We start from the raw sequence: 40464 nt of genomic DNA, 5'->3' as shown, positions 1-40464 counted from the left end.
GCCACTTTGGCTTTGAAGTTCCCTGTGTGGTTCCGTCTCGTTCTCTTGGTCATGCCCTTGCTCCAGTAATCGACCTTCCGGTCGAGATTGTGAAGCAAAGCCACCACTTAACCAACTGTCCGAATTTCCTGAGCCACTTCTTTGTTTCGCTGGGTCTCGATCTGCTACAGTACTTTGCGAAGGCTGTTGTATGGGGTTGGGTGCAACGCTATATCGAAAAAAAATTTAGCACGGACACCAGCAAAAGTTACACGGTCGCTCCCTGGTTAAATTGGCCCGCATTAGGTCTATTCTGGGCAAAGCTCAGTGTTATGCTGGTCGCGTATGTTCTACTTTTTCTGTTTGTGCTAACGCGTATTGATTTTGGTGAGGGTAATCCAGAATACGAGACCTTGTACCACAATAGCGTAATTGACCACAAAGCTCGCATCCACGTTTCTACTTTTGATTCTAATAATGGTGCAGTGACCAACAAGGAAAATTGCGCCAATGCCGAAGATTTGCTTCAGATGCAACAAGGAACGAAAATTCGGTTCTGGTGCGAAGCTGGACGATACAAAAAATAGTTGTGCAGCTGGTCTGCAGAGAGCAGGGACATATCAGGTCCAAATTTGCGAAAAATTGATCAGTTCCGATATATTATTTTTTCGATTGATTCGCCGGGCGGGGACGTTTTCCCATTCGTGAGCGATTAGCCTTCGGTGGGATGGCTTTTCTTAAGAAATTACTTGCGCCGGAAAAAACAGTCCGGTATATTCCAGTTCCATATACACGTCATCGGTGCGACTAACCGAATTGATGGCGGATATTTGAGTAGATTCTTTCGTGGCGCGGTCACTTTGCAGATAGCACTGGAACGCGCGAATCTCCTCAAGTATCGGAAGTTCGAAAAGCTCGCTTCGGCGGGCTTTTTTGTTTATGATTCATTTGTCCTTAGCTGATTAGGGAGCATAGTTTCGATAGTCAGCGAGGAGATAAGCCCGCACGTTCTTCGTAAAAGCGACTGCTCCTCGCCGCTGGCACCAATTTCCAAAGCCTCGCACCTTCACCGGTTCGAGGCTTTTCTATTTGAGCATATGCGGAGCTGATTTGGCGTATGCTGAACTTTAAGCGAGTAAGGGAGTTTGATGTAATAATGCAATTGTTTTTTGTTTGAATTATTGCAATAATGTGTCATAGTTTCCTCTTGGATAAAATTTCCTTGGGGGAAGCATGGTAGATCGAGTTACCGTTTCAAGCGAGCAGGATGCGTTCGATTTATTAAAGAGAGCGATCAATGACGAGCTTAGCGATCAACTGGTACTAAAGTTTGATAACTGGCCCAAACTTACGGTCACCCTAAAAGGTTCTGGTTACGACAGCACAATAACGCCGAGCTTGATGCAGGCGATGATTGATCTCCAGCATGGGATTAATAGGACATATTCCAAGCTAATTTATGATCATCCAGACTCTAGGCATTTAAAAGATGCGGAACGCCAGCAGCTCGAATTCAAGGCAAAGGTGGAACAAGGCAGCTCAGTTGTTGAAATCAACTTAGCTGATTTTGCACAAAAATTAGCTAGCGAACTAGTCGGGAAAATGGAACCTTCACAGATCGTTATTCTGGGAGTAGTAGGGGCTTCGTTATGGGCCGCAACCTCCATGTTTAAACATTACGTCAGCACGCAAGCAAAGCATAAAGAAGCGGAGATCGATGCTGACAAGCTAATAAAGCTGTCAACGCTAGAAACAGAGCGGCTGAGCATCGTTACTCAAGCGCTTCAAATGCAACCGCGTCTAGTGTCCGTAGAAAAGGACGCGCAGCTTACCAGCATGTCTTTTCTAAAGGGTATTTCGGATGCTGACTCAATTGATGTGAATGGCATCAAATTGACAAATGACGAGGTAAGAAAAGTTATTTCTACCAGTAGGTCGGAGTCTAGCGAGATTCAACTGAATGGTAATTATCGAATTTTGTCAGTTGATACGAGTAAAGAAGACGAGATCAAAATCAAAATTCGTCACCTTGAAAAAGCTAGGGATTTCTGGGCAAAATTTAAAGACAACAGCTTGGACAAGGAACATGTGCGAGCACTTCAAGACGCGGAATGGTCTAAAACCCCAGTTTATTTAAGCGTAAATGCTACTGAGTTGAGGGGCGAAGTAACAACAGCAGTAATTATATCTGCGAAGCCCCAGCCGACTTAGTAGCTTCCTTGTTAAATGGGATTGGAGGTTTTCGAGTGTTCCGTCACATTGAAAATAATAGGGTGTTTTCTCGCCAATTCGCGCTTCATTTTTGCTGATGTAAATAGCTGTTGCTTGAGTAAATATCTGTAACTAGGCATGGAGAGTTGATTTAGTTGGAGTACATTGAATTCGTCTCCTCCAATTCTCCCTAAGTTTTGGATTCAGCCCGCCACCGTAAGGTTCGCGGGCTTTTTTTCGCCCAAAAGAACAGGCATGTATGTTGGCAACCACAGACCCATTCAATGCTTTATCGTTGGTAGAAAAACTGAACATGGATGGGGTTTGCAAAATGCATTTGACAGTACAGCTCGATGAGCGATTGGCAGAACGATTCGCTGCGTTAGTAGGCATCTCCTATCTCGTAGCAGCCATTGGCGTTGCTTGTGCTGGAGCTGCTGCGCTCATTTTGGCTATTCGTTGGTGGTGACGTTATATGCCGCGCCGGCCGCGTAAGCCATGTGCTGCGCCTGGCTGTGGTGTGCTGGTCGATGGCGCTGAGCGTTGCTGTCCGAAGCACCAGAAGTTGCGTCAGCAGCAGGACTGCGAGCGGCGGGGCACGGCACACCAGCGCGGATACACCAGCGCCTGGACGCGAGCACGCTCGCATTACCTGCGAGCGCATCCGCTCTGCGCGCATTGCACCCACGATGGGGTCGTGACTGCCGCAACAGTCGTCGATCACATCACGCCGCCGCGGCTTCGAGAGGCGCTGGATAGTGGTGACGCTGGGTTTATCGCCAGAGCGAAGGCGTTGTTCTGGGACAGCTTGTGCAACTGGCAGTCCTTATGCAAGCGGCATCACGACATCAAGACCGCGACCGAAGACGGCGGGTTTGGACGGAAAGCAAGGCACTAATATATGGAAGCATGGAAACGGAAACGTTGGTCGCGCAATGTTGGCGCGCTTGACGTCATCGGACGCGGTCGCCTATGTGCGATCTGCCACGGCGGCGATCATCATGAAGACCACTGCGACGATGCGCCTGACCCATCGGCTGAGCGAGTGACTCAGATGGACCAGAGCGACGTCGCTGACGCTGCCACGGACCCGTCGCAGGGGTAGGGGGAGTCAAAAGTCTACAGACTCTCGTCGCCCAGACCGTCAGCTTAGTAATTTTTTTATTTCCACAAAATGAAATTTCAAAAGGGTTGACTTATGGCAAGGCCTAGGACCCCATCGAACGTACTGCAAATGCGTGGCGCGTTCGACAAGAACCCCAAGCGCGGCCGTGAGCGGGAAGGCGAGCCCGAGCCCAATGGCGAGATCGGCGATCCGCCAGCGAGTCTCAGCGAGGATGCGAAAAAATGTTGGTTCGAAATTGTAGGTTTGCTGGCGCCGGGCGTCCTTTGCCGCTCTGATCGCCTCGCTCTTGAAATGGCGGCATCGCTGCTTGCCCAAATGCGAGGGACGCAATGGTTGGTGCCGGCGGCGGTGCTTACGCGCTACGAAACTCTGATCGGAAAGTTCGGTATGACGCCGTCCGATCGGTCTAAAGTCTCGGTGCCGAAGACAGCCGCGGCCAATCCGTTCGCCAAGCTCATCAAGAAAGGAAAGTAAGCGTGTTCAATGGCCAATCCACATGTAACAGCGGCAAATCGCTACGCGCGCGAAGTCGTGGCGGGAAAGATTGTCGCGTGCAAGTGGGTCAAATTGGCCTGCAAACGCCATCTCGATGACCTGGAATCGGCGAAAAAGAAGACGTCCAAATATTTTTTCGACGCCGACGCCGCGGACGATGTCTGTGCGTTTATCGAGTTGCTGCCCCATACCAAGGGCAAATGGGCCAAGACTAAAGAGCTGATTGTGCTGCAGCCGTGGCAGAAATTCATTTTCTGCGTTCTTTTCGGTTGGAAGATTCGCAAGAATGAACGGCGGCGCTTTCGTAAAGCCTATATCGCGGTTCCCCGTAAAAACGGCAAATCCATCCTTGCTGCCGGCATCGCGCTGTATATGTTCGCCGCCGATGGCGAGTTTGGTGCCGAGGTCTACTCCGGCGCGACCACAGAGAAGCAAGCCTGGGAGGTTTTCCGGCCCGCCAAGCAAATGATTGAGCGCACGCCGGAACTGGCGGACGCCATCGGTGCCGAGGTATGGGCCAAGATGTTGCTGACGCCGGCCGACGGCTCCAAATTCGAGCCCGTGATTGGCAAGCCAGGCGATGGCTCATCGCCGTCCTGCGCAATCGTCGACGAGTACCACGAGCATGATACGTCCGAGCTGGTCGATACGATGGAAACCGGCATGGGTGCACGCGATCAGCCGTTGCTGGTCGAAATCACCACGGCCGGTTACAACATCGCCGGACCGTGCTATGACCAGGAACTAGACGCGAAGAAGGTGCTGGAAGGCGCGCTGGAGCAGGATGAACTGTTCGCCATTATCTACACGGTGGATGAAGAGGATGCCTGGGACGATCCCAAGGCACTGCGCAAGGCCAATCCGAACATGGGAATCTCGGTCGATCAGGATTTCCTGCTCAGCCAGCAGCGCCAGGCAGTACAAAGTGCCGCCAAACAGACCCGATTCAAGACCAAGCACCTGAATATCTGGTGTTCGGCGAAGACGGCCTGGATGAACATGATCGAATGGGCCAAATGCGCGGATCCGACGCTACGCCGTGAACAGTTCATAGGTGACAAAAACTGGAAAGCGCTCGATCTGGCCTCCCGCTCCGATATTTGTGCCGACGTCGATTGCTTCATACGAGAAATCGAGGGCAAGACCCACTATTACCTGTTCGGTAAATATGCGTTGCCGGAAACGGCCATCGAATCCGCGACTAAGTTCAAGAATTCCTATACCAAGTGGGTGATCGAGGGTTTTCTTGATCAGCATGAGGGTGCCGAGATCGATTTTTCCATCGTGCGCGATCTGGTGCTGGCAGACATGGACGTGTTTGCGCCGCAGGAGGTCGTATTCGATCCCTGGCGCGCCGCGCAGCTGGCGCAGGAGCTCATGAAAGAAGGCGCGGTTGCCGTCGAGTTTCGCCAAACGGTGCAGAACATGTCGCTGCCGATGAAGGAACTGGAGAGTGCGGTCAAGGCCGGACGGCTGCACCACGACGGCAATCCGGTGCTGACCTGGATGATGTCGAACGTGGTGGCGAAACTGGACGCCAAGGACAACATCTATCCCCGCAAGGAAAAGCAGGAAAACAAGATCGACGGCGTTGTCGCCGCGATTATGGCAGTCGGCCGCGCCATGCTGGCCGAACCCGATCAAAGCGACGACTGGATCAGCGACATCCTCATCGCCTAATAGGAAATCAATGAGTCAAACTAAAACGAAGCCAGCAGGGCGCATCAAAGGGAGCGTCCTGAAATGGCTCGGCGTGCCGATAGCGCTGACGGATACGGACTTCTGGTCTGCCTATCTGGGTGGCGGCTCTTTTACTGGTCGCCGGGTAACGGTCGATGCTGCCTTGCAGCTGGCCACCGTATGGGCGTGCGTGCGCCTGCTGTCCGAGACGATCGCCACCTTGCCGCTGGGGTTTTACGAAAAACTCGCCGATGGCTCCCGCGAACCGGCGACGGCTCACCCGCTCTACGATCTATTGCACAACCAGCCCAACGCAGACATGACCGCGGTTCAGTTCTGGGAAGCGATCATCGCCAGCATGCTTTTGTGGGGTAATGCCTATATAGAAAAGGCCAAGATCGGCAAACGCATTGTTGCCCTGAATTTTCTGCATCCTGGCCGGATGCAGAAGCGGCGGCTGCTCTCCGGCGCGATGGAATATAACTACCGCGACCTGGACGGTTCGCAGCGGACTATTGCGGAAGGCGACCTGGTCAACATTCCGGCTTTCAGCCTCGACGGCGTCAATGGGCTGACGCCCATGTCCTACGGCGCTAATGTGTTCGGCGCCGCTATGGCGACGGATGAGGCTAGCAGTAAAGTGTTTTCGAGCGGCATGCGGGCCGCCGGCTTTGTCAAAGTAACCGGCACGCTCAAGAAGGACCAGCGCGAGGATCTGCGCGCCAGCATTAAACAATTTGCCGCTGGCGGTCCAGAAGCCGGCAACGTCATGGTGTTGGAGAACGACTCCACTTACCAGCAGTTGACCATGAACCCTGGCGACTCGCAGATGCTGGAATCGCGCTCCTTCAATGTCGAGGAAATGTGCCGCTGGTTTCGCGTTCCTCCCTTCATGGTGGGGCATTCAGCCAATTCGACCAACTGGGGCACTGGCATCGAGCAGCAGATGATTGGTTTCTTGACATTCTCCCTGCGGCCATGGCTGACCAGGGTCGAGCAGGCCATCCGCAAATCCCTGTTGTCGCCAGGTGAGCGCAGCAAATTCTTTGCAGAATTTGCCATTGAAGGCCTGCTGCGCGCCGACAGCGCCGCGCGCGCCGAGTATCTGGCAAAAATGACACAAAACGGGCTGATGACGCGCAACGAGGGGCGCGCCTACGATAATCGCGCGCCGCTCGCCGGCGGCGACGAGCTGACCGTGCAGAGCAATCTGGTGCCGCTCACCATGCTTGGCAAGATCACATCCACCGCCGGCGCGGCCAAGAACGCACTGCGGCAATGGCTAGGAATCAAAAACGATGAGGACAACGATGAAACGTAAAAGCGGAACGATGCAAATCCGATCATTCGACTATCAAGTGAAGGCCGTCCAAGAGGACGGCCTTTTTTCTGGGTACGGCTCGGTGTTCGGTACCGTGGACAGTTACAACGAGGTGGTGGCGCCAGGCGCTTTCCTGGACAGCATTGCGGAAACCAAGGCCAAGGGCCGCACGTTCCCGGTGCTGTGGCAGCACCGCTCCGGCGAGCCGATCGGCGACTGGGACATCAATTCGCTGAAGGAAGACGACCACGGACTGTTCGGCACCGGCCAGCTGTGGTTGACTGACGCCGCCTACGCCAAGATCGCCTACCGCGGCATGCAGTCGCGCTCGATCACCGGTCTGTCGATTGGCTATTACGTTCGGGATTCCAGTTACGACGAAAAAACCGGCATCTTGACTCTCAAAAAACTGGATCTGGTCGAAATTTCCATTGTCACCACACCGGCGAACGACGACGCCCGCATTGACGCTATCAAGGCTCGGATTGCCCACGGCAACCTGCCGAATCTCCCTGATTTTGAAAAGCTCCTGCGCGAGGCAGGCTTTTCGAAGACTCAAGCCACGGTGATCGCAAGTCGTGGCTTGAAGCACCTGCTCCGGAGCGAGTCCGAGGGCGACAGCGAACAAAAGGCAGCTCTTTCTGAAATGAGCCAACGCCTTGCCAGCTTTTCTCTCCCTCAACTTTAAGGAATCAATATGAAATTGAAACATGTATTTTTGCTCGCCGTCTTGGCGACGGTCGCCGCCGCCGGCTTCGCCGCTGAGATTGGGCCGGCCGTTCACGCGTCTCTGCATTCGGCGCTTTTCCCGAGCTTTGGTGACGGTGGCTGGATGTCGCTTCTGCCGTTTGCCGGTGCCGGCATGCTGCGTAAGAGCGGTGGCGAAGGTGGCGACGACATCGGTGCTGTGAGCAAGCGGCTCGGCGAAGTGATGGACCAGGTCAAGAACTTCGGCGAGGACATCGCCAAGAAGATGGCCAGCGGTACTGCCGTTACGCAAGAGCTGAAAGACGCGACCGACAAGACGTTGACCGAAATGAACGATTTGAAGTCGCGCATGGCTGAACTGGAGCAGAAGAGCGTCCGCCGCCCCGGCAATGACGAGCAGCAAGAATTCAAGACGGTCGGCCAGCGTGTCGTCGAAAGCGACGCCTTCAAGGGCATGAACAGCTCGGAACGTAAGAGCCTGCGTGTCAGCATGGAACGTAAGGATCTGATGAACGTGCCCGGCACAGTTGGCGCCGGCGTCAGCTCCAGCAACTCTTTGGTGATGGCTGATCGCCAGCTGGGCATTGTGGCGCCGATCAATCGTACTTTGACCATTCGCGACTTGCTGCTGCCAGGTCAGACCGGTTCCAATTCGATCGAGTACGTCCGCGAAACCGGCTATACCAATAACGCCGCCCCTGTCGCCGAAGGCGCGTTGAAGCCAAAGTCGGACATCCAATTCGATCTGAAAAGCGCTCCGGTACGCACCATCGCCCACCATTTCAAAGGTTCGCGCCAACTGCTGGACGATGCTAAAGGACTGGCCAGCTACATCGATGGCCGTGCGCAGTACGGTCTGCGCTTCAAGGAAGAGCTGCAGCTCCTGAGTGGTGACGGAACCGGCGCCAATATTCTGGGGTTGTTGCCGCAAGCGATTGCCTTCAAGCCGGCGCTGGTGCTGGCGGATGCGACGCCCATCGATCGCCTGCGTCTGGCCATTCTGCAGGCCGTCCTGGCCGAGTACCCGGCGTCGGCCTTCGTGCTGAATCCGATCGACTGGACCGGCATCGAGTTGACTAAGGACAAGGAAGGCCGCTACATCATCGCCCAGCCGGTCAACGGGTCCGGCGCACGCTTGTGGGGCTTGCCAGTCGCTGAAACGCAAGCCATCGCGCAAGACACGTTCCTGACAGGGGCATTCAACCTGGGCGCGCAGATCTTCGATCGCATGGAGGTCGAAGTGCTGTTGTCGACGGAGAACGAAGACGATTTCGTCAAGAACATGGTCACGATCCGGGCGGAAGAGCGCCTGGCGCTGGCGGTGTATCGGCCGGAAGCCTTCGTGACAGGTTCGGTGTCGGGTCAAAAGCCTTAAACCTACCTGGCGAAACAGTAAATCTACCGAAAGGGCAGCGCATAGCGTTGCCCTTTCTCATTTGGAGAGATGCATGAGTACAGAAGACAACGAATTTCTGGTGCAACCCGTAAAAACGTTTCACGGCGAGGAGGGTTTCAAGACACCCGACAGCGAGCCGTTTGCGGTTTCTCGCCAGCGCATGGCCGATCTGAAGGCCAATGAGCTGGTGGTCGAAGTTGAGACCGACGGGAAAGTCGCGCCGGCAGCCAACAACAAATCGGCACCAGCACCGCGTACCAAGGGCAAGAATGGCGACGCCGCTGACTGATAGTTTCGGTCTGACTCAGGCCCGGGCACACTTGCGCCTGGATCCAGACGACGATGATCCGATGATCGCTTTGTACATGGAAGCGGCCGTGGATCGTGTCGAGCAGCACATTCAGGCGCCGTTGAGTCGCAACGTTGCCGACGTCGGTGCGCAGGAAGACATCGGCATACCGCCCAGCCTGAAGGCTGCCGTCCTGCTGTTTTTGGGCGATTTCTGGGAGAATCGCGAAGCATCGTTTGATCACAAGATGATCGAGAATCGCGCAGCTGAGGCATTGATGGCGCCTTACAGAACTAATTTGGGGGTGTGATGCAGGCCGGCCAGTTACGACATAAAACGGTCATCCAGTCGCCCCCATCCGGACAGGATGATGACGGCAATCCACGTACGGAATGGCTGTTGGTGAGTAAGCCCTATGCCAAGAAGGAAGATCTGAGCGGGCGCGAGCTGTTTGCGGCGCAGGCGGCACAAAGCGAGGTGACTACTCGCTTCCGCATCCGTTACAGAACGGGTGTCACGGCAAAAATGCGGCTGCTGTGCGATGGCGTGATTTACAACATTGAAGCAGTGCTGGACCGCGATGGTCGTAAACGTGAGCTGCAGCTGATGTGCTCGTCAGGATTGAATAATGGCTAACATCCAATGGAGCGGCCTGGACCAGATCCAGCAGAATCTACTGCGGCTTCCGGCCATGTTCGCAGATTCGCTGCGGTCCGCGGCCAATACTGGCGCCACGGTCATCAAGAACGAGGTGATGGCGCGTGCACCGGAAGACAAGGGCATTCTCAAATCCGCCATCTATCAGAAACATATTGAAGAGCTGTCCGGAGCCGACAGGCAGGTCTATTACGTGTCTTGGCGCAAAGGCAAATCGTCCGAGCTGGACGCCTTCTATGGTAAATGGGTGGAATACGGTCACTGGTATGTCCCGAAGAAGCCCAAGGGCGTACGCGCCAAGGACCATCGGGCAGCCAACCGCAATGTGTTTGTGCCAGCGCACCCATTCCTGCGGCCGGCATTCGATACACAGAAGGAGGCCGCACTGTCGGCCATGCGCAGCAAGCTGGCGGAGAACGTGCGGAAGGCGATTGCGGAGATCAACCGATGATTGAAAAACAGATATGGGCGGCGACTAAGGCCTTGTTTGCCGGCGGCGTGCATTACGACGTGGCACCGGACAGCAGCACGCTGCCCTATGCAACGCTGCAGCAGGTCGGTGGCGCCAGTGTCAACGATCTCGACGGTCCGGATACCTTGGGGAATCCCCGCATCCAGATAGACGTATTCGCAAGAAGCCGCACGGAAGCAAACGAACTGTTGGCGGCAGCTGCGGCCGTGGTGTGCGTCGCGCCACTTCGGGGTGTTCCCCTTGGCGCGCCCATCAGCACCTATAACTCGGACATCAAGGTATTTCGGCGCAGTCAGGATTTCAGTTTCTGGGTTTGACCCGTGTTACATCATTTTCATTTTTTATTTTTCATTTCGCCACCTACGGGTGGCTTTTTCTTTTGGAGAACAGTATGACTTCGGTTGCTTTATCCGCACAAGGTAGTAAGCTGGAAATCGGCGCCGCCGGCGCCGATCCCATCTTCACGCAAATCAAGGGCTTCAAGTCCTATACGGGCTTTGACGGCTCCGCGTCTGAGATCGACACCACCGACCTGAACAGCACGTCGAAGGAATTCCTGCTGGGCCTGGCGGACAGCGGTAACTTCAACTTCGAACTGCACATCAATCATGCAGATCCCGGTCAGCTGGCGCTCACCGCCGCCAAGAAAACTGGCGCGCTGACGCCGTTCAAGCTGACGCTGCCGGATGGCTCGATCGCCACCTGGAAGGGACTTGTTAAATCCGTGCCGCTGCAGGGCGCCGTCGACGGCGTGCAAACCGGCAGTGTGACCACCCGCATCAGCGGCGACGTGGATTGGAAATGAAGACTATGACAATCCTCAATCGCGATGCCATCCTGGGCGCCCAGGACATTAAGACCGAAGATATTCCGGTACCGGAATGGGGTGGTTCTGTACGAATCGGCCTGATGTCAGGTGCCGGGCGCGACCAGTTCCTGTCCGGACGCGAAAAAAACATCTCCCTAAGCTGCTTTCAGGCCTCCATTCTGGCCGCCACGATCATCGACCCTGATGGCAAACGCCTCTTTACTGAAGCTGACATCGAGGCGCTGCAGCAGAAAAACGGTCAGGTGCTGGGCCGCCTGGCCGATGCTGCTTTTCGTATCAACGCCATCGGGCCGGCTGCAGATGAAGCCGCCACAAAAAACTCCAAGACCGACCAGAGCGACGCGTCTGGCTCCGGCTCGCCAGAGACCTCGGTAAAAGCGTCCGACAAGTCCAGCAAGAAGTAGATTCGGCCGAATTCTCGGAATGGAAGGCGTATTACGCGATGACGCCGGACCGAGAACGCGACGACGACTGGCGCCACGCGGAGATGATGAGCCTCATGGCCAATATCAACCGCAACACCAAGGCGCGACCGGAGCCATTTACCACGACTGAGTTTCTGTCGTGGTGGCATGCGTCGCCGGCTGGCGCTGCATCGAATGAGCCGGTTGACCTGGGAGACGCGAAGGCCCAGTCCGACCTCATTAAAGCAATGATGTTCGGTAAGACGAAAGGAAATAGTGCATGAGCGACGACGTACTCGGTAAAGCCACCATCATGATGGTGGCTGACCAGAGCGGCTTTAATGCCGATATGGTCAAATCCGCCCAGACGGTCGCTAAATTTGCCGATACCGCGGTCGATGCGGCGAGTAAGTCGTCTGCGGCGCTGACTTCGATCGGCGACGCCTCCAGTCAGGCTGCCGGCACGTTGACCGCAACGCAGCAGCGCTATATACAGTCGTTGCAACGTCAAGTGGCAGCCATGGAGGGCGGGAAGCTGGCAGCACTGTCGCTGAAAGCTGAGCAGATGGGGCTGGCCGGCGCCGCCGCGCCGCTGATTGATCGAATGCGGCAGGTTGAGGCGACGCAGCGCGCCGCGTCCGCGGCAAACGATGCTGTATCAGGCAGCTTTACAGGGGCATCGGCTGCCGCGACCGCGTTCGCCGAATCGGAAGATCAGGCAGCCGCACGAATCCGCGCCATGGTCGCCGCCTCCGTGGCGCAGGCCGAGGCGCTGAACAAGCAAACCGTCGCTGCCAGGGAGGCGGCCACGGCTGCCAGAGAGATGGGTTTGACCAGCGGTGCCGGATCCAATACAGGAGCGAAGGTCGATTATTCGACGCAGCAGCGCGGCATGCAGGCCACCGCCGACCAGATTGCTGAGGTCAACCGCGCCCTGGCATCGATTGGCCGCGGAGCCAGTTCGATGAAAGAAGTGCAGGCGCAAACCGATAAGCTGCTCGGTTTGTGGCAGAGCGGCCGGATTTCGGCAGAGCAGTACGACCTGGCTGTCAAGCGTCTGGACGCCTCGGAGGCAGGACTTGCCAAGTCGACCGCCGACGCGGCCGCCAAGGCGGATGCCTTTGTTGCCAAACTGAAGGACCAGGCAGCCACGGCGGGTATGACGACCAAGCAGCTGATGGAGTATCGCGCTGCCCAGCTGGGTGTGACTGCACAAGCAGCACCGTTCATAGAAAAGATCGGCGCCGGCGAGAAGGCACTGCACAGTTTCAGTATGGAGAGCGGCAGCGCCCGCCGAGAGCTGGGCGTGGTGGCGCGCGAGCTGGCGCGCGGCGATTTCGGTGCCGCCGCCCGATCCATGTCGATCTTGTCGGAACGCACGGGGCTGACCGCCATGATGATGTCGCCTCTGGGATTGGCGGTCGGTGCCGTGGCTGGCGCGTTTGCCGTGTTGGGCTACGAAGCGTATGCCAGTCATCAGCGCCTGGAGGAAGTGAACAAGTCGATTGCTTCGTCCGGCAGCTTTTCCGGGCTCACCGCCGACCAGATCTCCGGCATGGCTACTCAGCTTGCCGGTAGCTCGCGATTCATCGGCGAGGCCAATGAAGCCTTGGTCGGCCTGGTCAATACGGGACGTATCGGGGGCGACCAGCTGGGCAGCTTTGGCCAGGTGGCGCTGGAGATGGCGAAGGACACTGGCAGGAGCATTGCCGACGTTACTGCCGATCTTGGCGCTTTGGCGGACGACGCCGTCGCCTGGGCTGAAAAGTATCAGAAGCAGCACCATTTCATGAGTGCAGCCCAATATCAGCTGGCCGTCCAGTACGCGGAAACTGGGGACAAGGCGGGCGCCGCCAAAGTCGTGATCGATGCCTTGCACGACTCGCATCAGCGCATGACGACGGACGCCGGCAAGGATATTGGCCTTGTCATGACGATCTGGCAAGGTTGGAAAAGCCTGATTATCGAGGTCGATCAGTTGCTTGGGCGCGCCATTGGCCCGAGCACTTACGCCAGCCAGATGGAGGTGGCGCAAAAACGATACCTGGGCAGCACGGCACGCCTGGAAAATCTCAAGGCCGCCAAGGATGGCGGCAATAAGCAGCTCATCGAGCAGGTGCAAGCGGCCGTCGACGCCGATCAAAAGGAACTCAGCCGCATCAACGACCTGATTCTCAAAGAACACGCTAAGACGAAGGAGAGTCAGGCGCTGGGTAAGAGCGGTGACCAGGCGATGGCCCTGCGCAGCTACTTGAACGATACGAAATATGCGGATAAGGACAGCCGTAAGCGGATCGACAAGGACAAGGAAAAGAAAGATTTTGCCGACGCTACTGCCGGTCTGATCGAGGGCTCGAAAGAGTACGAGACCGCTTACGCGCGCCATCAGGCCAACCTGAAGAAAATTGATGAGCAGTATCAGGACAAGAAAGCTGCCAAGCCGAAGGCTTACCACGATGACGCCGGCACCAAACTGTTGCAATCCTTACGCGAGCAGGAGGCAACGCTGCAGGCGCAGCTGGGTGGTGAAAATAAGCTAACCGAGGCGCAGCGTGAGCGCATCAAGTTTGAGCAGCAGATCGCTGATCTCAAAGAAAAGAAAGTTCTGACTGCAGATCAGAAAAGCTTGTTGAATGACGAAGCGGCGATCCGCGCGCAACTGGACAAAAACGTTGCTGTCGCCGAGGAAGTGCGCCTCAAGCAGGAAAAGCAGAAGCTCAGCGAGCGATCGGCGCAAATTGGTGAATCGATTAACTCGCAACGTGGTGGCCAGCAGGAACAATACGGTCGCACACTTGGTGCCTTCGGCATGGGCCGCGCCGAGCAGGAGCGGGTCGCCGCCTACAACCAGATCCAGAAGGAATACCAGCGCTATCAGGAGCAACTGACCAAGGCCACACCGAAGGACCTGCTCGGATCGCAGCAATTCCTTGATGCTCAGGCGAACATCCAGGCCGGCCTGGATGGTTCCCTGAAGGACTACGAGGCTTATTACGATCAGTTAAAGGATAAGCAGGGGGATTGGCGCAACGGCGCCATGCAGTCCTTCTACGACTATCAGGATGCGGCGAGGAACGTCGCTGCGCAGGCTGGCTCGGCATTTACCAATGCCGCCAAGGGGATGGAAGATGCGCTTGTGAAGTTTGCGACGACCGGAAAGCTGTCGTTTTCTGATCTGGCCAAGTCCGTGATCGCCGATATTGCCAGGATGCAGGCCAAGGCCGCGATCTCAGGCTTGTTTAATTTTGCGATGAACGCTATCGGTGCGTACGTCGGGAGCACTGGTGCGGTCAATGCGGGTATGAGCATACCGTCCAGCGGTGGTGCCGGCGCCGGTTTCATTGACGCGGCCGCCGGTGGTTCCTTTGCGACGGGCGGCTTTGTCTCCGGCGAGGGGACCGGGACGTCCGACAGCATTGCGGCGTGGCTGTCGAATGGCGAATTCGTCAATAACGCCGCATCGACCAAGAGAAATCGCGGCCTGCTGGAATGGCTCAACAATGGCGGCGACGCATCCAAGCTGGGCCGCTTCGCCACCGGCGGGGTGGTCGGTTCCAGTCCAGCAGGCGTGGGCATGCCAAGTCCTGCTGCTGGTGGCGGTATGAACATCGTTACCCACGTGACCGTCAGCGATGCCGGCACCAAGGCGGTGACGACCGGTGATAACAACGGTGTCGGAAAGCAGCTCGGCGCCATGATTACGCAGGTGGTCAAGGAGGTGATTGTCAAGGAGTCGCGCGACGGCGGCTTGCTGTCAAAGCAACGGATGGGATATGCCTGATGGCCATTGAAACATTTAGCTGGGTGCCGAAGATCGAATCGACCGGTGCAGTGAAATTTCGGGTCCTGAAGGCGCAGTTTGGCGACGGCTATGCGCAGACTGCGCCAGACGGTATCAATAATCGATCCACGTCCTGGCCGCTCAGTTTTACCGGTACGGCCGCCAAGGTCGGCGCAATTGCAGCATTTCTGGATCGGCACGCGGGCAGCCGCTCGTTCTACTGGACGCCACCACTTGGCGGCCAGGCGAGGTTTAAGGCTGGCGAATACCAGCCGACGGAGCACGGCGGCGGAATTTTTACGATTGCAGTGACTTTTGAGGAATCTTTTAGCCCATGATTACGGCCGACATCCAATCCCTTGAACCTGGCGCCCGGGTGGAGCTATTCGAGCTCGACGCCACGGAAATTGGCGGTGACGTGCTGCGGTTTCACGGTTATCAGCAGGCCGGCCCCATCTGGTGGCAGGGAAATGAATACACGCCTTGGGCGATTCAGGCAACCGAGTTTGAGGTTACCAGCGATGGCCAGCAGCCGTCGCCAACGCTGGCCGTCGGAAATATTGGTCTCGACGCCAACGGCGAGCCGGTCGCCGGTGTGATTTCCTCGATGTGCATCTATCTTGCCGACCTGGCCGGCGCAAAGGTGACCAGGCGCACAACCCTGGGTCAATACCTCGATGCCCGCAATTTCGAGGGCGGTAATCCTAGTGCGGATCCCGGGGAGGAATTCCCGTCCGACCTGTATTACATCGAGCAAAAGAAGAGCGAAACCAGCGAAACGGTCACGTTCTCCTTGCGCAACGCGCTCGATCTGAACGGCGAGATGCTACCCGGCAAGCAGATTATCGCCGGCCTGTGCTGGTGGGTACGCAACAATGGTTATCGCGGCGCGTATTGCAACTATACCGGCGCGGCGATGTTTGACAAGGATGGCAACCCGACCGATGACCCCGCGAGAGATGATTGCGGCGGCTTGACCTCTGACTGCAAGAAGCGGTTTGGCGAATTCGAGGTTATCAACTGGGGCTCCTATGCAGCAGCCGGGCTGGTGCGATCATGAACAGGGGTACTGAACGCGCTATTCGAGCGCACGCTGTCCGGGAATATCCACGCGAGTGTTGCGGCCTGATCCTCAAAGCAGGACGGATGACCAGGTATGTTCCCTGCGCCAATATTGCCAGGAACGATGAGGATTTCAGGCTGGCGAAGGAGGATTACGTTGCGGCCGCGGATATGGGCGAGATCTTGGCGGTGGTGCATAGCCATCCGGACCGTCCGCCGCTGCCGTCGCCGGCCGATCTGGATGCCTGTGAAGAAGGGGGCATACCGTGGCACATCGTCCATGTCGGCAAGGACGATGCCGGCGCCGTGGTCGCCAGCGAGATCCACACCTTCGCACCGTCCGGCTACGAGGCACCCTTGCTGGGTCTGCCGTTCGTGCACGGCGTCCATGACTGCTATGCGCTGATCCGGCGCTGGTACAAGCAGGAACGCGGCATTGTTCTGCCTGACTTCGAGCGGCGGGATGGCTGGTGGGACGACGGCGTCCAGAACCTGTACCTGGATAACTATGCAAAGGCGGGCTTCGAGGTCGTGCCCGATGGTGTCGCCGACCTGCAGGTTGGTGACGTCATCCTGATGCAGATTCGCTCCAAAAATCATCCGAATCATGCCGGGATCTATATCGACGGCGGCTGGCAATGGATGATCCACCATGAGTATGGCCAGCTTTCCTGCAAGGTGGTCTATGGCGGCCATTGGTTGCAGGTGACGCGTGCCGTGCTGCGGTATCGAAGCCAGGGGAGTTAGGGTAGCAAGCAGGAACCAGTCCGCGTAAGCGGTTATGTCTATAGCCAGCCGCGTGCTGGCTTTTTTTTTTGGTAATGCAATGGAAAAAATTCGCACTATCCGACTGTACGGAAAGCTGGGAACGCAGTTTGGTCGCGTGCATTGTTTTGCGGTCAGCAGCACCGGTGATGCGATCCGCGCGCTGTGTTCAATGCTGCCGGGTTTCGAACGGGAGCTGATGAGCAGTGCCGATCGCGGCATCGCCTATTCATGTTTTTTAGGCAGTCGAAATATCTCGAAAGACCAACTAGATTGTCCCATTGGCAGCGACGAGATCCGCATTGCACCCATTTTGCAGGGCAGCAAGCGAGCAGGCATATTTCAGGTCATCGTGGGCGCCATTCTCGTTGTCGCCTCCTTTTATCCAGGTCTTCAAGGGTTGGCCCCAATGGGCTATGCAATGATGCTCGGGGGTGTCGTGCAAATGTTATCTCCTCAGCAAACCGGTCTTGGATCAAAGGACAGCGCGAATAACGGGGCGTCGTACAACATGAATGGTGCGGTCAACACGCAGGCGCAGGGAAACCCAGAACCCTTGCTATATGGGGAGGCGATTGTAGGTTCCGTGGTGGTGTCTGGGGGCATTTATGCAGAGGATCAACAATGACAACAATACTGGAACGCCAGGACATTATCGGCTCCGGAGGCGGCAAGGGCGGCGGCGGCAGCAGCGCGCCAATTGAATCGCCTGATAGCCTGCATAGCATTTCCAAGGCCAAGACCCTAGATCTGATCTCGACCGGGGAAATTGTCGGCCCGGTCAACGGTTTGCAATCGGTGCTGCTCGGCGGCACGCCAGTGCAAAATCCGGATGGCTCGCTCAATTTCAGTAACGTGACAGTCGATTTTAGGCCCGGGACGCAAACGCAGGAGCCGATTGCCGGCTTTCCTTCGGTCGAGAACGAAGTCGGCGTCAGTGTCGAGCTGAAATCGGAAACACCCTGGGCCAGGTCGATCACCAATACGCAGTTGTCGGCGGTGCGGGTGCGCCTGTCCGTACAGGGGTTGAGCAAGACGGACACCAGCAACGGCAACATCAACGGCTATCGTGTTGAGTATGCGATCGAGCTGTCTACCGACAACGGTAGCTATGTACCGGTGCTGCAGACGGCCTTTGATGGCAAAACAACTCAAACCTATGAGCGCAGCCATCGGGTAGAGCTCCCGAAAGCCAGTATTGGCTGGACGATGCGTGTGCGGCGGATTACGCCGAATGCCAATAGCGCCACGGTCGCGGACCGTACCAATGTCGTGTCGGTGACGGAGATCATCGACGCCAAATTTCGCTATCCGATGGCGGCGCTTGTCGGTATTCAGATCGATGCATCCCAGTTTCAAAATATCCCGGTGCGCTCGTTCCACATGCGGGGTCGGATTATCCGCGTACCGACCAATTACGATGCGTCGGCACGAACCTACACCGGGATCTGGGACGGCACATTCAAGGTGGCCTATACGAACAACCCGGCGTGGATCCTGTACGACTTGATCTTGCATGACATTTACGGGCTCGGCCGGCGGATCACGGCCGCCCAGGTTGACCGGTATGAACTGTACCGGATCGCCCAATATTGCGACGTGCTGGTGTCCGACGGCAAGGGCGGGAAGGAGCCGCGCTATACGTGCAATGTGTACCTGCAGCAACGTGTCGCGGCCTACAAGCTGGTGCAGGACATTGCAGGCATCTTTCACGGCGTGGCCTATTGGGCCGGCAGCCGCATCGTCATCAGCGCGGATATGCCGGACGATCCGGTCTATACCTATACCGCAGCCAATGTCATCGACGGCAAGTTCTCGCGCGCCGGCAGCCCGAAAACGCAACGCTACACCGTCGCACTGGTGAGCTGGAACGACAATACCGACGGCGGCCGACAAAAGGTTGAACCGGTAGTCGACCGCGATGGATTGCGGCGATACGGCATCCAGCAAATTGAGCTGGCGCCGATCGGATGTACCTCACAGGCGCAGGCACATCGGCACGGATCATGGGCGTTGCTGACCTCCAATACGGAGACTGATGTTCTGACGTTCTCAACCGGGCTCGAATATTTGCGTGCCGCGCCCGGAAAAATCATTCGCATTGTAGATCCGGTACGGATGGGGCGCCGTAACGGTGGTCGCATCCGTTCGGCGACGGACCGCTCGGTGACGGTCGACAAGGCGCCGGTGATTGCCGTTGGCGACAAGATCACCTGCATGTTGCCGACGGCGGTACCGGAAACCAGAATCGTGCAATCGGTGGTTGGCAATGTCGTGACGGTAACGCAGAGCTGGAGCTTGACGCCGGTGGCAGAGTCGGTCTGGTCCGTCGACAATATCGACCTGGTCGCGCAGAAATTCCGCGTGCTAAGTGTCAAAGACAAGGGCGACTTGACCTTCGAGATCACCGCAGTGCAGCACGAATCCGGGAAATATGACTATATCGACAACGGCACGCGCATCGAGGCACCACCGATCACGGTGATCCCTCCTTCGGTTCAGCCGCCGCCGGCGAACGTCACCATTGGCAGCTTTCAGGTCACGCATCAGGGAATCGCATCGACGATGATGTCGATTTCCTGGGAGGCGGCGCGGGCAGCGATTGCCTATCAGGCAGAATGGAAGAAGGATGATGGTAACTGGATCTCCTTGCCGCGGACTGGCCAGCTGACGGTCGAGGTGCCGGGAATCTACGCCGGTCGGTACAACGCGCGGGTGCGGGCGATCAACCCGATGGACGTGCGTTCCACGCCGGCCTATGCGCCAGAGACCCAGTTGACCGGGAAAACAACACCGCCACCAACGGTGACCTCGCTTATCGCCACGTCGCTGGTGATGGGCATCGGCCTGAGCTGGGGTTTCCCGGCGCAGGGTGCATCGGACACGCAGCGAACGGAAATCTGGTTTAGCCGCACACCGGACCGTGCGGACGCTGCGAAGCTGGCCGACTTCGCGTATCCACAAAACTCCAATACGATGCCAGGGCTGGCCGCTGGCGTATCGCTGTTTTTTTGGGCACGACTCGTTGATCGGTCAGGAAACGAGGGTGCGTTTTATCCAGCGGGCGCCGGTGTGAACGGTCAGAGCAGCAGCGATGCATCACCAATTCTTGACTATTTGAAAGGACAAATCACCGAATCGGAGTTGGGTAAAGAGCTCTTGAAGCCGATCCAACAGATTCCCACAATCGTTGCCAGAATGGAGAGTGACGCGGATGGCCTAGCGGCCACGCAATTGAAGGCGACGATTGCAGCCAACAACGCGGTGCTGCAGGAGGCTAAGCTGCGCGGCGCCGCCATCACTACCGAGCAGACCATACGGCAAAGTCAAACCGAATCGCTTGCAAATCAGATCACATTGCTGACCGCCTCTGTGAATGACAATGCGTCAGCGGTAAAGACAGAACAAACCGCCCGGGCAGACGGAGATTCGGCGCTTGCGTCCAGAATTGATACAGTCGTGTCAAAAGCGAATGACAATACTGCGGCAATCAATTCCGAGACCACAGCACGCACCACTGCCGATTCGGCGCTGGGACAGCGGATTGATGCGGTTAGTGCGAAAGCATCAGGAAATGCGGCTGACATTCTCTCCGAGCAGGTGGCAAGAGCGAATGCAGATGGGGCGTTGAGCTCGCGGATTGATTCTGTCCAGGCAAATGCCGGTGCTGATGCGGATGCCTTGGCGGCGACGCAGATAAAGGCTCTCGTGTCGGCTAACTCAGCCGTAGCAATAACGCGGACCGAGCTGCAGGCAAGGATTGGTAAGAACGCAGCTGCGATCGTTTCCGAGTCCACAGCGCGGTCCACTGCTGACGGTGCTCTTAGTTCGCGAATTGACAGCGTGCAGGCTGTCGCCGGCAGTGCCAGTGCTACGGCACAAACGGCATTGTCGGCGAGCGCAACCACTGACGGAAAATTGACGACGATGTACACCGTCAAGATGCAGGTGCATGCGCCGACTGGCAAGACTTATGCGGCGAGCTTCGGACTGGGTATCGAAAACAATGGTGGCGTTTTTCAGTCTCAGTTTGTTGTGGCTGCCGATCGTTTCGCAGTCCTTGATGTCAATGGAACCACCGTGACGTCGCCGTTTATCGTGCAGGGCGGACAGGTGTTCATTTCTCAGGCATTGATTGGCACAGGCTGGATCACCAATGCGATGATCGGAAACACGATTCAATCAACCGCGGTCAATTCCTACACCGGACAACCTGTGTGGATTTTGGATAAGAATGGGACCTTTCAAATGAATGGCACTGGACAGGCGCGCCTGGTAATTAATTCGTCCCAAGTGCTGGTGTATGACGGCAATGGCACACTGCGTGTGCGATTGGGGCTCTGGTAATGCCTCAAGGACTTCAAATATGGGATGCGGCAGGCAACCTGACTCTGCAAGTGAGCGACCGGCTTGCCAGGATCCTCGGGATCGTTCAAACCGGCGCGGTTGATGGGAGCATTGCGCATGCTGGCTTTTTGACTGGAACACCTTTCTTTATTCAGCGCGCAACGCAAACCGGTGGCGCCATGCCAGCCAGCATCGGGATTAGTGGAACGACTCTCAGCTGGTCATATTCCAGTGGAGCGCCAGTGCGGCTCAACACGATGATTATTTACGGAGTGTTTTGATGGCAGCTGGCTTACAAGTGTTCGGCGATTCTGGGGTGGCCCAGATCGATCAGGACTATTTTAACTACGTGTTCAAACAATCTGGGGCGCTGTCGTTCCCGGATGCCGTGGCGGGCAGAACAGTCTCAGTTTCGGTGGGTGGGGTGTCCCCGATTGTTGTCATCAAGAGTCAGAATTTAGGTATCGCTATTTGGAGAGTGAGCCAATCCGGGAGCGCGTTTACGTTTGAGTTTGTTCAGGACGCTGTGAGTCCGCCCGGTACGCCGTTTCAGTGGTACTTGTTCGACAAAGGGCCGCCATCACCGGGAAACTTCGGTTTGCAAGTGTTTGGGCCGGACGGTTCCCTGTCATTTGATTCGAGCAGCTTCAATCTGAAGATTGCGCAATTGTTACCCGGGGTCGCGTCCAGCGGCAATTCCAACAACGGCTTCTTCTATGCAAATGTGCCGGCGGGGAACTGGGGGTTTGTCATGACAAATCCCAGAATGCGTTATATGGGAAGTCCCAGCGGGGCAGGATTCGCGCAAGTTGAGAGCTGCCGAGTAACAAGCAATGCTGTGTACATTCACGAGGTTAGCGTGGGAGTGGCCAGTCAGAATATGACCCAGTCGGTCGGGGGGGATTTGTTGCTTGTCGATTTAACTGGGCTCTGACGGTTTCGCTACTGGATAAATTATTTCGTCACTTCAACGGTCGCTTTCGAGTGATCTTTTTTTCGTCTAAAGGATTTATATGGGCTGGTACAAAGTAGGAAAAATTGCAGTTACCAACGGCAGCAAGGCGATCACTGGGAGCGGGACAGATTTCGTGTCCAACATCAAACAGGGATTTGCGCTCTTGGGGCCGGACTTTCAGCTTTACGAGATTGATGCCGTCGTCAGCGCAACGTCGGTAACACTCGCGACGCCATATCGAGGCGCTACGGCGGCTGTGGCGGATTATGGGATTTTCCAGACGCAAGGCATCATTGCGGACTTGTCGACGCAAGTGGCCGTATTGATCAATTCATACGGAGGAATTGTGCTGCAGTTCCCCGATGTTTTGGCTTCCATTACGGCGGCGCAAGCACGCGCAGATTTAGGGGTTGCGAATGCCGCTGCTGCCCAAAACACCGCTAATGCGGCGGTGCCAAAATCGGGTGGGGCCGCATACAACCTTACCTTGACTGGTGTTCTTCAGGCGACAGATACATTTTATGCAGTGAACCAGTATGCCTATCGGGTATTGTACGGAACCGGCTGGGGGCCTGAGATACAAGCGCGATGGGACGGATCCACAGTCAACAGGTGGCTGCAATTTGGATACCGAAATAATGCGAATGCCTACACATGCATTATGCATATCGATACAAATGCTCCAGGCATTGTCATCTCTCCGAATGCAAGCCGAGTCATGGGCGGGAGCATGTTCGAGGTGAACAACACCATTGCCGTTGTTCCGGCGGTATCGCAGGGTGTAGGTGCGGCAAATCAATCAGCGTCGTGTTTATATGTTGGCGGCAGCACAGGGAGATCGATCAGTGCGTCCTCGACGATCAACGCATCGGGCTCCGACTACGCCGAATATATGACGAAGGCCGGAGAGTTTGTCATTGAGAAAGGTGCAATTGCTGGCCTCAATGCGTCCGGACAACTGACAAATTCATTTTCTGAGGCACTCAGCTTCCTGGTGAAATCTACTGATCCGTCCTATGTCGGGGGCGATACTTGGGGCCACGCTGGAATTGTTGGTGTGCCGCCGACACCAATTTTTCGGATGGAAGGAGCAGAGGCTACTGAAGATTTCCCAGCCAAAGCCCCTGAGTCAGATGCGGATTGGGGCGCGCGACAGGAAAAATACGATCAAGAGATGGCAATTTTCCACGAGCGGATCGAGACCGTTCGAAAGCAGGTCGACCGAATGGCTTTCTGCGGTCAAGTTCCTGTCAATGTGCTCGGTGCTGCGCCGGGTGACTACATTATTCCGGTTGCAGATGCCGGTGGTATTAAAGGCATCGCGGTGCGAAGTCCGAACATTGATCAATACATGATTGCAGTCGGGAAAGTCGTGGCGATCGAAGATGATGGGCGCGCGCGCATTATTGTAAAAGCAGTGTAGTTCCAATATTCCAACCATGAAAAAGCCACCTACGGGTGGCTTTTCGCATTTTAAGGACTGACATGCCAGAACCAACTAGCTTTGCTGCGGCAACCTGGATGGCGGTGACTAAATATTTGTTACCGCTATTGCCCGGTGCCGTTGGATCTGCCGTTGCATTGAAATTTCTAGGAGAGGGGTTGAATTGGTGGCAGAAGCTGTCGAGCTTTGCCGCCGGCCTGGCATGCGCCATCTACGTCGCGCCTATCCTGATCGAGTGGTTCGCGATTACTGGCAGCCGTACGCATTCCGGTGTCGAATTTCTGGTGGGGTTATTTGCGCTCGCCACAGCACGCGAAGTGTTCAAAGAAATCAACGAAGCCGACATCATCGGCGCGCTCAAGCGCCGTTACCTAGGAGCGAGCAATGATCCAACTAATTAATACGGTGGCCAACCTGGTGCTTGTGGCGTTCTGCCTGTGGGCAGTTCTGAACAAGCACTTGGAAACTCATGTGTTCGGCACATTCGCTTTGTCGCTGGTCGCGATCACGTCTTTCGTGAACGTCATGCGGCCGGATGCGCTTGGCTTCTGGGCGGAACAATCTGAAGTGCTGTCTAACGTTGCTGTCGCCATTCTGGCGGTGTGGTTTTGGCGCCGGTGGCACAAGTGCAATTGCAAGGGAAGGAAATGATCTTGACACCTATTCAGCTCTCAATGGCGTTGCTCACCCCGATTGCGCGGGCAACAGACTGGGTTGCGCCGCTAAACGCAGCCCTGATCGAGTTTGGTATCAATACCCCAGCCAGGGCAGCGGCTTTCATTGCCCAAATCGGACATGAAAGCGCCGCATTGTCGCGGACGTCCGAGTCCTTTGATTACTCGGTGCAAGGACTGATTACTACATTCGGGAAACGAATTGCTGCCAACGCCGCAGTTCTGGGCCGGCAGCCAGGTGAAAGGGCCGTTCCTATTGAACGCCAGATTCGGATTGCCAATATCGTCTACGCAAGCCGCTACGGCAACGGTGATGCGGCAAGTGGTGATGGCTGGCGCTATCGCGGCGGCGGGCTGAAGCAGATCACGTTTCACGACAACTACGCCGCGTGCTCTGCGGCGCTGGGCGTCAATCTTCTGGTACAGCCGGAGCTGCTCGTGACCGATAAAAAGTTAGCTGCACGCTCGGCCGGTTGGTTCTGGCTGTCGATCGGCGGCAACGCTTACGTCGATCGCGGTGATTTCGATGGCCTGTCGACCCGAATCAACGGCGCCGGCATCACTGCCGATAGCCTGGCCGCGCGGCGCGCGCGGTGGACGTGCTGCAGGTCAGCATTGGGGGGAGCATGAATCTCTTGAACGTGGTTTTGCCGTGGTGGTCGCGCTGGCTGGTGCTGGTTTCAGCTGCGGCGGTGTTCGGCACCATTTGCTACAACAAGGGTAAGCAGGTGAAAGGGGAGGAGCACCTTGCCTACCTCGCCGAACAGGCTCAGCGCAGCGTTGGGATTGCGAAAGCGCAGCAGCTGGTCATCACCCAAACACAGATCAAGTATGTCGACCGCATCAAAACCGTCTATGCCAAAGGTGAAACAATTGAAAAGCAAGTGCCTATCTACGTTACGTCGGCTGACGCCGCTCGTTTTGCTGTCAATGCTGGCTTCGTGCGCCTCTACGACGCCGCCTGGTCAGGTATCGATCCCGGATCTGCCGCCGATTCTGACCGAGAACCCGCCGGAATTTCGCTTGCTCAAGTCGCTGAAGTCGAGGTCTCCAACGCCACCGGTTGCCGCGCCTGGCGGGAGCTAGCTCTGGGGCTGCGTGAGCATTATCGGCAACTTCAATCGGTCACTAACGCAAATAACAAGTAAAATCACCGAGCCTCCGACGCTTTGCGCGAACCACGTGTAGATGCCGATTCCGAAGCAAGCCAGGGTTTCCGCGGCGCGTTCAGGGAGCGCTGCGCAGTGTCAAGTCTTTGAAGCGTTGGATCAATTCTCTTCGACACCTTTGCCAGCAGTGTATGTGTATTCATATCCCCCATCTAATTTGATCAAGGATTGTTTTTTCCCCCATTTTGTACTTTTATAGTTATTGGCCCAATGATCATTTTTTCCGAACTTGTCAGAAATATACGGTTCCTTGCCTGTTAAATCCATTATTCTATAAAAAACTGGATTTTGAGACCTGCCGACTAAAACTAGCCGATAGACTTGCTTGCTGAAGTATTTTCTGTCGCCATATCGCTTCGTCTCTATTGCTGGAGAATTTTTATTAACTTGGAAATCTACAGCCGAATAGTCGATCGTCGTCCCAAAGTCGTCCTTTTCAGAATTACCCTTCAGTAGTATTTTCCCATTTAAAACAACGCTGCCATCATTGGTAAGTTGAATCATCCCAAATTGGGACGGATATTCATCCTTGATTAAACTGTCTTTGAGGTTTGATTTTTGACCATCTTCTGCAAAACCGATATGCGTCAAAGAACAAATAAATATAAAAATAAGAACTCTCATCGATTTCATGCTGTTGCCCTGATCGCAATTGTAATTTCCAATAATTCTCTAACTTTCGGAGCATCGTCCGTCTTGCACATGTATTTAATTATACTTATTCGATCGTTGATAAAACCATTGAGCCAGGTTCTGTGTGCTAACAGATAATCATCGTTGGATTTTTCAGCTTTGTCAGCTGCACCATCTACACCAACCTGATTTTCTAGCAAATATTTTGCATGCGCAGCCGTCATGGTGTCATTGATAAACGCTTTCACATCCGTCGGTCCCAAGTGGTGAGCCAGATATGCTATTTTGGCCTTTTCGCCGTCGTTGAGAGCGTCGAGCTTAAATTTTTCCTTCTTCAACATCGCCAGATTCTGCATGGCATAGTCTACTGCTGTGTGAATTGCGTATTCGGCTTCAAATCGCAAGTCGAGGATTTTTTGCAGATTCCCATCGCTGGCCGTAGCTCTTTTTGTTAGATACGGCTTGGAGGAAAGTTGTCTAGCGATGCTTATGGTGCCTTTTTTGGGCGTGAGTTTTGGCGTGACAAGCGATCCATTTTCGAGTTTGAATGCTTGAATCTCTTTGGTCTCGTCGCCTTTCTTATGCTTGATGGTCACCGTAGTGGTGGTCACCCATCCTTCCTTTTTTGCACGGGCATTTAAAAATGTGCCTTCGGTCAAAGCCAAATCGATCCAGGTCGCGTCCAAGAATTGCGTCATGCCACGAGCTGACGATAGTGACGATGCTGAGTTGGGATCCCACACAAAAGTGTCTTTGCGCTTCTTCTTGACGACAGGCTTTCCCTTTTTATCAAGTAGAGGTTTCCCGGTTTTTTTATCTTTTTGTGGCTCTTCCACTATCTCAAAAATGGTGGCTGCCTCGGCGTTCATGATTGCCGCAATGGCCTGGGGAATGAGTCCGGCTCGATTGCCCGCAGCGACAATGTAGTCGTGATAAGTGAAGTTCTGTATTAACCTCAAATTCAGTTTGTTTGGGCATTCCAGCGAAACTTCTTGCACTGGATGGCCTGCCGCTGAGCGAGTGTCGGTGACGGTGCCAGGTGGCGTGGTCGTTTTTGTTGCTGAGCTGGCGGGAGTGTCGGTCGCGGGTGACGTAGCAGTGGCTGCTGGAGGAGCCGGGACTGGCACCGCTGATGGCGGTGTTACGGGAGCCGGGGGCTTGCCTTCGTGGGTACGTAGTTGCGATTGTACAGCCAGCTTGGGACTGTGCAATCGCACATAGGTGTTATCGCCCCTGGGGCTGACCGTGGCGATATGCTTGGATTTCCCGGTGACGGTCTTGACCTCGACCTTCACCTTGCTGGACTCGCTTTTTACATCGACGGGCGGTACTTCCCCTTCGCTGTTGGTGACATGTTCGACCGTTTCTCCGTCCAAATGCAACATCACCTTTAGATCTTTGATCGGTTGGTTGAGCACGTCCACAAACTGCATGAACAGTGTGCGCTCCTGGGGAGTTTGCTCGTGATGTCCTGACGCAGGGTGAGGTTCTGGAGTTTGTGCCGCAGGTACCTGCAGGTGCTGCCCGACGTGAATCAAATTGATGTTGGATAAATCATTCAACTCCGCAATGGCCTGCGGAGTACAGTGGTGCAGCTTTGCAATTTTCGTGAGTGTGTCGCCTCGTCGAACGGTATAGCTGGTGGTCATGCTGAATCCTCATCGGGGTCCAAAGCTTCTTGGTCGTGCCAATCTGCCGTTTCTAGTTGTTGCGGGTCGTCTGCAAGGCTGGTATGTACTACCCAGTCACCGCTGCCCAGCAGTGCTTGATACACCGTCGGTGTATCCTCGTCCTTATGTCGATCATTTCTTCCGTCGCCGCCGGTATTGGCCACAATCGCAGCGCCGGTTGCTCCGAATTCGCGCGCGACTACATCGACACTTTGGCCAGGTGCGCTGTCAACGGCGCTAACAGCCTTCCAACGCAGGCTGTAGGGCGGGCCGCCTATCGTGGGATCAGGAATCACAAAGGGCAAGTTCTTCGGCCCTGGCAGGCTGTGTGAGGCTGCATGCGCCACATAGGCGCCATTCGTTCCATGCTCGATGCCACCAGCATTGTATTTGACATAGCTACCGCCGCCGTTGATCACCACTTCTTCTTTTGCCGTGATTGTGATGCGGTTTGCCGTATGGGTGATATTAAGTTTGGCCAGCAGGTTGATGCTGTCTTTCAAAGCCTTGACGTCGACGTCGCCGGCAGCAGCTACCATCTTCATCCCGGCTTTTTGCACAAACAATCGAAAGGTTTTGCCGATACTGGCAAACACGCTATCACCGCTGGCGATCGATAGACTCTTGCCGGAGGTAATGGCGGTATGTACGCCGCTGGTGATGTGGGTCGATTGAGCGGTCGTGGTTTCGATGCCGGCCGGGCTGGCCAGCACCAGGTGCGGCTCCGACAACTCAGGGAAGGCGCCGTCGTCGCCGGCGCCGCTGCCTTTGATCGCTTCATTTTGCGTCTTCAGGACTTTTGCAACGTCTGCCTGCTGTCCCTGTTTATCTTGAGCACCAGCTTGTTCTGCGGTGTCCGCTAGCGTTTCATGCTGGTCGCGCGCCGCAGTTAGGCGGCTGACCGTCTCCCCCATGTCCTTGATATGCGAAGCCGCATTGCTGCGTGCCTCGGTGGTGATCAACATGCCCTTGGCCGAACGCGCCACGCCATGCCCGTCAGTGCGTAGCTCCCAGCCCTCGCCACGCGCATCCTTGCGCCCCGCATTGTCTTCAATCCGGGTAATGCTGCCCAGGCTCAGCTGGCTGTGCTGGTGATCGCTCTTCAGCTGGGCTTGAATTTTTCCATTAGTGTCGTCCAGAATCAGGTGGTTGCTTCTGCCCCCAGCCTGGTTGCCACCGTTGGGCGTCAGTTCCCGGCTTCTGAAACCCATCAGGGACTGCTGGGTCGCCAGCTTCCATGGCGGCATATTGCGCTGGTTGTAGACACTGCCGGTGACGATGGGACGGTCGGGATTGCCATCGAGCCATTGGACGAGACATTCCGAACCCACGCGGGGGATCGACTTCGCGCCCAGTTGCCCGCCAGCCCATGCGCTGGCGACACGCACCCAGGCCGAGCTGCGTTCATCGTTGTTGCCCATGCGGTCCCAGTGGAACTGCACGCGTATCCTGCCGAATTCGTCGGTGTGAACGCTGCCCTGACCGGAAGGACCGACCACGGTGACAGTTTGCGGAGCTTGGATCTTGGTGTTGACACTGTGATAGTTGCGGCCCGGACGCCAGGGGATGGTCTTGCGCAGGCAGGTCAGTTCATTGCGGTATTCGGCCTTCTGGTCGGCCTGCTGCAAGTAGTTGTTGCTAGCGATGTGGTGCACCGAGATGATCAGGAATTCATTCTTACCGGCGTCTTCGTGGCTGGCGAACGGGCTGTTGGAAAAATGGCCGGTAAGGCGGTACCAACGTCCTGGCAGCACGTAGCGGTTATTGCCTGCGGCTTCAAAGTGCTTGCCTGCGGCTTCGATCTCTTCCATGCGCAGCCGTGACAGCTTGTCGGCATCCTGAGCACCTTTGACACCATAAGCGCCGGTATATTCGTAGGATTCAACATCCTGCACATTGCCCTGCTTGTTCAGGGTTGGCACGCCGGCATTGATCGGCACCGGGCTTTTGAAATTGAAACCGGAGAGTGAGACGGAACCGGGAACGATCTGGCGCACCGGAGAAAACTCGCCGATGCCGTCTTCTTCAAAGGCGCCGCCATGGCGCTGGAAGCGGATCTCTGCGCCACCGTCGATGGGCGCGGCCTGGGTGGAGTCATCGGTGATGATGAGTTTATGGCCCTTGTCGCTGTGCTCGTAGTAGTACAGCAGGCCGGCCGCTTCCAGGCGACGGTGGACGTAGTTATGGTCGCTCTCATCGAACTGGATCGCGTCCGTCATGACCGGATCGGTGCCGCTGACACGATAATCCCAATCGGGCAAGGTGCCGTAATCGGCGCAGATGCTGTCGATCTGTTCGCGCAGGGTCTTGCCGTGAAAGATGTAGTTGTCTTTGCGCAGGCGCAGGTACTGGGTCCAGGGTCCCAGCTTGGCTTGATAGAAGACGATATTGCCGTCGGTGCGGAGCAGGCGGAACTCGAAGCAGTAGCCGGTGAAGTAGCGCAGGCTGCCGTCGGCTCTCACCAGTTCTACACAGAACAGCTTGCCTTGCAGATCCTTCAGGGCCAGCTCGGCCTCATCGGACAATAGCTCCACGGTGTAGCCGAAATCGCGCGACAGGCTTTCGACGGCATCGAGCTTGTTGACCAGCAGCTGCGCTTGCGGACCGTCGTCGTGCGGGAAGGAGAGGCGGAGAACACGGTTGTTCTGCCGGCCCTGGATCAAGGCGGACAGGGATTGCAGCAAGCTACTCATGCGCGATACCTCGAAATTGAAGCGTTCCCAATAAACGGTTTGCCTGGATGTAGACAGGGCATTCTACTTGATAAGATCTTATTAAATCATAACTGCGAGCAACTTTGAGCGGTTCGATGGTTTTTTGCAAAAATTAACATTTTTCCGATTTATGGTGTGGCTTTGAGGTCTACTTGTCTTCTCTTTGCAGTGCGCTATACTGTATATCCATACAGTATAAAGATGTTGCTGTTGTCATAATAAGCCAAGGGAACATAACCTTGGCAAGTGGCATATGCAATTGGCCGTTATGTCTACCGTCCCGCCAGTTCTCCCTGACTATGCTGAGCTTCAGTGTCTCAGTCATTACACATTTTTAAGAGGAGCTTCGGCGCCGGAGCACTTAGTTCAGCGTGCTGCCCAGCTGGGATATGCTGGCCTGGCCGTGACGGATGAATGTACGCTTGCCGGCGTGGTGAAAGCACATGTGGAGGCCAAGCGGGTAGGGTTGCACTTGGTGGTCGGTAGCCAGATACTCATCACGCCGGAGGACGGCAGCCCGGCGTTCACGGTGATTTTTCTAGCGACGAATCGCAATGGCTACGGAAACCTTTCAGAACTGATCACCGTCGCCCGCATGCGGGCGGAGAAAGGCCATTATTTGCTCAGGCCGCGGGATCTCACCGAACCCTCTGACGACTTAGTTCACCTGAAGGGTTTGCCGGACTGCCAGTTGATTTTGGCTCCAAGTTATGGCGTCGGCAGCCAGGAGCTTCGGCGCCAAGTTGCCTGGTTGGCTCAGTGCGCACCAGGCCGCGCGCGTGTCGCTCTTGCGTTACATCTTCAATCGCAAGACGAACGGCACCGGGCGCGGGTTACTGCGGCGGCGGAAGAGTTCGCCTTGCCCGTCGTGGCGACCGGCGACGTTTGTATGCACAAGCGCTCATTTAAGCCCGTTCAAGACACCATGACGGCCATCCGGTTGGGTATTCCGCTCACCGAATGCGGTTACCACCTTCCTCCGAATGCTGAGCAGCACTTGCGCTCACGGCTTCGGCTGGGCAATCTATATTCGCGCGAAGCACTAGATGAATCTGTTCGCATCGCCAAGCTTTGCCAGTTTTCGCTTGATGAGCTGCGATATGAATATCCAGAGGAACTGATTCCCAAGGGGGAAACGCCGACAAGCTATCTGCGTAAGGAAGCCTACATTGGCGCGCAGGCACGATACCCGGCCGGTGTGCCCGCAAACGTTCAGAACCAACTGGAGTACGAGCTCGCGCTGATCGCGGAAATGCAATACGAAAGCTATTTCCTGACTGTCTTCGACATCGTTCGTTTCGCGCGTGCTCAGCAAATTCTCTGCCAAGGTCGGGGATCGGCCGCAAACAGCGCGGTCTGTTATTGCCTTGGTGTGACGGAGGTTGATCCGGCGCGCGGCACACTTTTGTTCGAACGCTTCATTTCCAAGGAACGTAACGAGCCGCCAGACATCGACATTGACTTCGAGCACCAGCGGCGCGAAGAGGTGATCCAGTACATCTATAAAAAATACGGTCGCATGCGCGCCGCCCTGACCGCGGTCGTCATTTCTTATAGGCCGCGCAGCGTGCTGCGGGACGTCGGTAAAGCACTTGGCGTTGACCCCATGGTTGTCGACAGAGTAGCAAAGGCTGGCCATGGCTGGGGTGGGAAGGCCGATCTGCGAGAGCGGCTGCTGGCGTGCGACTTTAATCCGGATTCCCACATATCGGAAATGTGGGGTGCATTGGCCGATAAGTTGATGCGCTTTCCGCGACATCTGTCCCAGCATCCCGGCGGATTCGTCATATCCCACACAAAGCTTTCTCGCTTGGTGCCAATCGAAAACGCGGCGATGCCTGAGCGCTCTATTGTGCAATGGGACAAGGACGACCTCGACGCCGTCGGCTTACTCAAAATCGATATTCTGGCGCTGGGTATGCTGAGCTGCATTCGCCGCGCCCTGGAGCTCGTTGCTGAGCAGCGCGGGGAAGCGTTTGAACTCCGTGACATTCCCGCGGAGGACCCGGCTACTTACGAGATGATCTCGCAAGCAGATACTGTGGGCGTTTTCCAGATCGAGAGTCGGGCGCAGATGTCGATGCTGCCGCGGCTGCAGCCGCGCTGTTTCTATGACCTCGTAATCGAGGTGGCAATCATACGGCCTGGCCCGATTCAAGGCGGCATGATCCATCCGTACCTACGGCGGCGCCAAGGTATTGATCCGGTGACCTACCCAAGCCCCCAAATGGAGGCAGTTCTCTCGCGCACGCTGGGAGTTCCAATTTTCCAAGAGCAAGTAATGCAGATTGCCATGGTGGCTGCTGGGTTTTCAGCTGGTGAGGCGGATCGACTTCGCCGCGCAATGGCCGCCTGGAAGCGAAAAGGAGGCTTGGAACAATTCGAGGACAAGCTCATGACCGGCATGGCCGACCGAGGGTATTCGACCGAGTTTGCAACCTCGATCGTTGGACAAATTCGGGGGTTCTCAGAATATGGGTTTCCGGAGTCGCACGCGGCAAGTTTCGCGCTGCTCGCCTATGCAAGCAGCTGGCTCAAATGCCATGAGCCGGCGGCCTTTCTCACGGCACTATTGAATTCTCAGCCCATGGGGTTCTATTCGCCATCATCCCTGGTGCAAGACGCGGTCAGGCATGGGGTAGTGGTTCGCCCGGTCGACGTCTGCAATAGCACCTGGGACGCAAAGCTGGAGCCAATCGCGGGTAGCGGAGCCGCGGTCAGGCTCGGATTAAACAACATTCGGGGTCTGGAGCGCGACGCTGGCTGGCGCATCGAGGAGGCGAGGGCAGTACGGTATTTTAGCGATATTGGTGATTTATCTAGGCGTGCTCGGTTGAATGCCGGTCACTTACAAGCGTTGGCCGGCGCTAACGCGCTAGAGCCCTTGGTGGGGAATCGACGGCAGGCGGTCTGGCAAGCTGTGGCCGGCGTGCCTGACAAAGGCTTGCTGCGGGCGGCGCCGATTCTGGAAGAGCCGCTGCTGCTGGAGGCACCGTCTGAGGCTGAAACGATCGTGTCGGACTATCACCACCTGGGGCTGACGCTCGGACGACATCCACTATGCTTGCTGCGCACTCGGTTGGCAAAGATGCGCTTCTTGCCGGCAGTGATATTGAATCAATTCGAGGATGGCCGACTAGCCCGCGGATGCGGTATTGTAACGGTACGGCAACGCCCGGAGACGGCGAAAGGGGTGATTTTCGTCACGCTGGAGGATGAAACAGGAAACGTCAACGTCATCGTCTGGCCGAATCTGGTCGAGAAGCAGCGCAAGGAATTGTTGAACGCGTCCCTGTTGGGCGTATACGGTAAATGGCAGTGCCATAGCAATGTGCGGCACCTGGTGGCGATGCGGCTGGTCGATTTGTCGCATCTACTGGGCGAGCTGGAAACCCACAGCCGGGACTTTTCCTAGTCCGACTGTGACCTGCAGCGGGAGGTGGCCTATGTGTGTAAATTACGAAACAGTATCGAGAGAAATTCTATACGACACTTTCGATGTCCAGATGGACCCCGACGTGGAGTGGCGTGGCGAGCTGTACAAGGACTACCTGGGACCGATAATTGTCCACAATGCTGACGGAGCGCGCCAGGGACTGCTTGCGAACTACGGCATGCTACCTAAGCAGCACATGCGGCCGGGCGAGGCGTTTAGCACTATGAATGCCAGAGCCGAAACGATCGGCCAGCTGCGAAGCTATAAACCATACTGGACCGCCGGCAATCTCTGCCTGGTGCCTATGCACGCATTTTATGAGCCGAATTGGGAGGGTGAGGAGCACGTCCGTTGGAAGATCGGAATGGCTGACGAATCACCATTTGCGGTGGCAGGTATCTATCGCCAATGGCAGGAGCACGATGGCGGGACCTCCTGGGCATTTACGCAAATAACGATCAATGCCGACGAGCATCCGCTGATGAAACGATTTCACAAAAAGAATGACGAGAAGCGGTCATTGGTGATCCTATGTCCAAGCGAGTATGACGACTGGCTTTCATGCCGGGATCCAGAGAGAGCCCGTGCATATCTCCAGCAGTTTCCGGCTGAGTTGATGAATGCAGTTCCCGCACCGAAGGAAAGAAAACAAAAAAGAGAAGCCCTACCGGACAACCTGGATCTATTTTGATTCCTCCGTCTCGCGTAACTGATAGGTATGCACTTAACTAGGGCATCGCTGCTGAACTTCGATACTGATTGCAAGAGGATATTGAGTGGCTATAAACCGAGTTTGTTCTTCCTGCTTCGATGATAAAGACTTGCGTTCTTGGGTGCGCGAGGCCAACGGACGTAGGGGATGTGATGCGTGTGGAAAATTTGATTCGCCGACCTGCAAGTTATCCGAAATTTGCGAGCGTATTGAGTCTTGTTTGAAAAATTACTGGGGATTTGCAGTCGAACAACTGCCGTATGAATCCGCTGAAGGAGGGTATCAAGGTACCACATGGAACACGGGCGAACTTTTAAGCGACGAAGTAGGGCTGTTCCTTCCCCGTGACAATCGCAATCGTCTTTTTTACGCAATTATAGGTGGACTCACTGACGAGGCATGGTGCGACTACGATTGGCTAACCTTAGATCATGATGTCGCGCTTGGAGCCAGTTGGGAAAGCTTCTGCGAGACTGTTAAGCATAAGCGGAGATTTTTCTTTCATTCTGAAGGTGCAGATGATCGTGACTCCTATACTGCACTGTCTCTCCTGGCAGCGATTGCGATAACGAGTGAGCGAATTGGACTAATTCGCGATTTATCTATAAACACCAAGCTATGGCGGGCTCGTCCTGATCTCGCCAAAGGGAAAAGGGTTTGCGCAGCTAGTTTTGGTCCGCCGCCCGAGGAGTTCGCTCTGCAAAGCAATCGAATGAATCCTCCCGGTATTCCAATGCTCTATCTTGCATCTTCCGCCAAGACGGCGCTTAAGGAGACGCGGGCACGCGAAGCCCGAGTCGGCCAGTGGGTGGCCGCAAGGCCGCTGCGGGTGCTTGACTTGCGTGATCTACCAGACGTGCCAGGAATTTTTTCAGATACCGCTAGGAACGAGCGGCTTGAGTTGATTTTCCTCCATCGGTTTGCCAGAGACGTTATGACTCCGGTCGAACGCGATCAACGAGTTCATGTCGACTACCTGCCGTCTCAAGTAGTGACAGAGTTTTTCCGTGACTTTGATTTTGAAAATGGAAGACTTGACGGTGTCGCCTACGGAAGTACCGTTCACCCTACTGGATGGAATGTAGCGCTTTTCGCCAATCTGGTCGATCTGGGCCTCGAGATACGAAAATGGGGAGCCCGGTCCGCGCCTTGGCTCCACTATATGCATTCAGTTCGGACTAGGCTATAAACTTCATTGTTCTACAATGTCCAATACACATAGTGCAACAGGGTTGAACCAACGAGGTAAGGGGAAAATGTAATGGCTTGGGGAATGAAGGAGCAAATTGACCATTTGGAGAAGTTACTTGTCCCTGGCGTGGTTGGGATGTATCGAAGTTTTGAGGTGACCGAGATTGTCGGCTACCAGGCCGGCACTCCAGCTAGAAATTTCCTAAGTTTGTTAGTCGCTGAGCCAGGTGAACCATCTGCGACATCGCAAACTGCACCGTCCTTTATCAATTCGGCGCCCATTAAACTACGTGGGACCGCTTGGCAGTTTGGCGTCGTGAGATACCGCGTAGCGCCAGAGCAGGTGCTGGAAGCCCTTCGTCGCTTCGGGACGAGCGGAACTTGGAAACCTGGCGCCGCCACCTTGGAAGTAGGAAATCTCATCGCGGTGCCGCCGCAGTTCGTACCTGCGGACTCGTATCGGCCACATCCTTGGAACGGTGTACTGAAAAATAACTACTGGGATGGTTCGCATGTCCTCGAGATGTTCGATATTACAAAGAACGATGTACGTTTTCTATTGGATAAGCCGAAGTTGCTCGCCGAACTCGCAGCGCTCATTCGTCCGTGCGTTCCGATAGGAATTGACGGGTTGTCGGACAGGTTGGGAAATGTCTTAATCCAGCTACCAGTCACTGTAGTCGTGACAAAAGTAGGTGGCCAGCAAGAAAGTGACTTTCCGCTTGAGCCGACCTGGCATCCAAACGCCGAACCGCGCCCGTTGCGAATATCTTGGGAGATGTACGAGGACGGCACGATGGAAGACTTCGCATCGACCGCTGTTGACGGTGGGCCTGCCAAGTTTCCATTTTACTCGCAGCGTATGGGCGCGCGGTATGTTGTATGGGACGACTGTAATAAGGTGATTCTCGGCGCCTCAGCGCAGACAGCTTTCTTTGGCGGTCGCGGGATGGTAAGCGTGACGATTTCGGGGATGAATTCTGAAACGCGTGATTTTAAGGTGCCTGGGGTCGATGGCAAGCTCGAGCCGATCAGCAAGATCCTTCACGAGTCGAATCCGCGTGGGGTCGTAACTGACATGCCGACCGGCAATCCACGTGAACCTTGGCGTTCTCGAAGAGTGTTCAGAGAAAGCCTTCACGCGCTCCAGCAGCGCAAGGAATTCGTTCAGTATGGAAGGCCGTCAAATGCAGGCCCCGTTGAAGCCTTTGCCGATATTCGCTGGCTACTTGAACAACACGGAATGAATGGTGCCTGGATTTGGGACCCTTTTCTCAATGCTAAGGATGTACTAAATACGCTCTTCTTTTGTCCACATCCAGGCGCAGATCTGAGGGCACTGTCATCAGGGAAAAAAGTGTCAAGCTGCAGGAAAGGTGTAGCTACTGAAGGGAAAGTTGGTCGTCCCTGGAAGGTAGAACAACAGGAGCTCATGGAAGAAGCACAGGGCAATTGCGCAGGCTTGAATCTGGAGTTCCGCAGCCGCGGAGGAAGGGCCGGGTGGTCTTTCCATGACCGTTTCCTTATATTTCCGGGAGCAGCTGGTGGCGCCAGCGCATGGTCCCTTGGAGCCTCCGTCAACAGCTTGGGCAAGAAGCATCATATCCTGCAAAAGGTCTCTGACGGCGAGCTAATTCGGCAATCGTTTCTGGAACTTTGGAACACACTTGCAGCCCCTGACTATCTTGTATGGAAGAAACCATGACGTTGAAAGCCAAAGAGCTAGCCAGGGCCACGTTCCGAATGGCCAACGGAGTCGGTCCCGCCGAGCAGCCCAAGTCCCTCCAGCAATTCGTTAGCCAAGTGCGCAGTACGGACGGGCCGTTAAGTACTCTGGATACTCAATCGCTAGCGCAATCAGTTTATGCAGAATTCCAATTTCTTGGACCACTAGTTCGAGACGGGATCATGCCAGACTCCGCGTCGATGGCTCGCTGGGAAGCCGCCGTGCGCTGGATTTTGACCGGCTTGCGCAATTGGAATTCGAACAAGACTAACGCGCTCATCGAGCTTCAGGCTTTGCTGACATCGGTACAAGCCCTAGATGCCGACTCTGCGGGGCTTGAAAATATAGCTGCCCTGTTAGATGGCGACGAGATGGAGGATGCTTTGCTGGGACTCGTTGAGAATGCGAATGTCGGCCCATTTGGGGGAGTTGATCGGCGCTTTCCTAATTTGGCTCAGGATCTAAAAGTGGCAACGCAGCAAGGTGAATATAGAGGGCTGGGTTACATTCTTCCACAAGTGATGCCAGAATTTCGTTCCGACCTGTCGGCGGCTGTCATCCTCTTGTGGAAATTGGTGCCAGGTAAGCTGGCGATAGCAGTGTCCAAGAAAGACGAGGTTCTTTTTTCAATGTTCGTGTGCCGAAGCTTAAGGGAGAACGCCGCCCATTTCGCGCTCGACGTCCCACTCGGGTCTTTCAAGTTCGTCAGTATTTCAGACATTCCATGCGGTCCAAAGATCGACCGTACGACACAGGTCTGGGGCGATCTGTTACGGCAAATACTCGTACAAGTTGCTGAAACCTCGGATTGGGTTGGATGGATGCTGGCTTTGTACAGATCGCCTCACAGCGAGTCGAACGCGGGGAGTGCGTTGGCCGACGCACTTGTAGATTTAGAGGAAGGGCATTGGTTTGCGTTCGTACAGGCCCTGTCTTTGGGGCATTCCCATGCGGCGGCGGGGCCGGTGGCGCAGATTATGGCTCGATTTGCCAGTCGTGTTGAAGCATCCAAGGCCAAAATAATGTGGTCTATTGCCTTCGCACGTTGGGACGAATGGAACTATGCTAAGGGCGAGCAGCAGACATATTTGTTCGCGCCCGCGAGTTGCGCACTAGATTACCCTGTATCGATGTACTACTCGCAATTGTCGGGCCCGGAACTTGACAAGGAGGACGCGAGGCTCACGAAAATCGTGGAGCAGATAGAGCAACAGTGGTTCGAGTCGGCTTCAGACCTCACCACTGAGCGGAACAGGCTATTGTCCCGCCTGCGGCTGGTGCGGCATGCGATGGAGCTAAGGGTATCTGATGCAAATCTGCTTCCTCCTGCTATCCAGCCAGACGCCGCCCCATATGCCCGCCTTCGCTATCTTTACTATGATATTCATCATCGTGAGTCACCTAGTGCGTAGTTGACTGCAATAGCCGATGAGCAATTAAGCTTGGGGGAGGAATCGGGGGAAGAATTAGGGGATTTCAGGGGGATGATTAGAATCTAGTCATAGACAAATTCAGCCCACAATTCCCCGTGATACCCCCGTCTACTTGGTTCGAGTCCAATCGTGAGAGTGAGCTTACTCAGGAAAATACATGAAAAAAAATATCGGAATACTACTTTCAAAATTGGTGTTGCTCTGCACTGTTCTCGCTTCATGCACGTCTTCTCAAGTACTAACCTCTCAAGCTCCTCCGTATCCTGAGGAGGCGTTACGCTATGGGTTAGAAGGTGATGTAGTTGTCGAGTACTATCTTAACAACGAAGGGCGTGCAGAAAATGTTAGGGTTACGAAAAGTAGCGGGTGGAAAATATTAGACGACGCGACTGTGGCATCAACAAGAAATTTGCACTTTCCAGTTGGTTCAGGAAATGACGCTCCGGCAAAGACACATAAGATCAAAACTTCTTGGAAATTGAATAACGTTCAAGCTTCGTCTCCTTCATATATCATTACTGGCAGCTGCGCTAAATCCGAGCGATTTATCGACTTTAGAAATTCGAAGGAAGGAGACGGATTGCTGGTCCGCTTTCTAACAGGTGTTGATGGCCGGCCTTTTGGAATTAAAATTGAGGACAGCGCGGTTGATCAAGTCACGATCGATTCCGCAGTGGCATTTATTCAAAACTGCAGTTTCACACCGAGCATAAATTTGCATGATGGGCACGTTGTCGTCGGAAGTGGCTTTGCACGACTCATTTCTAGGACATAGCCTGTCCGGTAGCCGTGAGGTTAGATGGAAGACCATTTCGCCATCTGAAGAAAGCCCACATTGAGATCCTTGGGATTTATCGAACCGTGAATTCGAATCCGGGGGATGTATTCGAATTCAAGCCCCGGTGGCAAGGATTTGGTGGCACCAGGGTAGTGAAACACTGGTTATTTTCTTTGTGGTATGTTTTGTGGTATTTAATTTTAACTGATTGTTTCTAATAGATATGTTGATTCCACCCTCTCCGCCAGATATTAGTTTCAAATAGATCTAAGAAGTCCCAGAACCCGCATATCTCACTATGAGAATGCGGGTTTTTCGTTTCATGACGTCTCAGTTGGTTCATTGACATCCCAAAAAATCGGGGGTACTTTCGGGGGTATCAAAAGCACCCCTTGGGGGTACTCATA

The 40464-nt window shown here is 55.3% G+C and carries 35 protein-coding genes and 2 pseudogenes; 34 read left to right on the top strand and 3 right to left on the bottom strand.

Features of this window, described 5'->3' with window-relative positions:
• From VNZ65_RS11510 to VNZ65_RS11375, 28 genes and pseudogenes are all read left to right on the top strand, one after another.
• A pseudogene (locus tag VNZ65_RS11510) lies at positions 1-566 on the top strand (hypothetical protein); the annotation flags it as partial.
• Positions 567-1212: 646 nt separating this feature from the next.
• Positions 1213-2190 carry a hypothetical protein gene (locus VNZ65_RS11505; protein ID WP_325669056.1) on the top strand — a complete coding sequence of 326 codons (978 nt, stop codon included), beginning with the start codon at positions 1213-1215 and terminating at the stop codon, positions 2188-2190.
• A gap of 259 nt (positions 2191-2449) precedes the next feature.
• Positions 2450-2659: a hypothetical protein gene (locus VNZ65_RS11500; RefSeq protein ID WP_325669054.1), complete on the top strand. Its 210-nt coding sequence runs from the start codon at positions 2450-2452 to the stop codon at positions 2657-2659.
• A 765-nt stretch (positions 2660-3424) separates the two neighbouring features.
• On the top strand, positions 3425-3790 hold the full coding sequence (locus VNZ65_RS11495) for a hypothetical protein (protein WP_325669052.1): 366 nt from the start codon (positions 3425-3427) through the stop codon (positions 3788-3790).
• A gap of 9 nt (positions 3791-3799) precedes the next feature.
• Complete coding sequence (locus tag VNZ65_RS11490) at positions 3800-5491, top strand: terminase large subunit (RefSeq protein WP_325669050.1); 1692 nt, start codon at positions 3800-3802, stop codon at positions 5489-5491.
• A gap of 10 nt (positions 5492-5501) precedes the next feature.
• Entirely contained in the window at positions 5502-6812 is a 1311-nt protein-coding gene (locus VNZ65_RS11485; RefSeq protein WP_325669048.1) for a phage portal protein, read from the top strand.
• Positions 6802-7500: an HK97 family phage prohead protease gene (locus tag VNZ65_RS11480; protein WP_325669046.1), complete on the top strand. Its 699-nt coding sequence runs from the start codon at positions 6802-6804 to the stop codon at positions 7498-7500. The genes VNZ65_RS11485 and VNZ65_RS11480 overlap by 11 nt, the downstream gene beginning before the upstream one ends.
• 9 nt (positions 7501-7509) lie before the next feature.
• Positions 7510-8895: a phage major capsid protein gene (locus VNZ65_RS11475; protein WP_325669044.1), complete on the top strand. Its 1386-nt coding sequence runs from the start codon at positions 7510-7512 to the stop codon at positions 8893-8895.
• Between the two features lie 73 nt (positions 8896-8968).
• Positions 8969-9205, top strand: a complete 237-nt coding sequence (locus VNZ65_RS11470) for a hypothetical protein (RefSeq protein ID WP_325669042.1) — start codon at positions 8969-8971, stop codon at positions 9203-9205.
• A complete protein-coding gene (locus VNZ65_RS11465) occupies positions 9186-9515 on the top strand; it encodes a head-tail connector protein (protein WP_325669040.1) in 330 nt (109 codons plus the stop codon). The genes VNZ65_RS11470 and VNZ65_RS11465 overlap by 20 nt, the downstream gene beginning before the upstream one ends.
• Positions 9515-9841, top strand: coding sequence for a phage head closure protein (locus tag VNZ65_RS11460; RefSeq protein ID WP_325669038.1), 327 nt, complete (start codon positions 9515-9517; stop codon positions 9839-9841). The genes VNZ65_RS11465 and VNZ65_RS11460 overlap by 1 nt, the downstream gene beginning before the upstream one ends.
• Positions 9834-10313, top strand: a complete 480-nt coding sequence (locus VNZ65_RS11455) for an HK97 gp10 family phage protein (protein WP_325669036.1) — start codon at positions 9834-9836, stop codon at positions 10311-10313. The genes VNZ65_RS11460 and VNZ65_RS11455 overlap by 8 nt, the downstream gene beginning before the upstream one ends.
• A complete protein-coding gene (locus VNZ65_RS11450) occupies positions 10310-10651 on the top strand; it encodes a DUF3168 domain-containing protein (protein ID WP_325669035.1) in 342 nt (113 codons plus the stop codon). Before VNZ65_RS11455 ends, VNZ65_RS11450 begins: the two co-directional genes overlap by 4 nt.
• Positions 10652-10725: 74 nt before the next feature.
• Positions 10726-11139 (top strand): phage tail tube protein, encoded by a 414-nt coding sequence (locus VNZ65_RS11445; protein WP_325669033.1) that lies wholly within the window; start codon positions 10726-10728, stop codon positions 11137-11139.
• A gap of 5 nt (positions 11140-11144) precedes the next feature.
• Positions 11145-11567, top strand: a complete 423-nt coding sequence (locus VNZ65_RS11440; RefSeq protein WP_325669031.1) for a hypothetical protein — start codon at positions 11145-11147, stop codon at positions 11565-11567.
• An 11-nt stretch (positions 11568-11578) separates the two neighbouring features.
• Positions 11579-11851 (top strand): annotated as a pseudogene (locus tag VNZ65_RS11435) (phage tail assembly protein T); the annotation flags it as partial.
• Positions 11848-15348, top strand: coding sequence for a phage tail tape measure protein (locus VNZ65_RS11430; RefSeq protein WP_325669027.1), 3501 nt, complete (start codon positions 11848-11850; stop codon positions 15346-15348). The pseudogene VNZ65_RS11435 and the gene VNZ65_RS11430, both read left to right, overlap by 4 nt.
• The gene (locus tag VNZ65_RS11425; protein WP_325669025.1) at positions 15348-15686 is read left to right on the top strand and encodes a phage tail protein; all 339 of its coding nucleotides are present in this window, start codon (positions 15348-15350) and stop codon (positions 15684-15686) included. The genes VNZ65_RS11430 and VNZ65_RS11425 overlap by 1 nt, the downstream gene beginning before the upstream one ends.
• A complete protein-coding gene (locus tag VNZ65_RS11420) occupies positions 15683-16408 on the top strand; it encodes a phage minor tail protein L (RefSeq protein ID WP_062116645.1) in 726 nt (241 codons plus the stop codon). The genes VNZ65_RS11425 and VNZ65_RS11420 overlap by 4 nt, the downstream gene beginning before the upstream one ends.
• Positions 16405-17157, top strand: a complete 753-nt coding sequence (locus tag VNZ65_RS11415; protein ID WP_325669021.1) for a C40 family peptidase — start codon at positions 16405-16407, stop codon at positions 17155-17157. The genes VNZ65_RS11420 and VNZ65_RS11415 overlap by 4 nt, the downstream gene beginning before the upstream one ends.
• A 34-nt stretch (positions 17158-17191) precedes the next feature.
• Positions 17192-17803, top strand: a complete 612-nt coding sequence (locus tag VNZ65_RS11410) for a tail assembly protein (RefSeq protein WP_325669019.1) — start codon at positions 17192-17194, stop codon at positions 17801-17803.
• A complete protein-coding gene (locus VNZ65_RS11405; RefSeq protein ID WP_325669017.1) occupies positions 17800-21522 on the top strand; it encodes a phage tail protein in 3723 nt (1240 codons plus the stop codon). The genes VNZ65_RS11410 and VNZ65_RS11405 overlap by 4 nt, the downstream gene beginning before the upstream one ends.
• Positions 21523-21802: 280 nt before the next feature.
• Positions 21803-22456 carry a hypothetical protein gene (locus tag VNZ65_RS11400; protein ID WP_325669015.1) on the top strand — a complete coding sequence of 218 codons (654 nt, stop codon included), beginning with the start codon at positions 21803-21805 and terminating at the stop codon, positions 22454-22456.
• 79 nt (positions 22457-22535) lie between these two features.
• Positions 22536-23900: a hypothetical protein gene (locus VNZ65_RS11395; RefSeq protein WP_325669013.1), complete on the top strand. Its 1365-nt coding sequence runs from the start codon at positions 22536-22538 to the stop codon at positions 23898-23900.
• 62 nt (positions 23901-23962) lie between these two features.
• Entirely contained in the window at positions 23963-24322 is a 360-nt protein-coding gene (locus VNZ65_RS11390) for a holin (RefSeq protein ID WP_325669012.1), read from the top strand.
• Entirely contained in the window at positions 24306-24572 is a 267-nt protein-coding gene (locus VNZ65_RS11385; protein WP_325669010.1) for a hypothetical protein, read from the top strand. The genes VNZ65_RS11390 and VNZ65_RS11385 overlap by 17 nt, the downstream gene beginning before the upstream one ends.
• 2 nt (positions 24573-24574) lie before the next feature.
• Positions 24575-25225, top strand: a complete 651-nt coding sequence (locus VNZ65_RS11380) for a glycoside hydrolase family 19 protein (RefSeq protein ID WP_325669008.1) — start codon at positions 24575-24577, stop codon at positions 25223-25225.
• Positions 25222-25743, top strand: a complete 522-nt coding sequence (locus VNZ65_RS11375) for a hypothetical protein (protein WP_325669007.1) — start codon at positions 25222-25224, stop codon at positions 25741-25743. The genes VNZ65_RS11380 and VNZ65_RS11375 overlap by 4 nt, the downstream gene beginning before the upstream one ends.
• A gap of 120 nt (positions 25744-25863) precedes the next feature.
• Here VNZ65_RS11375 and VNZ65_RS11370 read toward each other — a convergent pair whose 3' ends face one another.
• Genes VNZ65_RS11370 through VNZ65_RS11360 form a run of 3 tightly spaced genes read right to left on the bottom strand, consistent with a single transcriptional unit; the run spans position 25864 to position 30760 of the window.
• Positions 25864-26397 (bottom strand): hypothetical protein, encoded by a 534-nt coding sequence (locus VNZ65_RS11370; protein WP_325669005.1) that lies wholly within the window; start codon positions 26395-26397, stop codon positions 25864-25866.
• On the bottom strand, positions 26394-28046 hold the full coding sequence (locus VNZ65_RS11365; protein WP_325669003.1) for a LysM peptidoglycan-binding domain-containing protein: 1653 nt from the start codon (positions 28044-28046) through the stop codon (positions 26394-26396). Before VNZ65_RS11365 ends, VNZ65_RS11370 begins: the two co-directional genes overlap by 4 nt.
• On the bottom strand, positions 28043-30760 hold the full coding sequence (locus VNZ65_RS11360; RefSeq protein WP_325669001.1) for a type VI secretion system Vgr family protein: 2718 nt from the start codon (positions 30758-30760) through the stop codon (positions 28043-28045). The genes VNZ65_RS11365 and VNZ65_RS11360 overlap by 4 nt, the downstream gene beginning before the upstream one ends.
• Positions 30761-31049: 289 nt before the next feature.
• Between VNZ65_RS11360 and VNZ65_RS11355 the strand changes: the two genes are divergently transcribed.
• The 6 genes from VNZ65_RS11355 to VNZ65_RS11330 all read left to right on the top strand — a co-directional run bounded on the left by VNZ65_RS11355 (position 31050) and on the right by VNZ65_RS11330 (position 40054).
• Positions 31050-34196, top strand: coding sequence for an error-prone DNA polymerase (locus VNZ65_RS11355; protein WP_414649104.1), 3147 nt, complete (start codon positions 31050-31052; stop codon positions 34194-34196).
• A gap of 31 nt (positions 34197-34227) precedes the next feature.
• Positions 34228-34908 (top strand): SOS response-associated peptidase, encoded by a 681-nt coding sequence (locus VNZ65_RS11350; protein ID WP_325668996.1) that lies wholly within the window; start codon positions 34228-34230, stop codon positions 34906-34908.
• Between the two features lie 85 nt (positions 34909-34993).
• Positions 34994-36118: a HEPN-associated N-terminal domain-containing protein gene (locus VNZ65_RS11345; protein WP_325668994.1), complete on the top strand. Its 1125-nt coding sequence runs from the start codon at positions 34994-34996 to the stop codon at positions 36116-36118.
• A gap of 72 nt (positions 36119-36190) precedes the next feature.
• Positions 36191-37825: a VPA1262 family N-terminal domain-containing protein gene (locus VNZ65_RS11340; RefSeq protein ID WP_325668992.1), complete on the top strand. Its 1635-nt coding sequence runs from the start codon at positions 36191-36193 to the stop codon at positions 37823-37825.
• Complete coding sequence (locus VNZ65_RS11335) at positions 37822-39258, top strand: hypothetical protein (RefSeq protein ID WP_325668990.1); 1437 nt, start codon at positions 37822-37824, stop codon at positions 39256-39258. Before VNZ65_RS11340 ends, VNZ65_RS11335 begins: the two co-directional genes overlap by 4 nt.
• Before the next feature lie 178 nt (positions 39259-39436).
• The gene (locus tag VNZ65_RS11330; protein ID WP_325668988.1) at positions 39437-40054 is read left to right on the top strand and encodes an energy transducer TonB; all 618 of its coding nucleotides are present in this window, start codon (positions 39437-39439) and stop codon (positions 40052-40054) included.
• Positions 40055-40464 lie beyond the last annotated feature (410 nt).

It is taken from the genome of Collimonas sp., from assembly GCF_035566555.1.
In the GTDB taxonomy this organism is placed as follows: Bacteria; Pseudomonadota; Gammaproteobacteria; order Burkholderiales; family Burkholderiaceae_D; genus Collimonas.
Note: the sequence above shows the minus strand (reverse complement) of the source record. Positions and strands in the feature narration are given on the sequence as shown.

Excerpts from the sequence above, each read along its gene's own strand:
- VNZ65_RS11505 (WP_325669056.1), top strand. The coding sequence starts at position 1,213 with ATGGTAGATCGAGTTACCGTTTCAAGCGAGCAGGATGCGTTCGATTTA.
- VNZ65_RS11500 (WP_325669054.1), top strand. The coding sequence starts at position 2,450 with ATGTTGGCAACCACAGACCCATTCAATGCTTTATCGTTGGTAGAAAAA.
- VNZ65_RS11495 (WP_325669052.1), top strand. The coding sequence starts at position 3,425 with ATGCGTGGCGCGTTCGACAAGAACCCCAAGCGCGGCCGTGAGCGGGAA.
- VNZ65_RS11490 (WP_325669050.1), top strand. The coding sequence starts at position 3,800 with ATGGCCAATCCACATGTAACAGCGGCAAATCGCTACGCGCGCGAAGTC.
- VNZ65_RS11485 (WP_325669048.1), top strand. The coding sequence starts at position 5,502 with ATGAGTCAAACTAAAACGAAGCCAGCAGGGCGCATCAAAGGGAGCGTC.
- VNZ65_RS11480 (WP_325669046.1), top strand. The coding sequence starts at position 6,802 with ATGAAACGTAAAAGCGGAACGATGCAAATCCGATCATTCGACTATCAA.
- VNZ65_RS11475 (WP_325669044.1), top strand. The coding sequence starts at position 7,510 with ATGAAATTGAAACATGTATTTTTGCTCGCCGTCTTGGCGACGGTCGCC.
- VNZ65_RS11470 (WP_325669042.1), top strand. The coding sequence starts at position 8,969 with ATGAGTACAGAAGACAACGAATTTCTGGTGCAACCCGTAAAAACGTTT.
- VNZ65_RS11465 (WP_325669040.1), top strand. The coding sequence starts at position 9,186 with ATGGCGACGCCGCTGACTGATAGTTTCGGTCTGACTCAGGCCCGGGCA.
- VNZ65_RS11460 (WP_325669038.1), top strand. The coding sequence starts at position 9,515 with ATGCAGGCCGGCCAGTTACGACATAAAACGGTCATCCAGTCGCCCCCA.
- VNZ65_RS11455 (WP_325669036.1), top strand. The coding sequence starts at position 9,834 with ATGGCTAACATCCAATGGAGCGGCCTGGACCAGATCCAGCAGAATCTA.
- VNZ65_RS11450 (WP_325669035.1), top strand. The coding sequence starts at position 10,310 with ATGATTGAAAAACAGATATGGGCGGCGACTAAGGCCTTGTTTGCCGGC.
- VNZ65_RS11445 (WP_325669033.1), top strand. The coding sequence starts at position 10,726 with ATGACTTCGGTTGCTTTATCCGCACAAGGTAGTAAGCTGGAAATCGGC.
- VNZ65_RS11440 (WP_325669031.1), top strand. The coding sequence starts at position 11,145 with ATGACAATCCTCAATCGCGATGCCATCCTGGGCGCCCAGGACATTAAG.
- VNZ65_RS11430 (WP_325669027.1), top strand. The coding sequence starts at position 11,848 with ATGAGCGACGACGTACTCGGTAAAGCCACCATCATGATGGTGGCTGAC.
- VNZ65_RS11425 (WP_325669025.1), top strand. The coding sequence starts at position 15,348 with ATGGCCATTGAAACATTTAGCTGGGTGCCGAAGATCGAATCGACCGGT.
- VNZ65_RS11420 (WP_062116645.1), top strand. The coding sequence starts at position 15,683 with ATGATTACGGCCGACATCCAATCCCTTGAACCTGGCGCCCGGGTGGAG.
- VNZ65_RS11415 (WP_325669021.1), top strand. The coding sequence starts at position 16,405 with ATGAACAGGGGTACTGAACGCGCTATTCGAGCGCACGCTGTCCGGGAA.
- VNZ65_RS11410 (WP_325669019.1), top strand. The coding sequence starts at position 17,192 with ATGTCTATAGCCAGCCGCGTGCTGGCTTTTTTTTTTGGTAATGCAATG.
- VNZ65_RS11405 (WP_325669017.1), top strand. The coding sequence starts at position 17,800 with ATGACAACAATACTGGAACGCCAGGACATTATCGGCTCCGGAGGCGGC.
- VNZ65_RS11400 (WP_325669015.1), top strand. The coding sequence starts at position 21,803 with ATGGCAGCTGGCTTACAAGTGTTCGGCGATTCTGGGGTGGCCCAGATC.
- VNZ65_RS11395 (WP_325669013.1), top strand. The coding sequence starts at position 22,536 with ATGGGCTGGTACAAAGTAGGAAAAATTGCAGTTACCAACGGCAGCAAG.
- VNZ65_RS11390 (WP_325669012.1), top strand. The coding sequence starts at position 23,963 with ATGCCAGAACCAACTAGCTTTGCTGCGGCAACCTGGATGGCGGTGACT.
- VNZ65_RS11385 (WP_325669010.1), top strand. The coding sequence starts at position 24,306 with ATGATCCAACTAATTAATACGGTGGCCAACCTGGTGCTTGTGGCGTTC.
- VNZ65_RS11375 (WP_325669007.1), top strand. The coding sequence starts at position 25,222 with ATGAATCTCTTGAACGTGGTTTTGCCGTGGTGGTCGCGCTGGCTGGTG.
- VNZ65_RS11370 (WP_325669005.1), bottom strand. The coding sequence starts at position 26,397 with ATGAAATCGATGAGAGTTCTTATTTTTATATTTATTTGTTCTTTGACG.
- VNZ65_RS11365 (WP_325669003.1), bottom strand. The coding sequence starts at position 28,046 with ATGACCACCAGCTATACCGTTCGACGAGGCGACACACTCACGAAAATT.
- VNZ65_RS11360 (WP_325669001.1), bottom strand. The coding sequence starts at position 30,760 with ATGAGTAGCTTGCTGCAATCCCTGTCCGCCTTGATCCAGGGCCGGCAG.
- VNZ65_RS11355 (WP_414649104.1), top strand. The coding sequence starts at position 31,050 with ATGTCTACCGTCCCGCCAGTTCTCCCTGACTATGCTGAGCTTCAGTGT.
- VNZ65_RS11350 (WP_325668996.1), top strand. The coding sequence starts at position 34,228 with ATGTGTGTAAATTACGAAACAGTATCGAGAGAAATTCTATACGACACT.
- VNZ65_RS11340 (WP_325668992.1), top strand. The coding sequence starts at position 36,191 with ATGGCTTGGGGAATGAAGGAGCAAATTGACCATTTGGAGAAGTTACTT.
- VNZ65_RS11335 (WP_325668990.1), top strand. The coding sequence starts at position 37,822 with ATGACGTTGAAAGCCAAAGAGCTAGCCAGGGCCACGTTCCGAATGGCC.
- VNZ65_RS11330 (WP_325668988.1), top strand. The coding sequence starts at position 39,437 with ATGAAAAAAAATATCGGAATACTACTTTCAAAATTGGTGTTGCTCTGC.